At 69.2% G+C, this 57,671-nt stretch carries 46 protein-coding genes and 2 pseudogenes (2 of these 48 only partly in view); 28 read left to right on the top strand and 20 right to left on the bottom strand.

Annotated elements, in window-relative coordinates; all coding sequences use genetic code 11:
- Positions 1 to 1,523, top strand: partial view of a bifunctional sugar phosphate isomerase/epimerase/4-hydroxyphenylpyruvate dioxygenase family protein gene (locus ACFYP5_RS11440; protein WP_389033664.1) — the 3' portion only. The gene continues 253 nt to the left of window position 1, outside the view; the window shows 1,523 of its 1,776 coding nt (coding positions 254–1,776); its start codon lies off the left edge, out of view; its stop codon occupies positions 1,521 to 1,523.
- A 581-nt stretch (positions 1,524 to 2,104) separates the two neighbouring features.
- Positions 2,105 to 2,278, top strand: coding sequence for a hypothetical protein (locus ACFYP5_RS11435; protein WP_158716083.1), 174 nt, complete (start codon positions 2,105 to 2,107; stop codon positions 2,276 to 2,278).
- Between the two features lie 238 nt (positions 2,279 to 2,516).
- Here ACFYP5_RS11435 and ACFYP5_RS11430 read toward each other — a convergent pair whose 3' ends face one another.
- From ACFYP5_RS11430 to ACFYP5_RS11420, 3 genes are all read right to left on the bottom strand, one after another.
- Entirely contained in the window at positions 2,517 to 3,029 is a 513-nt protein-coding gene (locus ACFYP5_RS11430) for a lamin tail domain-containing protein (RefSeq protein WP_389033661.1), read from the bottom strand.
- 527 nt (positions 3,030 to 3,556) lie between these two features.
- Complete coding sequence (gene lysA / locus ACFYP5_RS11425) at positions 3,557 to 4,957, bottom strand: diaminopimelate decarboxylase (RefSeq protein ID WP_389033658.1); 1,401 nt, start codon at positions 4,955 to 4,957, stop codon at positions 3,557 to 3,559.
- A 9-nt stretch (positions 4,958 to 4,966) separates the two neighbouring features.
- Complete coding sequence (locus ACFYP5_RS11420; RefSeq protein WP_389033656.1) at positions 4,967 to 5,383, bottom strand: SAV_915 family protein; 417 nt, start codon at positions 5,381 to 5,383, stop codon at positions 4,967 to 4,969.
- 342 nt (positions 5,384 to 5,725) lie between these two features.
- Between ACFYP5_RS11420 and ACFYP5_RS11415 the strand changes: the two genes are divergently transcribed.
- A complete protein-coding gene (locus ACFYP5_RS11415) occupies positions 5,726 to 6,820 on the top strand; it encodes a magnesium and cobalt transport protein CorA (protein WP_389033654.1) in 1,095 nt (364 codons plus the stop codon).
- 98 nt (positions 6,821 to 6,918) lie between these two features.
- Here ACFYP5_RS11415 and ACFYP5_RS11410 read toward each other — a convergent pair whose 3' ends face one another.
- Complete coding sequence (locus ACFYP5_RS11410) at positions 6,919 to 7,881, bottom strand: helix-turn-helix transcriptional regulator (RefSeq protein WP_389033652.1); 963 nt, start codon at positions 7,879 to 7,881, stop codon at positions 6,919 to 6,921.
- 70 nt (positions 7,882 to 7,951) lie between these two features.
- Here ACFYP5_RS11410 and ACFYP5_RS11405 point away from each other — a divergent pair, with 70 nt between their 5' ends.
- Together ACFYP5_RS11405 and ACFYP5_RS11400 are read left to right on the top strand one after the other, a co-directional pair.
- Entirely contained in the window at positions 7,952 to 8,152 is a 201-nt protein-coding gene (locus ACFYP5_RS11405; RefSeq protein ID WP_389033649.1) for a pentapeptide repeat-containing protein, read from the top strand.
- Positions 8,153 to 8,154: 2 nt separating this feature from the next.
- The gene (locus ACFYP5_RS11400; protein WP_389033646.1) at positions 8,155 to 8,826 is read left to right on the top strand and encodes an alpha/beta fold hydrolase; all 672 of its coding nucleotides are present in this window, start codon (positions 8,155 to 8,157) and stop codon (positions 8,824 to 8,826) included.
- Between the two features lie 165 nt (positions 8,827 to 8,991).
- Here ACFYP5_RS11400 and ACFYP5_RS11395 read toward each other — a convergent pair whose 3' ends face one another.
- Together ACFYP5_RS11395 and ACFYP5_RS11390 are read right to left on the bottom strand one after the other, a co-directional pair.
- Positions 8,992 to 9,327 (bottom strand): antibiotic biosynthesis monooxygenase family protein, encoded by a 336-nt coding sequence (locus tag ACFYP5_RS11395; RefSeq protein ID WP_389033643.1) that lies wholly within the window; start codon positions 9,325 to 9,327, stop codon positions 8,992 to 8,994.
- Positions 9,328 to 9,531: 204 nt separating this feature from the next.
- Positions 9,532 to 10,626 carry a hypothetical protein gene (locus ACFYP5_RS11390; RefSeq protein WP_389033641.1) on the bottom strand — a complete coding sequence of 365 codons (1,095 nt, stop codon included), beginning with the start codon at positions 10,624 to 10,626 and terminating at the stop codon, positions 9,532 to 9,534.
- Between the two features lie 345 nt (positions 10,627 to 10,971).
- Here ACFYP5_RS11390 and ACFYP5_RS11385 point away from each other — a divergent pair, with 345 nt between their 5' ends.
- A complete protein-coding gene (locus ACFYP5_RS11385) occupies positions 10,972 to 11,613 on the top strand; it encodes a DUF6461 domain-containing protein (RefSeq protein WP_389033638.1) in 642 nt (213 codons plus the stop codon).
- 56 nt (positions 11,614 to 11,669) lie between these two features.
- Entirely contained in the window at positions 11,670 to 12,029 is a 360-nt protein-coding gene (locus ACFYP5_RS11380) for a barstar family protein (RefSeq protein WP_389033635.1), read from the top strand.
- A gap of 136 nt (positions 12,030 to 12,165) precedes the next feature.
- Here the strand turns inward: ACFYP5_RS11380 and ACFYP5_RS11375 are convergent, their stop codons facing one another.
- Positions 12,166 to 13,074, bottom strand: a complete 909-nt coding sequence (locus tag ACFYP5_RS11375) for an SMP-30/gluconolactonase/LRE family protein (RefSeq protein ID WP_389033633.1) — start codon at positions 13,072 to 13,074, stop codon at positions 12,166 to 12,168.
- A gap of 85 nt (positions 13,075 to 13,159) precedes the next feature.
- Between ACFYP5_RS11375 and ACFYP5_RS11370 the strand changes: the two genes are divergently transcribed.
- The gene (locus ACFYP5_RS11370; RefSeq protein WP_389034450.1) at positions 13,160 to 13,597 is read left to right on the top strand and encodes an Lrp/AsnC family transcriptional regulator; all 438 of its coding nucleotides are present in this window, start codon (positions 13,160 to 13,162) and stop codon (positions 13,595 to 13,597) included.
- Positions 13,598 to 13,656: 59 nt separating this feature from the next.
- Here ACFYP5_RS11370 and ACFYP5_RS11365 read toward each other — a convergent pair whose 3' ends face one another.
- Both ACFYP5_RS11365 and ACFYP5_RS11360 read right to left on the bottom strand, forming a co-directional pair.
- A complete protein-coding gene (locus ACFYP5_RS11365; RefSeq protein ID WP_389033630.1) occupies positions 13,657 to 13,977 on the bottom strand; it encodes a DUF6191 domain-containing protein in 321 nt (106 codons plus the stop codon).
- A 245-nt stretch (positions 13,978 to 14,222) separates the two neighbouring features.
- Positions 14,223 to 15,209: a class I SAM-dependent methyltransferase gene (locus tag ACFYP5_RS11360; RefSeq protein WP_389033627.1), complete on the bottom strand. Its 987-nt coding sequence runs from the start codon at positions 15,207 to 15,209 to the stop codon at positions 14,223 to 14,225.
- Between the two features lie 545 nt (positions 15,210 to 15,754).
- Between ACFYP5_RS11360 and ACFYP5_RS11355 the strand changes: the two genes are divergently transcribed.
- The 4 genes from ACFYP5_RS11355 (at position 15,755) to ACFYP5_RS11340 (ending at position 19,619) form a co-directional block, all read left to right on the top strand.
- Positions 15,755 to 16,534 carry an SDR family NAD(P)-dependent oxidoreductase gene (locus tag ACFYP5_RS11355; RefSeq protein ID WP_389033624.1) on the top strand — a complete coding sequence of 260 codons (780 nt, stop codon included), beginning with the start codon at positions 15,755 to 15,757 and terminating at the stop codon, positions 16,532 to 16,534.
- Positions 16,535 to 16,753: 219 nt separating this feature from the next.
- Complete coding sequence (nadE, locus tag ACFYP5_RS11350; RefSeq protein ID WP_389033620.1) at positions 16,754 to 17,584, top strand: ammonia-dependent NAD(+) synthetase; 831 nt, start codon at positions 16,754 to 16,756, stop codon at positions 17,582 to 17,584.
- A 668-nt stretch (positions 17,585 to 18,252) separates the two neighbouring features.
- On the top strand, positions 18,253 to 18,774 hold the full coding sequence (locus ACFYP5_RS11345; RefSeq protein WP_389033617.1) for a hypothetical protein: 522 nt from the start codon (positions 18,253 to 18,255) through the stop codon (positions 18,772 to 18,774).
- A 209-nt stretch (positions 18,775 to 18,983) separates the two neighbouring features.
- Entirely contained in the window at positions 18,984 to 19,619 is a 636-nt protein-coding gene (locus ACFYP5_RS11340; protein ID WP_389033614.1) for a DUF4328 domain-containing protein, read from the top strand.
- A gap of 249 nt (positions 19,620 to 19,868) precedes the next feature.
- On the opposite strand, the gene ACFYP5_RS11335 is transcribed toward ACFYP5_RS11340, so the two are convergent.
- Positions 19,869 to 21,371, bottom strand: coding sequence for an FG-GAP repeat protein (locus ACFYP5_RS11335; RefSeq protein ID WP_389033611.1), 1,503 nt, complete (start codon positions 21,369 to 21,371; stop codon positions 19,869 to 19,871).
- Positions 21,372 to 21,795: 424 nt separating this feature from the next.
- On the opposite strand from ACFYP5_RS11335, the gene ACFYP5_RS11330 reads away from it, so the two are divergent.
- Positions 21,796 to 23,262 carry an FG-GAP-like repeat-containing protein gene (locus tag ACFYP5_RS11330; protein ID WP_389033608.1) on the top strand — a complete coding sequence of 489 codons (1,467 nt, stop codon included), beginning with the start codon at positions 21,796 to 21,798 and terminating at the stop codon, positions 23,260 to 23,262.
- Between the two features lie 102 nt (positions 23,263 to 23,364).
- Here the strand turns inward: ACFYP5_RS11330 and ACFYP5_RS11325 are convergent, their stop codons facing one another.
- On the bottom strand, positions 23,365 to 24,048 hold the full coding sequence (locus ACFYP5_RS11325) for a class I SAM-dependent DNA methyltransferase (protein WP_389033605.1): 684 nt from the start codon (positions 24,046 to 24,048) through the stop codon (positions 23,365 to 23,367).
- Between the two features lie 328 nt (positions 24,049 to 24,376).
- Between ACFYP5_RS11325 and ACFYP5_RS11320 the strand changes: the two genes are divergently transcribed.
- From ACFYP5_RS11320 to ACFYP5_RS11310, 3 genes are all read left to right on the top strand, one after another.
- Positions 24,377 to 25,381, top strand: coding sequence for a S41 family peptidase (locus tag ACFYP5_RS11320; RefSeq protein WP_389033602.1), 1,005 nt, complete (start codon positions 24,377 to 24,379; stop codon positions 25,379 to 25,381).
- 948 nt (positions 25,382 to 26,329) lie between these two features.
- Positions 26,330 to 27,916, top strand: coding sequence for an ABC transporter substrate-binding protein (locus tag ACFYP5_RS11315; RefSeq protein WP_389033599.1), 1,587 nt, complete (start codon positions 26,330 to 26,332; stop codon positions 27,914 to 27,916).
- A 47-nt stretch (positions 27,917 to 27,963) separates the two neighbouring features.
- Entirely contained in the window at positions 27,964 to 28,335 is a 372-nt protein-coding gene (locus ACFYP5_RS11310) for a VOC family protein (protein WP_389033596.1), read from the top strand.
- A 373-nt stretch (positions 28,336 to 28,708) separates the two neighbouring features.
- Here the strand turns inward: ACFYP5_RS11310 and ACFYP5_RS11305 are convergent, their stop codons facing one another.
- Positions 28,709 to 29,449 (bottom strand): DUF4230 domain-containing protein, encoded by a 741-nt coding sequence (locus ACFYP5_RS11305; RefSeq protein WP_389033593.1) that lies wholly within the window; start codon positions 29,447 to 29,449, stop codon positions 28,709 to 28,711.
- 358 nt (positions 29,450 to 29,807) lie between these two features.
- On the opposite strand from ACFYP5_RS11305, the gene ACFYP5_RS11300 reads away from it, so the two are divergent.
- Complete coding sequence (locus tag ACFYP5_RS11300) at positions 29,808 to 30,365, top strand: DinB family protein (protein ID WP_389033590.1); 558 nt, start codon at positions 29,808 to 29,810, stop codon at positions 30,363 to 30,365.
- 383 nt (positions 30,366 to 30,748) lie between these two features.
- Here ACFYP5_RS11300 and ACFYP5_RS11295 read toward each other — a convergent pair whose 3' ends face one another.
- Positions 30,749 to 30,913 carry a hypothetical protein gene (locus tag ACFYP5_RS11295; RefSeq protein WP_356672985.1) on the bottom strand — a complete coding sequence of 55 codons (165 nt, stop codon included), beginning with the start codon at positions 30,911 to 30,913 and terminating at the stop codon, positions 30,749 to 30,751.
- 1,180 nt (positions 30,914 to 32,093) lie between these two features.
- Here ACFYP5_RS11295 and ACFYP5_RS11290 point away from each other — a divergent pair.
- On the top strand, positions 32,094 to 32,759 hold the full coding sequence (locus tag ACFYP5_RS11290; protein ID WP_389033588.1) for a hypothetical protein: 666 nt from the start codon (positions 32,094 to 32,096) through the stop codon (positions 32,757 to 32,759).
- A 268-nt stretch (positions 32,760 to 33,027) separates the two neighbouring features.
- Here the strand turns inward: ACFYP5_RS11290 and ACFYP5_RS11285 are convergent, their stop codons facing one another.
- On the bottom strand, positions 33,028 to 33,534 hold the full coding sequence (locus ACFYP5_RS11285; protein ID WP_356709276.1) for a DNA starvation/stationary phase protection protein: 507 nt from the start codon (positions 33,532 to 33,534) through the stop codon (positions 33,028 to 33,030).
- Positions 33,535 to 34,010: 476 nt separating this feature from the next.
- Between ACFYP5_RS11285 and ACFYP5_RS11280 the strand changes: the two are divergent.
- Positions 34,011 to 34,352: pseudogene (locus ACFYP5_RS11280) on the top strand (LuxR C-terminal-related transcriptional regulator); the annotation flags it as partial.
- 84 nt (positions 34,353 to 34,436) lie between these two features.
- On the opposite strand, the pseudogene ACFYP5_RS11275 reads toward ACFYP5_RS11280, so the two are convergent.
- From ACFYP5_RS11275 to katG, 3 genes and pseudogenes are all read right to left on the bottom strand, one after another.
- A pseudogene (locus ACFYP5_RS11275) lies at positions 34,437 to 34,538 on the bottom strand (hypothetical protein); the annotation flags it as partial.
- A 698-nt stretch (positions 34,539 to 35,236) separates the two neighbouring features.
- A complete protein-coding gene (locus tag ACFYP5_RS11270; RefSeq protein ID WP_389033585.1) occupies positions 35,237 to 36,649 on the bottom strand; it encodes an MFS transporter in 1,413 nt (470 codons plus the stop codon).
- A gap of 272 nt (positions 36,650 to 36,921) precedes the next feature.
- Complete coding sequence (gene katG / locus ACFYP5_RS11265) at positions 36,922 to 39,144, bottom strand: catalase/peroxidase HPI (protein ID WP_389033583.1); 2,223 nt, start codon at positions 39,142 to 39,144, stop codon at positions 36,922 to 36,924.
- Between the two features lie 587 nt (positions 39,145 to 39,731).
- Here katG and ACFYP5_RS11260 point away from each other — a divergent pair.
- The 4 genes from ACFYP5_RS11260 to ACFYP5_RS11245 all read left to right on the top strand — a co-directional run bounded on the left by ACFYP5_RS11260 (position 39,732) and on the right by ACFYP5_RS11245 (position 43,807).
- Positions 39,732 to 40,166 carry a Fur family transcriptional regulator gene (locus ACFYP5_RS11260; protein ID WP_389033581.1) on the top strand — a complete coding sequence of 145 codons (435 nt, stop codon included), beginning with the start codon at positions 39,732 to 39,734 and terminating at the stop codon, positions 40,164 to 40,166.
- Between the two features lie 200 nt (positions 40,167 to 40,366).
- Positions 40,367 to 41,008, top strand: coding sequence for an HAD family hydrolase (locus tag ACFYP5_RS11255; protein WP_389034448.1), 642 nt, complete (start codon positions 40,367 to 40,369; stop codon positions 41,006 to 41,008).
- A gap of 313 nt (positions 41,009 to 41,321) precedes the next feature.
- Positions 41,322 to 42,680, top strand: a complete 1,359-nt coding sequence (gene mptB, locus ACFYP5_RS11250; protein ID WP_389033578.1) for a polyprenol phosphomannose-dependent alpha 1,6 mannosyltransferase MptB — start codon at positions 41,322 to 41,324, stop codon at positions 42,678 to 42,680.
- Positions 42,677 to 43,807: a glycosyltransferase 87 family protein gene (locus ACFYP5_RS11245; RefSeq protein ID WP_389033576.1), complete on the top strand. Its 1,131-nt coding sequence runs from the start codon at positions 42,677 to 42,679 to the stop codon at positions 43,805 to 43,807. The genes mptB and ACFYP5_RS11245 overlap by 4 nt, the downstream gene beginning before the upstream one ends.
- 123 nt (positions 43,808 to 43,930) lie before the next feature.
- Here ACFYP5_RS11245 and ACFYP5_RS11240 read toward each other — a convergent pair whose 3' ends face one another.
- Entirely contained in the window at positions 43,931 to 44,872 is a 942-nt protein-coding gene (locus tag ACFYP5_RS11240; protein ID WP_389033575.1) for a YbhN family protein, read from the bottom strand.
- Positions 44,873 to 45,241: 369 nt separating this feature from the next.
- Complete coding sequence (locus ACFYP5_RS11235; protein ID WP_389033572.1) at positions 45,242 to 47,131, bottom strand: LamG-like jellyroll fold domain-containing protein; 1,890 nt, start codon at positions 47,129 to 47,131, stop codon at positions 45,242 to 45,244.
- Positions 47,132 to 47,442: 311 nt separating this feature from the next.
- On the opposite strand from ACFYP5_RS11235, the gene ACFYP5_RS11230 reads away from it, so the two are divergent.
- Together ACFYP5_RS11230 and ACFYP5_RS11225 are read left to right on the top strand one after the other, a co-directional pair.
- Complete coding sequence (locus tag ACFYP5_RS11230) at positions 47,443 to 47,871, top strand: PPOX class F420-dependent oxidoreductase (protein WP_389033569.1); 429 nt, start codon at positions 47,443 to 47,445, stop codon at positions 47,869 to 47,871.
- A 404-nt stretch (positions 47,872 to 48,275) separates the two neighbouring features.
- Positions 48,276 to 49,043, top strand: coding sequence for an NPP1 family protein (locus ACFYP5_RS11225; protein ID WP_389033567.1), 768 nt, complete (start codon positions 48,276 to 48,278; stop codon positions 49,041 to 49,043).
- A gap of 115 nt (positions 49,044 to 49,158) precedes the next feature.
- Here ACFYP5_RS11225 and ACFYP5_RS11220 read toward each other — a convergent pair whose 3' ends face one another.
- Positions 49,159 to 53,238 carry a discoidin domain-containing protein gene (locus ACFYP5_RS11220; RefSeq protein WP_389033564.1) on the bottom strand — a complete coding sequence of 1,360 codons (4,080 nt, stop codon included), beginning with the start codon at positions 53,236 to 53,238 and terminating at the stop codon, positions 49,159 to 49,161.
- A 470-nt stretch (positions 53,239 to 53,708) separates the two neighbouring features.
- Between ACFYP5_RS11220 and ACFYP5_RS11215 the strand changes: the two genes are divergently transcribed.
- The 3 genes from ACFYP5_RS11215 to ACFYP5_RS11205 form a co-directional block, all read left to right on the top strand.
- Entirely contained in the window at positions 53,709 to 55,820 is a 2,112-nt protein-coding gene (locus tag ACFYP5_RS11215; RefSeq protein WP_389033562.1) for a glycoside hydrolase family 27 protein, read from the top strand.
- A gap of 220 nt (positions 55,821 to 56,040) precedes the next feature.
- On the top strand, positions 56,041 to 57,333 hold the full coding sequence (locus ACFYP5_RS11210; protein WP_389033560.1) for an ABC transporter substrate-binding protein: 1,293 nt from the start codon (positions 56,041 to 56,043) through the stop codon (positions 57,331 to 57,333).
- 2 nt (positions 57,334 to 57,335) lie between these two features.
- On the top strand, positions 57,336 to 57,671 hold the beginning of the coding sequence (locus tag ACFYP5_RS11205) for a carbohydrate ABC transporter permease (protein ID WP_030924270.1). The gene runs 561 nt beyond the window's last position; only the first 336 of its 897 coding nucleotides appear in the window; it begins with the start codon at positions 57,336 to 57,338; its stop codon lies beyond the right edge, outside the window.

The following is a 57,671-nucleotide window of genomic DNA, read 5'->3' as shown; positions in this document are numbered from 1 at the left end:
TCCGCGTCATGCGCCGTCTCGGCGCCGACACCGTGCTGGTGTGCTCCAGCGTCTCGCCCCAGGCGGTGGACGACGACGCGCTCGCCGCCGGACAGCTGCACCAACTCGCGGAACTGGCCGCGGAGTACGGGATCCGGGTGGCCTACGAAGCGCTGGCCTGGGGGCGCCATGTCAACACGTATGACCACGCGTGGCGCATCGTGGAGTCCGCGGACCATCCGTCGCTCGGCGTCTGTCTGGACAGCTTTCACATTCTCGCCCGCGGATCGGACCCCAACGGCATCGAGTCCATTCCCGGAGAGAAGATCTTCTTCCTGCAACTCGCCGACGCACCGCTGATGACCATGGACGTCCTGCAATGGAGCCGGCACTATCGCTGCTTCCCGGGACAGGGCGAGTTCGATCTCGCCGCCTTCGTGCAGTCCACCGTGCGCGCCGGCTACCAGGGGCCGCTCTCCCTGGAAGTCTTCAACGACGTCTTCCGGCAGGCCGATTCGGGGCGTACCGCGGCTGACGCCATGCGTTCCCTCGTCGCGCTGCAGGAAGCTGCCGGGATCACCGATCCGCCCGCACCGGTCGCGCCCGCCGCCGTCGCCTTCGCCGAACTCGTCACTCCGGACACCGAACAGGTGTCGACGATGCTGAGCGCGCTCGGTTTCACCCGCGCCGGAAGGCACACGTCGAAGCCGGTGGACCTCTGGGAGCAGGGCGGCGCCCGCATCCTCGTCAATACGGCACCTGCCACCGGGCGCGGCAGCCTCTCGCTGGCTGCGGTCGGCCTGGAATCGCCGGACCCGGCGGCCGCGTCCAAGCGCGCGGAGTCCATGGGCGCTCCGGTACTCCCGCGCCGTAGTTCCGGCGGGGACGTACCCATTGACGCGGTTGCCGCCCCCGACGGCACCGAACTCTTCTTCTGCGCCACCGGCCGGCCGAATCTGCCCGACTGGCTCGACGACTTCCAGCAGGTGTCCCACCGGGCGGGCGGTGACTGCGTCGTGGGCTTCGACCACGTGGCACTCACCCAGCCCTGGCACCAGTACGACGAGGCGATCCTCTTCTACCGCAGCGTGATCGGGCTGCGGCCCCACGACAGCGTCGATGTCCCCGACCCGTACGGACTCCGGCGGAGCCGTGCCGTCAGCACCCTGGACGGCGAGGTACGTATCGCCCTGAGCATCGCGCCTGCGCCCAGCGACAGCGGTGCCGCATCCCAGCACATCGCGCTCGCCACGGACGACATCATCTCCGCATCCCGGCGGCTGCGCGAGACCGGCCATCTGTTGCCGGTGCCCGACAACTATTACGACGACCTGGCCGCCCGGTTCGAATTCGGCCCCGGGGAACTGGAGACGTATCGGGAACTGGGCATCCTCTACGACCGTGACGAGAACGGCCGGTTCAGGCACTGCTACACCAGCACCATCGGAAACGTCTTCTTCGAACTCGTCCAGCGGGACGAGGGCTACCGGGGGTTCGGGGAGCAGAGCGCCCATATCCGGCTGACCGCGCAGCTTGCGCGGTAGCCCCGCGAGTCACGGAGGTGACCCGCGGCCGGGCGGCACCACGTAGCGGTGAGCGGGCCGCATCCGTGGACCTGGCCGGCTTCGGCACCGCCGACCCGACCGCTCTCCATCCCCACTGCGCCCCGGCTTTCGCGCTCGCGGCCCTTGGAATCACCTGCGTCGCGCCCGCGCCCACACATGCCCGGCCGCTGCATGGCCATGTGCCGCCACCGGACCGGGCAGGTGGCGGCCGTTGGAGTGATACAGCCCGTCCACACCGCTTTCGGCCCTCACACCCCCGGCCGGCCGGGGGGACGTCCGACGAGGCGATGGGGGCCGTCAGCGCCGACATCAGGTTCCTGGAGCCTTCTGTGACAGCGTGCCTTGACCCTTGTCATCGACGGGTTGATCACCATGAGCGCGGTGTGGGTCGGGAGGGCGGGGGGTCCTCCATTCGGCCCGTTGTGGTTGCTGGAGGGCGGAGTTGGGGGTGGGCTGTCAGTGCGCCCAGTGATAGTCGCGGGTGCCAGGAGGGGCGTTCCCCGCTGAACGAGCGGGGGCCGATCCCCCTCGCCGACCTACACGAGACTTGGAGATTTTCCATGCCCTACCGCAAGGGACAGCACGTGGAGTACCGGGACCACCAGGACGAGATCCAGCGGGGTGAGATCCGGCAGGCCGAGGGCAGCGGGCCGCAGACCCGCTACGCGGTCCAGAACGAGATGACCATGCGCGAAGAGAAGATCAGCGAGAACCAGATCGAGCGGGAGCTGTAGTACCGGCCCTGCCCACACAGCCGCCGTCGCACCGGACCAAGGTGCGACGGCGGCTGCTCGTCAGGTTCTGCTGTCCTGGCTCTCGGAGTGGCCCGTCGACCGACGACAGGCCCGCGCCCATCCCGCCCGAGGGGTGGCCGGTGGGTGTGTGGGCTGCGTGCCGCCACTCCGGGGGCGGGGGGTGGCGGCACGCAGCGGTTCCGAGAGGGGGTCCGCTGTCCGTGGCGGGTGGGTCAGGTCAGCGGCGGTGTCCGCGGTCGTTGTGGTGGTGGTCGCGGTCGCGGCCCCACGACTTGGTGTCGACGGTGCGGCCGTGGTTGTCGCGCAGGGTGGCCGTGTCGGAGTAGTTGCTCCAGATGTAGTCGGTGCGGCGGTCCTGGTAGACGTTGGCGCGGGTGTCGTAGCCGCGTCCGGTGTGGACGCGGACGGTGGCCCGGGCGCCCAGCCGGAGGTCGTCGAAGCGGTAGCGGTTGCCGTTGCGGTTCGTGAGTGTCCACCCGTCCAGGTTCACCGGCCGGTAACCGGCGTTGGTGACCTCGACCCATTCCCCGTTCAGCGAGCGGTTGGAGTGGTCGTCGCGGCCCGGGCTGTTGTACTGGATGCCGCCGAGCACCACACGGGAGTAAGTCTGGTGGTGACGGCCGTGGTTGTGGCCGTCGTCGGCGGATGCCGGCATCGCCACGACGGCGACGAGGGAGCCGGCCGCCAGAGCGGTAGCGACGAGACGACGGACAGTACGAGAAGCAGACACGTGATGTCCCCTCAAGTAGAGGCGCCCAGGCCCAGGTCGGAGCCATGTTGCGCGGTGCGGGTCCCGGCTCAACAAGCCGAGGACCCACACTCTGGACCACCCGCCCGTCCGTCCGCGCAGACTTCGGCCTGCGTTACAAAATACGGATATTTCCGTAACCGATGGCTGCAACGGTCACAGACCCCGCAGGGGCGTGGCCCTGACATTCGTTGGCTACGGCAACCATCCCGGCCACCCGCGGCAACAAGCCCTTTCCGGCGCCTTCGTGCACCGCGGCGCACCACCCCGCGCTCCGCCACGGGGGTCACGTAAATCGGGTAACAGTCACAATGCTCCACACTTCGGACAGTGGCGCGGTGATCACACACCTGCGCGAACGCGAGAGGGGCACCTCGCGCTCGACGGGCTGCTCGGGCACATCTGGTCGGGCCATCAGCGGGTCGCGTCGAGCGGCGTCCGCCGAGAGGGGGACTCGGCGGACGCCGGGAATGGGGGCCGGTGTTACGCCGGCAATGAGGCGGCCGGTGTTACAGGCCGATGTCTCTGCGGCTCATGTCGTCCAGTGATTCGCGGCGTACGAGTACGCGTGCGGTGCCGTCGGACACTGCGACGACGGGGGGTCGGCCGACCAGGTTGTAACCGGAGGCCATGGAGAGGTGGTAGGCCCCGGCCGCGGGAACGGCGAGGAGGTCACCGGGGCGTATGTCGCCGGGGAGCGCTACGCCCTCGGCGAGGACGTCGCCGGCTTCGCAGTGCCGGCCCACCACGGTGACGAGGCGGGGCGGCGCCGACGAGGGGCGGCCGATGAGACGGGGCGCGTACCGCACGCCGTAGAGCGCGGGCCGGGGGTTGTCGCTCATACCGCCGTCGACGGCGACGAACGTGTGCTCGCCGGTTCGCTTGACGGCGAGCACGTGGTAGACGGCGACGCCGGCCGGTCCGACGACCGCGCGGCCGGGCTCCAGGGTGAGCCGGGGCACCGGGAGCCCGGCGCGCGCACAACCGTCCTCCAGCTCGGCGCGGACCCGCCCGGCCAGCACGGACACGTTCATGCTCTCCTCGCCGGGCCGGTAGGCGATGGCGTGGCCGCCGCCGATGTTCAGCTGGGGGAGGGCGATGCCGTGCTGGTCCCTGATCCGGGCCATCAGGCCGACCACGCGCCGTACGGCGACGACGTACGGCTTGACCGTGGCGATCTGCGAGCCGATGTGGCAGTGCAGGCCGACGAGTTCCAGGTGCCGCTGGTCGAGTATCCGGGTGACCGCGTGCTGCGCGGATCCGTCCGTGATCGACAGGCCGAACTTCTGGTCGTCGGTGCCGGTGCGGATCTTGGCGTGACCGCCGGCGGCGATCCCGGGGACCACCCGCACCATGACTTTCTGGCGGGTGTCGGCGGGGGTGATCGCGGCGAGGCGTGCGATCTCGGACGCGCTGTCCACGACGATGCGTCCGACACCGAGCCGAATGGCGGTGCGCAGGTCCTCGGGGCTCTTGGCGTTGCCGTGCATCACGATGTTCTCGGGCGGGAAGCCGGTGGTGACGGCGAGCGCGAGCTCCCCCGCGGAGCAGACGTCCAGGCCCAGGCCCTCCTCTTGCACCCAGTGCGCGAGCGCACGGCACAGGAACGCCTTGGCGGCGTAGACGATGTCGGCTTCGGGGAACGCCGTGCGGTACGCACGGCAGCGCTCGCGGACCTCCTGTTCGTCCAGTACGTAGACGGGGGTGCCGAAGCGGTCGGCCGCCTCGGCGAGGGAGACCCCGCCCACGGAGACGTCCCCGTCGGCCTCGGGGCGTGTGGAGCGGGGCCAGACGGACAGGCCGTCGGCGTTGCCGAAGAGTCGGGACAAGGCCTCGGGGTCCGAGGGCGGGGAGGCCGGGGGCGACGTCGGAAGCGTGGACGCAAGGGACGACGGGACGGAAACTGACATGGCGCCTCCTCAGCCGATCAGCAGGTTCAGACAGGCGACGACAGCAGCTGCGCCAGTCACTCGCAGGGCACCGACGTGCTGGGGATGCCATGCACGCGAGGAGCTCGCGCGTTCGACGTCCCTGGAGACCGAAGGGGTTGTCGCGGGGGCGGAGAACTGCGGGTCGACGGTGAGGGCGGTCACACCCAGGGGGGCCGAGAGAGCGCGCAGTGCGGGTTCGGAGAGCCTGATGCAGGCGTGGTCCTTGCCCAGGGTGGCGGTGAGCTTCGCCGCCGAGGTGAAACCGACGGCCGTGCGGCCGCCCAGGGGGGTGCGGAAGAACCGGGTGGTGCATCCAGAGGGCCCCGACCGGACAGGGACGTAGAGAAGTCCGGCCGGGAACCGTTCAGAAGGTTCGGGGTCCTCGGGAAACTCGACTGGAGACATGGTGCTGCTCCTCGCAGAAGGCGACTGGCGCCGCCCGGTCGGACCGGCCGGGCGCTCCACCGAAGCTAAGCCCGCCTGCCGGGGACGAGCCCCCGCACTGACGGATGCTTGACGCCGAGCCCCCGCCCCGTAACGCGACGCTGACGGACCACGGCGTTCCTGGTCAGCGTGACGCCAGGATCTCGGGGCTGAACCCGAAGGGGGTCTTGGAACGGAACCCCGGGCCCGGCGACGCCGGGCGGCTTCGTTCGGATAGGTGTGTACGAGCAGGCCGCCGCAGGCTCTGACGTCCCCTTTACCTTCTCCTGGCACACTGGCCCGCACCTGGCGAAGGAGTACTTCATGTCGATGGTCGGCAGCCTGCGCAAAGTCGCTCGTCTGGCGCGGCGGGGGCGTCCTGTGGACCTCAGCCACCCGGCCCGTTCGCCGCTGGGCTCCACCGTGGTCAACTGCGTCACCTACCGCGACGGCGTTCGCCAGCAGGCCACCCCCAGCGTCGAGGAATCCGTCGCCCGCGTGCGCAAACACGGCGACGGCTTCGTGTGGCTCGGCCTGCACGAGCCCAGCGAGGCGGAGTTCGTGCGGGTTGCCGAGCTCTTCGGTCTCCACCCGCTCGCCGTCGAGGACGCCGTCCACGCCCACCAGCGGCCCAAGGTGCAGCAGTACGGTGACGTCCTGTTCGCCATCTTCAAGTCCGTCGCCTATGTCGAGCACGAGGAACTGACCTCCACCAGCGAGGTGGTGGACACCGGAGAGATCATGGTCTTCGCCGGACCCGACTTCGTGGTGACCGTACGGCACGGACGCCACGGCTCCCTGGGCTCCCTGCGTGAAGGCCTCGAAGCGGACCCCCAGCAACTGGCCAAGGGACCGGCCGTTGTTCTCCACGCCATCGCCGACCACGTCGTCGACGACTACCTGACCGTCACCGATGCCGTCCAGGACGACATCGACCAGGTCGAGACGGACGTCTTCTCACCGCACGGCTCCCAGAGCGCCGACGTCGGGCGCATCTACCAGCTCAAGCGCGAGCTTCTGGAGCTCAAGCGTGCTGTGGTCCCCCTCGGCCGCCCCCTCCAGGTGCTGACCACTGAGTCGATGCGCTCCGTCGACCGCGAGATACAGGCGTACTTCCGTGACGTCGCCGACCACTTGGCCCGCGTCATCGAGCAGATCACCGACTTCGACGCGCTGCTCGACTCCATCCTGCAGGCCCACCTCGCCCAGGTCACAGTCGGGCAGAACGAGGACATGCGGAAGATCACAGCCTGGGCCGCGATCGTCGCCGTGCCGACGATGGTGTGTGGCGTCTACGGCATGAACTTCGATCACATGCCCGGACTGCACTGGCGCTTCGGGTACCCGTTCGCGCTCGCCGTCATCGCGGCCGCCTGCCTCGTCATCCACCGGGGTTTCAAGCGCAACGGATGGCTGTGACCGCCGCTTCCGCGCTCGCGCCGTGATGTGCCCTTCCGCCCATGGTCGTTGCGCACCGACTTGACGCAATGCGCCGGCCAAGTCCTTCGATGTCCCAATCAGGGTTGGTCCGCCAGGGCGGCAGCGAAACGTGCCGCGAGCGTCGCGACCGCGGAACGGAGTTCCTGCCCGCCGTCGACGCGGAAGGGGAACGGCACGCTCGCCAGCCACTCCTGCGCGTACATCGCCGGATTGCTCGTGCTGCCGACGAGCACGCACCCGTCTCCCGATGGTTCAAGTCGCCCCATGGGAGGTCGGATCCACGGCGCCACCTCAGCCGGTGGAGCGTCGAACACGACGTGGGTGGGGAACTCCCACCCGGTGCCCAGGTTCTCTTCCACTGCTGCCACCGGGTCGAGGCCGTCGGGCGGATCGAACCCGTGGGCGGTCTGCTGGACCTCGCGGACCCGGTCGACACGGTAGGTGCGGATCGCGTCGGCGCGATGGGAGCGACACAGGAGGTACCAGCGCCCGTAGCGGACGACGACCGCCCAGGGATCCACCTCGGCCTCCCACTCGTTGCCGGACTCGCTCCGATACATGATCAGAACGCGACGTCGGGCCGCGATGGCAGCGACGAGTGCGCTGGTGAGGGAGGGATCCGGACGGGCCGAGTACCTGTCGGGCGCAGCTGACGCGTGCTCCCGCAGCGCCGCTGCCTGTCGGCCGACGCTCTCGGGCAGTGCCCGGACGACCTTGCCCAGGGCGGAACCGACGAGGTCGTCGACATCGGCGGCGGCCGGCTGGCCGTCGAGCACCGCCATGACCAGGCCGAGTGCCTCGTGCTCCGTGAAGACGACCGGAGGCAGCCTCGTCCCGCGCCCGAGCCGGTACCCGCCATGACGGCCCCGGGTCGACTCCACGGGGATGTCCGCCTCCCGGAGGATCTCGACGTACCGACGCGCGGCCCGCTCCGTGACTCCCAGAGCCGCGGCGAGTTCGTCGGCCGTCACGCCGGGGCGGGTCCGGAGGATCTCGATGGCACGCAGAGCTCGTGCGGTGGGGCTGGAGTCGGTCGGCACACGAGCAGATTAGACGCGCACGGGATAAGCAGGAAGTGGATCGTCCGGTATTGGTCCTAGGGTGACGCCCATGACCGAGTTCCGCGAACAGGACCTCACCGGAGCGGGCTTCGACCGCGTGAGTCTCCGGGGCGCCACCTTCACCCGGGTGTCCCTCGATGACGCCCGCATGCGCGAGGTCGACTTCACCAGGGTGCGGGTCCGCGGCGCCCTGTTCCATGAGAGCCGCATGCGCGGCGTCCAGATGACGTCACTGGAGAGAGAGAACTGATCATGGACATCCTGCTCATCGCCGGACTGTGGCTCGACGGATCCGCATGGGACGATGTCGTGCCCACGCTCGAGGCACTCGGCCACCGCCCCGTGCCGCTCACCCTCCCCGGTCAGGGTGACGGATCTGCGTCCGCCACGCTCGACGACCAGGTGGCGGCAGTGCTCGCGGCCATTGACGCAACGTCCGAAAAGCCCATGGTGGTGGGGCATTCCGCCGCCTGCACCCTGGCTTGGCTGGCCGCCGACGCGCGACCGGAGAAGGTGGCCGAAGTCGTCCTCATCGGCGGCTTCCCGGCCGCCGACGGGGAGCCCTACGCCGACTTCTTCGAGGCGAAGGACGGTGTCATGCCCTTCCCCGGGTGGGACCCGTTCGAGGGGCCGGACTCCGCCGACCTCGATGAGGAGGTCAGGCGCAGCATCGCGGCTGCTGCGATTCCCGTCCCCACCGGAGTGACCAAGGGTCTGGTGCGTCTGGCGGACGAGCGACGGTTCGACGTACCGGTCGTACTCGTGTGCCCCGAATTCACCCCCGCCCAGGCCCAGGAGTGGATCGGCGCCGGTGACGTACCCGAGCTCGCCAAGGCCAAGCACCTTGAATTCGTCGACATCGACTCAGGTCACTGGCCGATGGTCACCAAGCCGACCGAACTCGCCCGGCTCCTGGTGTCCTGAGTCGGGTGCTCCGTTCAGGAGCGGCAAGTGATGGACACGCTCAGCCGGCGATGAAGGCCGCAGGGGCTCCCGAACGTACAGACACGCCGAAACGCCGTCCGATCGGCGCAGGCGGGGCGCACGGCGTCACCGCCGGCCCCGGATGATCAGGGCAGCCACCCAGGCCTACGACCCCGCTTGCAGCCGGCCTCCTTGTGGCGCGGCCTGCTGCACGACCTCGAAGGACCACAGCGTCGACCCACTCGCGGCAGGCTTCGGTCGTTCGCCACCCGCCTGATGCGCCTCTTTCATCGGGCCCTCCATCCACGCCTTGAAGGACTCCTCGTCGCGCCACCGCGTGTACACCAGGTAGTTGTCAGTGCCTTCGACAGGACGGAGGAGTTCGAACCATTCGAAGCCGTCCGAGTTCTCGACCGCGTGGGCGCGCGAGGCAAAGCGCTTCTCCAGCGTCTCGCGCTGTTCGGCGGGGACAGTGAGTACGTTGATCTTGACGACGCTCATGGCTCCATCCTGCCCCACGCCCGGCCCGCGCCGAAGAACGTCGGTCGCAATGGTCAGGTGTCGACCTCGTGCCGGCCTGACGTGGGCAGGACGAGCCGCCGGTTCTGCGGCACGCGTTGCCGGCGGCGGCCACGCGTCGGTTCCCGGAGGGATTCATCCGAAAGCCGTACCGAGATCCTCCCGGACGCATGAGCCCGCTGCCGCTCACAACCGTGTGGCGGTCCTGCACTTCGTTTCGCCATCCTCCTGTATGAGCGCGTCCACCGACGTGCTCCGGTCGTACGGGTCGAACTCGGGTCCGTCTCCCCTGTCCTCGGCCGCGCGCTCGGCGCTGAACTCGGGGGTGAGGTAGCCGGTGGAGGTGCCGCAACCGCCGTTGGTGGTGTTCACCTTGTAGGAGACCAGGGAAAACGTCCCCGGATCGACGATCACCTTCGCCGGGTTGTCCCAACTCATCACGACCTCGCGGCGCACGATGGTGCGCGCGACTTCGTCGCTTCCCGCTGCAGCGCGTACGACCGGGTAGACGTACGTGACGTCGGTGGCCACCTCGAGCGCACCACGCTTACCTTCCCGGTAGGTGATCCGTCCTCGTGTCTTGACCACATCGCCGACCAGCCGCACCTTCTTCGTCGCAAGACGGCTGAACAGCAGCAGAGGATCGTTCTCCCGACTGGGCGCGCTGAACGCGGTCGCCAAGTAGTCCTGGACATCCCGCTGATGCGGGTTGATCAACGCGATCGCCTTCTTCGGCCGCTCGCCGCGCAGCACACCACGATCCAGACTGGACGCGGCAAGGAAGTCACGGGTCCGATCGAGTGCCTGCGCGACCTGCTCCTTGCTCATCCAACCGGTCGCCCGTGCCGCAGGCAGGCTGATTCCTGACGCCCCGTTGCCCCACCGCGCCGCGGGCGATCCCCTGAACGGCTGTTTCAGTGTGGGCAGTTGGAGCGCCTCCTGGGTCGCCGGCGGCTGATCCGGACGTTCGGACTCCGCGGCGAGCGGCGCACTCGTGCCGCCTCCTCCGAACCATCCAGCCACCCGTCCGGGGGCCAGTGCCACGATCAGCAAGCCGACCGTCACCAGCAGACCGACCGCGTACCAGCCCTTGCCCCGGCGCCGCGGGGCCAGTTGGTGAGTCCGCCATCCCTCCGGCCGGCCGGTCTCCTCCTGCAGCCGTTGCGTCACCATCCGAGCCCGCGCCGACGGCTCCTTGGGCGCGCCCTGGGTCCCGGCCTCCGCCTCGCGAAGGAAGCGCTCCCACTCCTCGTCCGGTATGGACGCCCCGCCCTTGCTCACGATGTGTCCCCGTCCCTTCCCGCGCGTCCGGTCCCTCCCCAGGGCCGGTCGTCATCGGTGCATCATCACACAGCTCAGCCGCGCCATGACGACCTCCAGGCCCCGCGTGACCAGCCCCGGAACCCCGCTGGCTCAGCCGGAACCGTTCATCGTTCCTTGAATGCGGCGGGCTTGGGGAGCGGTCCAACAGGGCGGGAATGCAGCCGGGTTCGACCGCGAGCCCAGCCTGATCCGAGCGAAGGACCCTAAGGCTGTCTCCTTATCGAGCTGGGCAGGCGGCCGGGTCGGAGCAGTCCGGCAGCCCGGGGCGGGGTTGTGTCGGTGTGGTGCGGCAGGATCACCTGTATGACGGACGGAATCGCCTGGCTCGCGGAGCCACAGAGCATCGCCTTCGGCGGCTACAGCGTGACGTTGGCCCGAGGGCTCGGGGTCGAGGAGCTGGCGGCGCGGATCGCAGCCTCGGCCCAGTGGTCGGAGCGGACGGTGGAGCCGGTCGGGGAGCTCACCGGAGACGGGCTGGTCGAGGCCTTGGACTCGGAGTACGGGGACGTCTGGGACGGGATCGGGTTGCGGCTGGGGGTGAGCGGAGAGTGGACCTTCGCGGTGGCGTACGGGGGCTGGTTCGGGGAATTCCGGGACGATCCGGCGATCTCCGAGGGCGAGGCCGAGGTCTTTTTGGTGGAGTACGAGGAGGAGAACGGCAAGCCGGTGCCGCCGACCTTCCACTACCACCGGGACGGCCGGACCGTGTGCTCGTTCAATCTGCACCTGGACGACTCCTGGGGTAACGGCCAGGTCGTCGGAGACGCCGAAGTCGCGGCGAGCGTGAAGGAGTTGCTGAGCGCAGAGGGCCTGCCGGACGAGGAGCGTGCGGACCGCGAGGTGCACCGGACCATCCTGGGGGTGCTGGAGCGGCACTTCGGTCTGACACTTCCCCGGGGCCTGGTGCTGGAGGCCCCGCTGCCGGCCGTCCTGCTCGCCGAATAGAGCCCGCCTCTTTGACCGGTGAGTGACTCGTGGTGGGGGCTGGTTAGGCTGCTGCGATGACGGATTGCGAGCTGATCGTCGACCTGCGCGCTCGTCGGATCGAGACACTCAACGACTTCTGGGACGCGGTGAGCGAGCCGTGCGGGCTGCCGGAGTGGTTCGGCCGGAACCTGGACGCATGGTCGGACACGATCGAGACCCGGGGCATCTCTGAGGTGATCGACAGCCACGACACTCTGACCGTGCACGTCTACCAGCGGGGTCTCTTCGGCGGGCACCGGCAGGAGGCCCACGTCTTGGCTGGCAGGACGACCTCAGGTCGGGTTCTTGGCCTGCCTGAGGGCTGTCCCGTAATCCCTGGTGGACCGGCGCGCGGCGTCGGATGCGGTGCATCGCAAGGCGGAGGGACGTCCTGATACTGGGCGTATTCGGGCGTTCCGACAACGCAGTGAGGTGCCGTAGCTGTCGTCGATCCGGCCCCACATCGCATCAGTGATCACTAACCGGACAGGTATATCCAATCAACAGATCCACCCATCGAAGAGACACGCTCTAGAGGCGCGGCGCCCCGGTGACCGACATCACCAGCGAGTACAGCGAGGTGGTGGCCGTGATGAACAGGCGGTTGTTCTTCGGGCCGCCGAAGGCGATGTTGGAGACGGGCTCGGGCACGCGCAGCCGGCCGATGAGGGTGCCGTCGGGGTGGTAGCAGTGGACGCTGTCGTCCAGGGCGGCGGCCCACAGGCGGCCCTCGTCGTCGAAGCGGATGTTGTCGAAGTGGACGTTGCCCTGGCCCTCGGCGAAGACCTTCTCGTCGGAGAGCGTGCCGTCCTCGCGGATGTCGAACATGTGGATCCGGGCGGTCCGCGAGTCGGAGACGTACAGTCGCTGCTCGTCGGGGGAGAGGATGACGCCGTTGGGACCCTCGAACCCGTCGGCAGCGAGGTGTACGTCCCCCGTCGCGGGGTCGATGCGGTACACGTTGCACCCGCCGATCTCGGACTCGGCGCGATGGCCCTCGTAGTCGCTGGTGATGCCGAAGTCCGGGTCCGAGAACCAGATCGTGCCGTCGGAGCGTACGACGGAGTCGTTCGGGCTGTTGAGCCGCTTGCCGGCGTACCGGTCGGCGAGGACGGTCACGGTCCCGTCGGGCTCGGTGCGGGTGACGCGGCGGTTGCCCTGCTCGCAGGTGACCAGGCGGCCCTGCCGGTCGAGCGTGTTGCCGTTGCTGTGGCCGGCCGGGGTGCGGAAGACGCCGACCGTTCCGGTGGCCTCGTCCCAGCGCAGGATGCGGTCGTTCGGGATGTCGCTCCAGATCAGCTGGCGCCATGCGGGTAGGTACAGCGGGCCTTCGGCCCAGCGGCAGCCGTCGTGCAGGACCTCCAGCCTGCTGTCGCCGTTCGCACAGCGTTCGGTACGGAAGCGATCGTCCAGGATCTCGTACGGGCCGTCGGCGGGCATGGCATCCCCTCAGAAGGATCGACCAGAATATGATTCAACGTAACATGCCTGTAACCGAACCAGGTATGGTTTTTGCATGAAACCAGTGGATGAAATCGACCGTCAGCTGATTGTGCTGCTCCAGCGGGACGCCACCCAGTCGTATGCAGCACTGGGCAGGGCGGTCGGCCTGTCGGCGGGTGCCGCGCACGAGCGCGTGCGCAAGCTGCGGGAACAGGGGGTCGTCCGGGCCACGACGGTCGACGTCGACCCCGCGGCGCTCGACCGCGCAGTCCTGGCCTTCGTGCTGGTCGACTCGACGGCATGGATGGGTGACCGTGCCGAGGACTTCGCCGCCATACCGGAGATTCAGGAGGCGCACGTCATCGCAGGCAGCGCGGCCGTCCTGGTGAAGGTGCGCACCGCGACCACCGAGCGGCTCCAGGACGTGTTGCGCCGCCTGTACGCGATCGACGGGGTCAGCGGGACGCAGGCAACGGTGGTTCTGGAGACCTTCTTCGAACGGCCGTTGGACGCCCGTTAGTACCCCACCAGTCTTCCTCCACCGTGCTGGTGGCAGGCCATCGAACGGTGGGCGGCACGCTAATTGTCGGCCCGAGGCATCCGCACGACTGCGGTCCCACTCGCCAGGTCCACCGTGGTCCGGTTCGGCGGTGCCCCGTCCTCCTCGTCATCCCGCATCAGCAGTGCCGACTGCCGCTCCTTGAGTTCGTTCTGCTTCCCCGGCGAAAGACTCGCGTGCAGTAGCTCGAACCCGGTTGCCGAAATCTGGCCCTGACGTGCCGCGTTCCGCCACGGCAGAACGCCGGCCCGCCCGGCGCGCAACAACAATTGATCGGCGAAGGCCAGCACGGTCAGCAGGATGACCAGTCCGGGCAGGGTCATGAGGACGACGAATTCCATGCCCCCAGTATCCGAGGCCGAGGGCGAATCGTGCGCTGCTGCCGACGTCGGGGAAATCGATGCAGCTTTCCGGCGCCCGACCCGACCGGGTCGCGCCGAACCGATGATCAAGCCGCGGCCGCGCTCGGCGGCGGAGCCGGGACCTGTCATCCGGCGAGCCCGCGGTGCGCGGTGGCTCCAGAGGGGCGCCGGACACCGGCGAACCACCCTGGGGGCGCTTCGGCGCCCCCGGCACCACCCGGCGGCTACGCCCTGCGCGCCACCTTCCTGATCAGCCTGGCAAGACGGGAGGATCCGCCGTTGGGCTTGGCCTCGTGCAGCGCCTTCTCCAGCTGGGCGAAGTGGTCCTTGCGGGTCCGGCTCAGGTATTCGTTCGAAGTCAGCGGCTTGGCTATCTGCCAGGCGCGGCGGTGGTCACCCTCGTAGTGGGCGACATAGGCCTTGGCGAGTTCGATCACGGCCTTGAACGGGATTCCGCCGGTGTAGTCACGGTCGACGACGTCCTGGACGGCCGACATCAGCTTCAGCTTCTCGTCGATGTCGAAGGCGTCCTCGGCTATGGCCCGCAGCACGTCCTGTGGGATCGGCTTGACCACCTCGAAGGCGAGTGTGGAGCGGATGGGCGGCCCGGCGATCTCGATGTACGGCAGCAGCAGACCGGTGCTGTAGTGCAGCCACGGCAGCCGGGGGCTGGCGAAGTCCTGGTGCAGCAGCACTGAGCCGGGCTCCAGGCGGGGCAGGAAGCGCTCGGCCACACAGCGGAAGACCCGCGCCGTCTTGGCGATGTCGACGTGCAGGAACTCGATGGGGCTGTGGTCCTCGGGGTCGGAGGTCTGCCAGATGTCGCCGGGGTGCAGCTCGATGAAGTCGATGAATGGCTTCAGCTTGTCCTTGAAGTCGTCGAGGAAGGAGTTCGAGTCCTCGGGCGCGACCCCGGCCGAGAAGAATTTCTCGGAGGCGAAGGTGCCCTTCCCGACCCGGAAGAAGTCGTACGCGTGAAGCTTGTTGGTCTTCTTGTCGAAGTCCGGGTTCTCCTGCAGACCGAGTGCGAACGCATACGTCGATCCGCCGCCGCCCGACCCGAGCTCGATCACCTTTCCCTCGCCCGTCAGCCGATGGCGCCCCAACAGGTAGAGAAAGCGCAATTCCCATGCGCTTACCTGCGAGTAAGGGATCGCGTCCGGAAGTACGACATCGTCGAGCTGAAGGTAGAGCTTGCTGAGCGGTGCCACGGGTGCCTCGCGGTTTCAGTCGGATGGACGGGTCGCGATATTAACTTCGGGCGCCGGAGATCCGTCCGCGAAAACCGGCGACGGATTGGAGGTTTTCCCCAGCCGCCATGCTCCGGATGAACAGTGTTGGGTCGATGTTCCCTTGCCGGATCCGAGCGCGGATGATCTCGATTTCGGGTGACCGCGTGGCGTAGGCCTTATTCGCGCCCCACAGCAGACCATGTAAAAGCAGCCCACCGCGCCTGACCAGGCATTATCCAGTCTTGTCCCAGTTGCCCGACCACGACCGGGGTCGGCCCCCGGCGGACCGGGAGTTGTATCTGCCCAGATCCTGGACGATCCCGGCCGCTGAAAGGCCGACCGGGTGCGTGAGGAAAGGGCCTTCGCGGCCAGGGCGAACTTGACCACCGCGACTACCACTGCGCCGCCGTCGAGCTGCCGGCCGACATCGACTTCGACCCGCATCCCCCGCCCATGATCGGTGGAGCCCGGCCTGCCGCAGCCCGGGCGGAGCTGCCGCCGTGGACAGCCCTTAGGGTGCGGACATGATCTCGCAGACCTATCTCTCCGAGCTGTTCTCGCTGGACGGCCGGGTCGCCGTGGTGACGGGTGGCAGTTCCGGCATCGGCCGGGCCATCGCCGGGGCTCTCGCGCGAGCGGGGGCGAGCGTGGTGATCGTGGCGCGAAAGGAATCGGAACTGGCCGCCACGGTCGACGAGCTGGCGGCGGGCGGCTGCCGGGCGGCCTGGGTGAGCGCCGACCTGAGCACCCGCGACGGGGTGCGCGCGGCGGCGGAGCAGGCAGCAGAGGCGTTCGGTGAACCCGACATTCTCGTCAACAGCGCCGGGATCAACCTGCGGCCGCCGATGGGCGAGCTGGACGAGGAGACATGGGACGCGACGATGACCGTGAACCTCGAGGCGCCCTACTTGTTGGGCCGGCGGTTCGGGCCCGGCATGGCGGAGCGGGGCTTCGGCCGGATCATCCACATCACCTCCCAGCAGGCGCACCGGGCGTTCGTCCAGAGCGGCGCCTACGGGGTTTCCAAGGGGGCACTGGAGTCGCTGGCCCGCTCTCAGGCCGAGGCGTGGTCGCCACACGGCGTCACCTGCAACACGTTGGTGCCGGGCTTCGTCATGACCCCGCTCAATGCGCGGTTGTCGTCCGACCCGGAGAAGGTGGCGGCGCTGGCCGCGCGCACGATGGTCGGGCGCAACGGCGTGGCCGAGGACTTCGCCGGAGCGGCGGTGTTCCTGGCCGGCCGCGCATCCGGCTATGTCACCGGGCAGGCGATCTTCGTCGACGGCGGCTTCTCCGTTCACTGAGTCCCGCACCGCATGAGAACCGAACCGACCATCGGCTCGGGTCGAGTCCCTAACGGCAGTCCGTCCCTTCACCTCGCGGATGTGCAGGATGACGGTGTCGGGTGGTGAACGTGGCGACACCTCCCTGGCGAGCTCCTCCGGCCGGCCCCGACACGTGACAAAGCGCCACTCGGTAAAGTGGGCGCGACAGCGCACCGTGAACCGGAACAAGGAGCAGACGTGAGCGAGCCGGCGTCCATCGCCCTGCAGCAGGGCATCGCCCGGGATCTCCAGGTCGCCGAGAGCTTCGACGCCGAGCGGGAGATCGAACGCCGGGTGGCCTTCCTCGCCGAGCGACTGACCTCCACCGGTCTGCGCTCCCTGGTCCTCGGCATCAGCGGCGGCGTCGACTCCACCACCGCCGGCCGGCTGTGCCAGCTCGCCGTCGAGCGAGCCCGGGCGGCTGGGCACGAGGCGCGGTTCTACGCGATGCGGCTGCCCTACGGGGTCCAGGCCGACGAGCACGACGCCCAGCTCGCGCTCTCCTTCATCCAGGCCGACCACGTGCTGACGGTGGACATCAAGCCTGCGAGTGACGCCGCGCTCGAGGCCTCGTTGGCCGCCGGTGTGAGCTACCGCGACGCCCACCACCGGGACTTCGTGCACGGCAACATCAAGGCCCGGCAGCGCATGATCGCCCAGTACACGGTGGCCGGAGCGCACGACGGCCTGGTCGTCGGCACCGACCACGCCGCCGAGGCGGTCTCCGGCTTCTTCACCAAGTTCGGCGACGGCGCCGCCGACCTGGTCCCGCTGACCGGCCTGACCAAGCGCCGGGTGCGCGCCGTCGCGGACGCGTTGGGCGCGCCCGCCGAGCTGGTGTGGAAGACCCCGACGGCCGACCTGGAAACCCTCGACCCGGGCAAGGCCGACGAGGACGCCCTCGGAGTCACCTATGACGACATCGACGACTTCCTGGAAGGTAAGCCGGTGGACGAGCGGGCCTTCGAAACAATCATCCGTCGCTACCGTCTCACCGACCACAAGCGCCAGCTGCCCATCGCCCCCTGAGGACCGTCCCGTCATCCCTGGCGGGCGCACGACGCCACGTGCGGCACTTCGTTCGTTGTCGGAACGCCCGCATTCGCCCGGTGCGATGGCGCCCCTCCGCCGTGTGATCCGCCGCGGCTGACGCCGTGCGCTGGTCCGCCAGGGATTACGGGACCGTCCTTGGAGCGTGCCCCTTCCATGAGTTGATCGACTGATCCGCGACTCCCTGAAGGCTTGCTCAAGGATCGCGAGACGATCGCCTCCTGCCTGTCGGTGACCCGTTCGAGCGTTGGGCCACACCGGCGGCTACTCCATGAGGAGGCGATCACCGCGCTCGACGAGCACGGCCTGCTGCCGGACGTGCTGCACTTCGACCCGTCCAAGCCTGCCGCGTACCCGAACGGCAGGACTATCAGGGAAGACGTCATCGACATCCGCGTCGCGTTCCTCACCAAGAACGAGGCGCCGCTCACCGGTCTGACGCCGCACACCGACACCCTGGACCGGTCAACGAGGAGGAGGCGGAAGCCGCGCTTCGGGGACTGCGGTTGTCCGCTCCGACACAACGCTTCGCACGTGTCCGCGGTACCGGCCCCGCCGGCCCGCACATCGCCTAAAAGGGCATGCTCATGTCGGGACGACAACGCATCGGCCCGGGTCATGAACAGCAATGTGTGCAGGGAAAAAGCATGCCCGGGCGATCGTTCGGCGTGTACGGCGGAGCGGGAGGACGCAGCCAGGCACAGTGGAGCAGGGCCGACCCGGCCTCGACCACCGAGGAACGGAGACGGCCGATGCTCATGGCGACCCGCGGCATCACGGGCAAGGAGCTCGCCGACGACCTGTTGCAGGGTGTGAGCAGCGAACAGATGAGGGCGGCGACACGCCTCCTCGGTGCCCACCACGACGGCTACTGGCTCCGGCGCTTCTTCGAGGACCAGGAACTCGCGGATGCGGCCGGTCGACCGCTTCTCGACACAGCCGGACCGCGCCCTTCCATCGACTGGAACGCGGTAGGACTGCTCCTGCTCGCCGACACACCCCCTGCGCGCAAGGCATCGAGCAGCGAAGTGGCCGTGCTGGAGTTCGCCGCGTCCCTCGTAGGGCACGCCCCCGTCCAACTGCAGCGCGTCATCCAGGCTGTCGACGACTCCGAGTTCCGGCTCCTCCTCCGAGCCCTGATGGCGGCCGCGTACGGGGAAACCCACTGATCGGCGGCAACCAACCGCGGCTCACCCGGTAGCGGCGCATCGTCCGAGCGTCCCCGACCTGGGCCGGCGAGCGGGTCCGACGCGGCAGCCGGTCGGTGCCGCGCGTCGGCCGGTCACCGGCACCGGTCCCGTAGGGCAGAGCCCAGCCTGTGACCAGGGGAGCATCCAAGCTGGACCGGATAGCGAGCGCGGCATTAGGTTGCGTCCCTGTGAATCACGACGACGCCATCGCCATATCCCCGCCCGCGCCGACGACCCGGCGCGAGCCGCTCTTCGTACCGAAGGCGATGACGACCGTGGTCACCGCCGCGCTCGGCATCTGCGTGCTGGTGAACGCCGCATTGTTCGTCGCTCAACTGCGACTTCATGGGGCGGCTGACGGCTCGTATGCCGCCTTGCAGAGGGAGATGTGGGTCGGCAACCTCACCGGGATGAGGCTGCTCGCCTTCCTCGTGACCGGATTCGTCTTCCTGCGCTGGCTGTGGCAGATGCGGGTCAACGCCGAGGCGCTCGCGCCGCACGGACACCGGATGAAGCGTGGCTGGACCACAGGCGCATGGCTGGTGCCGGTCGCCTGCTTCTTCCTGCCCAAGCGGATCATCAATGACATCTGGGCCGCCAGCTCTCCGCCCGACAGGCCGCGGCGTACCGACGCACTGCTGACGTCGTGGTGGCTGCTCTTCGTGGCGGCGCAGCTTCTCGCCTTTCCCTCCACCTCCCGGGGACCGCTCTCGACGGAGATGGCAGGGGCCGCGCTGTATGTCCTCGCTGGAGTGCTGGCCATCGGTGTGGTGCGGCGACTTGCCGGGATGCAGAGAGTGCGTCTCCACGGTCGAGCCCGGTAGGTCTCCGGGCCCGGCGGGACTTCCACGAGGCGTACTCCGCTGCGAGCGGCGCGGCGGTGGTGGTCAGGGCGACGCGGGAGCGACGGGCCGCATGAGTCTTGCGGAGATTGCTGCGTGGCGCCGTGCCCGATTCGCCACGGGCACAGCGCCACGTCCGGCGACCAGAAGTCTGGTCCGAACCCAGGGACATGGGGGACTGGTGAGCTCTGTTGATTCCCGGTGAATCCCCAGCCCTCCTTGAGGCTTCCGCTACTCGTCGATCGCCGCCCCGAACCGCGCATCGGCCACCGGCGCCCCGAGGCGCGCCCCGTCGTAGGTCCACGTGCCCTTGGCGACCAGCCCCGACGACGACGCGGGGACGACCCATACGAAGCCGTCGTCGGTGTTCTCGCCCGGTGCCGCCGCCAGCAGACCGAAGAGGCCGTCGTCATTGGCGTCGACCAGCCGCACCTGGCCGCCCCAGGCGTCCGAGGCCTCGGCCACGCCGGGGATGTCCGGGTGGTTCTGGTCGAAGCTGCGCGCACCGGTCGCCGTCAGCCCGCCCGGTGCGCCGCGCAGAGTCCAGACCGCACCCGCGTTGGAGACGGAGCCGATGTCCTCCCCGGGCGCGCCGATGGCCAGGTCCGGCATGCCGTCGCCGTTGGTGTCGCCGGAGGACATCTCGGCGCCCCACCGGTCGCCGGCCTCGGCTGTGCCGGGAACGCCCGGGGAGTCCTGCGTCCACGTCTGCGCGGGGGTCGGGTCGAGGCCGGACAGGTCGCCCTGGCCCAGATAGACGGAGACGGCTCCGCCGACGGGCGAGCCGACGCCCGTGTCGCCGATGGCCAAGTCGTCCTGACCGTCGTGGTTGAAGTCGCTGGAGACCACCGCAGGACCGCCCTCGAACGCTCCGCCGTCCGCCAGCGCCTCGACGCTGGGTGCGCCGTGCAGCACCTGGGTGGCGCCGATGCCCGGCTGGTCTCCGGTGGTCACCCCGGAAATCGCCAGGTCCGCCCAGGAGTCCTCGTTGTAGTTGCCGTGGCTGAGACTCCGCAGGGCGAAGCCGGTCCCCGGCGGGGCCACGTCCAGAGCCCGGACACCCTTGTCCGCGAGCTTCAGCTGCTGGGTCGCCGCCCCTGGCGGGGAGGTGAAGAACAGGAGCGTGTCGTTCTCCAGGACGGCAACGCTGTCGCGCAGGTCGGCGTCGGGGTGTGCCGGGTCCGGGGCGAAGTACCGGGCCGCTTCGATCGCCCGCCCGAAGTTCGCGCCGGCCCGCAGCTGGTCGGGGTTCTCCAGCCAGGTGCTGTCGGCCCCATGCAGCCCGGTCGGCGAGCCCCAGAAGACGACGGCGCCGCCCGCGTCGGACAGCCCGGCCAGGTCCTCGCCGGGAATACCGACGATCGCGTCGTCGTAGCCGTCGTTGTCCAGGTCGCCGGAGGCCACGGCCTGCCCGAAGCCGTCGCCGGCCTCGGCGCCACCCGGGACGCCAGAGGTGTTCTGGTGGAGGATGCTCTTCTTGGTGGTGCTGAGACCGCTCGACGAGCTGTACTGCACGGTGACGTAGCCGGCGCCCGCGGCACCGCTCACCGTGGCGCCCGGGGCGCCGATCAGCACGTCGTCGAAACCGTTGCCGTCGTAGTCGCAATTGTGCTGCTGCCAGCCGATGGACGGAAAGGGCACTGTGGCCTCTGCGGCGGGGGCCGCGAACACGGCGCCGCCACCGAGGGTGAGGAGCGCCGCGGCTGTAAGGGCCGCGCTTCTGAGGTGACGCACAAGAACCTCCTTGGTCTCCTGGGTTGCCTACGGCATCCTGCTCAGCCGCGGTGGATTGCGCGGCGGCGTGGTCGTCGGAGATACATGGCCGGTTGCCCGGCGAGACGCCGAAGCGCAGACCGGTGCAGGTGCGCGGGAGTGGCAGGCAACGCCGCAGTGCCTGCCGCGGAACGGCGTGGGATCATGTGCGGCCTCCCCCGTGGGGTGGTGCGGTGAGGGCAATGCCCGTATGGCACTCACCTGGAAGACATCCGAAGTCCACCCACGGTTGTACGCCGCACCGGATGCATCGTCCGATGCGGGGCGGTCTCAGTTCGTCACTTCCTGTTCACCGGGCAACCATCCGCGCGCCACGCGTGTCTCACAGTCGAGCCCTCACGCCTCGCACACCCTCGGCTCTCCGTACGCGCTACATGGAGGAATTGTGGGTATTCGCACCTTGGTTGCGGCCGCCGCCTGCGCGGTCACGGCTCTTTCGGGTGGTGTGGCCGCCGCGGCGCCCGCGAGTACCACGGCGAGCCCGGCCGCCGCGACCGAACGCGAGGACTTCGACGGCGACGGCTACCAGGATCTGGCGGTCTCCGCTCCCGCCGCCACCGTCAACGGCCACTCCTGGGCGGGCTACATCTCCATCAGTTACGGCTCCGCGCAGGGACTCGGCACGGCGCACACCACGATCATCACCCAGGACACCCCGGGCGTGCCCGGCACTTCCGGTGACGACCACGGCTTCGGCTACCGGATGTTCGCCCGCGACCTCGACAGGGACGGCCTCACCGACCTCGCCCTGGTGACCAACGAGGCGCTCGCCACCACGAACAACTCCGGCTCCGTCATCGTCCTCTGGGGCCGCAGCGGCGGCGTCACGGGCCAGGGCTCGGTGCGACTCCCGGCGCCCGCCGACGCCACCGTCGGCGGGAACCTCACCGCAGGCGACTTCGACGGCGATGGCAGGACGGATCTGATGATGTCTCACAGCGACGACTACGACCTGCGCAGCGTGTTGTACGGGCCGTTCACCCGCGCCGGGGTGCCCGCACGCGAGCAGCAGGTGACCATGTTCAGCACGGACAACTCCATCATCGGCACCGCGGCGGGCGACTTCAACGGCGACGGAATCGACGACCTGTGCACCTTCTACGCCTACGAGGAGCACGCTGAGGGCGGCAAGCTGTGGCTGGGCACCGCGCACGGCCTGTCGGCGAACTCCACCCCCCTGCCCTCCGCCGCAGCCACCGCGGTCGGCGATTTCGACAAGGACGGCAAGGACGACCTCGCCACCAGGGTGATCCCGAACGGCATCACGGAGGATCTCCCCTACGACGCCGGCAGCGTCAAGATCTACTACGGCTCGGCGTCCGGCCCGAGCACCACCCGGACGAAGACCATCACGCAGAACACCACGGGCGTGCCCGGAGTCAGCGAGAAGGGCGACCAGTTCGGCGCCCGACTCAACGCGGGCGACGTCAACGGGGACGGTTACGCCGACCTCGCCGTGGGCGTTCCCTTCGAAGCCATCGGCACGACCAGGGCCGCAGGCTCGGTGGTGCTGCTGAAGGGCGGCTCCGGCGGCCTGGGCGGCACCGGCGCGCAGGCGTTCCATCAGGACACGTCGGGCGTCCCCGGCGTCGCAGAGGCCGACGACCACTTCGGCGGCGCCGTCCGGCTGCTCGACATCAACGGCAACGGCAAGGCGGACCTCGCGGCCGGCGCGCCAGGCGAGGACCTCGGCACGGTCGCGGACGGCGGCGCGGTGTGGTCCCTGCGCGGCGGCTCCTCGGGTCTGACCGCCACGGGAGCGTTCGCCTTCAACCCGGTCGACCTGGGCGCCCCGGTGCCCGGCGCCCGCTTCGGTACGGACCTCTCGAACGACAACGGGCCGAACCTCTGACGATCACCTGAACGGAAGGTCCCCCAGGCCCAACGGTCCGATGTGCGACCGTCTCCGGCCCATGTCGGGAGTGTCCGCGGAGACACCGGTCGTTCGTCCGTCTCACTCGCCTGAGTCATCGGTCGCGAGTCTCTTGGGCTTGTGGGCGAGGAAGAAGGCCTGCTGACCCTGTCGGGGCTTCTCGCTCTCGTCAGGTTCGCGAATCATCTGGGCGTCCACGACCAGGCCGGCCTCGCTCATCAGGTCGGCGACGTGGTCAGGCGACATCCAGTAGATGTCGAGCGCCACGGCGTGGCCGTATGCCTGGTCCCTGTGCCGGCACTGGTCCCCGACCTTGAACGCCAGGAGCATGTGTCCACCTGGGGCGAGTACCCGGTGACACTCCGCGAACACGGTCGGCAGGAGCTCCGGTGGAGTGTGGACGGTCGAGTACCAGGCGACGAGGCCGCCGAGGATGTCGTCCTTCAGTTCGAGTGCGGTCATCGAGCCCTCTTCGAACCGCAGTTCCGGGTGGGTCCGACGGGCAACCGCGATCATCTGGGGCGACAGGTCGATGCCGAACACCTCCACTCCGAGAGAGTGGAGGTGGGCCGTGACGCGGCCGGGCCCGCAGCCGAGATCGGCGACAGGCCCGGTGCCCGGTGCCTGCACGAGTTCGGAGAACGCGGCGAGCATGGCGCGGTCCAGCGGTTTCGCGTTCAGTTCGTCACGGAGGAGTCTCTCGTAGTCGACGGCGACGGTGTCGTAGGCCGTCCGGGTGGCGTGCAGGTAGGTCGCTTCGGTCATGGTCGACGACGGTAGCTCGTTCGCATGGACCCTCTTCCAACCCGCTGGTGAGGACCGAACCAGCAGCGCCGGCCGTGGCTGGAGACGTGATGAGGCACTCGGTATGACTGCCCGTCGATGACAGCTGCGTCCCCGCTCGGGCAAGCCGCCCGCCGGATGTCAGGCTCTCCTGGCGCCGGCCCGGTTGCGGTGTGGTCACATGTACCCCAGCTCACAGCCCGCTTCCGTAACCCAGTGATACGGAACTGCGCATGAGTGTCACCGCGCGAACGCCGCACAGCAACAGATGGGGAGAGCATCGCCGATGAGGGCCACGAGGAAGCGGACGATGGTGTGGTCTCGTCGCATGGCGGTGACGGCCGCGCTGGTGGTGACCGCCGGATGCACCGCCGAAGCGCCGTCCCCGGGGGAGGCCATGTCATCCAAGGCCCGGAACTATCTCACCAAGGCGCTGGACATCATGGAGCGGAACTCTCTGCTGTCAGCGGAGGTGGACTGGGCCGCAGTGCGGCGAGGGGCGTTCGACCGGGCCGGGTCGGCACAGACGCCGGCGGAAACGTACGGGGCGGTCAGGCAGGCGTTGCGCGACCTGGAGGATCAGCACAGCCAGTTCATGGACCCCGACCAAACCAGAAGGACGTTGAGCGCGTCTGCGGATGAGGACGTCGTGCCTCCCGAAGGGAGGATGCTGGCCGATGACGTCGGCTACCTCGCACTTCCGCCCGTCCCGTCCGACGAGGCCGCCGATGACTATGTTCGCCGGGCGCGTGCTGCTGTCAGCAAGAACGACGGACAGGGCGCCTGCGGCTGGGTCATCGACCTGCGCAGCAACTGGGGCGGAACCATGTGGGGTCCGCTCGCCGCGGTGGGGCCCATCCTCGGAGACGGCAACAGCGGCGCGTTCGTCGAAGCGGACGGAAAGAAGACCGTCTGGACGGTCAAGAACGGAACTCCACGCCAGTACCTGGACGACTGGGGCCCCGCGCACCCCCTGTCCCGCCCGATGCCGCCCGTCGCTGTCCTGACCAGCCGCACAACCCGAAGCGCCGCCGAGGCCGTGACGATCGCATTCCGGGGGCGCCCCGACACACGCAGCTTCGGAGAACCCACCTCAGGCGCTCCCACAGCCAACGTGTATCACCGCCTGTCCGACGGCGCGGCGATCTTCCTGACCCAGGCGAGGGAAGCCGACCGCACCGGACGTGTCTACAACGGCCCCATAACCCCCGACCGAGAGATCCACGACGACGCGCGAGACCTCTCCTCCCACGGCGACCAGGTCCTGATGGCTGCCACTCGATGGCTCAGCAGCCGTCCGGACTGCCGTCAGTGAGTCCCCACGTCGTGTCGTCCAGCCCGCTCTTCCCCTGATCCCGATCCGCTTCTGTGCTCCCCTGTCGACACCTCTGCCGGCGCTGTGAGGCGACTCGGACACGGCCCCAGGTCCGCAGTCCGGGTCGACATGGCCGATCAGCGGGTTCTCCAGACGGTCCGCGTCGCCGTCCACAGCACAAGCCGCCGTCGACCGGTCAGTTTCTACGGCGCGACGGCAGCAGCTGCCCCGCTCCCATGAGGATCAGTCCGCAGAGCGTCAGTGCGTTCGTGCTGACGAAGCGGACCTCCCAGGGCGGGCTCGGTGCTATGCGGAAGTAGAACAGGCCCTGCACCACGCAGTTCGTGCCCACCAACAGTGCCCCAAGTCCTCCCACCAGGGACCTCAACTGTCTTTGAAATGTGGCGATATCGGGGGCTTTGGAGCAAAGCGTGGTCGTCCCGCACCACGTCCTGCAACCTCCTGGACGCATCGCGTTCTCGGAGCGTTCCGTGATTGCTACCGGCGTTCACGACGGACTGACGGAGCACATGGACAAATGCCCCTACGTACACCACCAACTGCCGGGGGCGCAAAGAGAGGGCTGCCGGCCGCCACTATGATTCCGAGTGAAAGCGCTCGCTTCCCCGGTCCGGATGCGCGGAGCCTCCCCGCATCTGGAGGGGAACCGCGGACGGAGGCCAGGAACAGCAACGACTGCCCCGGTGCACCGCTGTGATGGAGGAGATTCGGATGCCCCGGACCGGCCCGGACGGCCACGGGTCCGGCCTGACCGTGTCTTGGGCGGCAAAGGCCACAGCTCCCGGTCCATCCGGACCTGGCTCAGGTGGTGGGGCAGCGGCTGCGCCATCCCCGAACGGACCCACCAGGTCCGCAACCGATGGTTCCTGATCAATCCCGGCCGTGGGGGACACCCCGCACGGCCGACAGAAAACACGAGGCAGTTCTGTGAACATACGCAAGCGGTGGACAAGCGCTCCCGTCGGGGCCGGTCTCGCGGCGGCCCTGCTGAGCAGCTGCAGCCTTCAGACCGAAGGAGGCGCAGCCGAGCCCGGCAAATCGATCGTGGTGGGCATGTCGGACGACGTCCTGGCCGCGGATCCGGCTTCGGGCTACGACCCGGGGTCCTGGCTGCTGTTCAACAACGTCTTCCAGTCCCTGCTCAGCTTTCCCCGGGGCGGCTCGACTCCCCAGCCGGAAGCGGCGAAGTCCTGCTCGTTCGAGGACGGCAACAGGACCTATCGGTGCAAGCTCCGTGACGGTCTGACCTTCAGCAACGGCCACAGCCTCACCTCCGAGGACGTCAAGTACTCCTTCGAGCGGGCGATCAGGATCGACGACCCCGCCGGACCCGCGCCGCTGCTCTCCACGATTGGGAAGATCACCACTCCGGACGCGCGAACGGTCGTCTTCCAGCTCAAGGTCCCCGACGCCACCTTCCCCAGCAAGATCGCCTCGGGCGCCGGTTCCATAGTGGACCACAGCGAGTACCCGGCGAACAGCCTGCGCAAGGACGGCAAGGCCGTCGGGTCGGGGCCCTACAAGCTGAAGTCCCTCGACAAGTCGAAGGCCGTCTTCACGGTCAACTCCGGCTACCAGGGCACAGCTCGGGTGAAGAACTCGGGCATCACCCTCGACTTCTTCCGGGGCGACCAGAAGAAGCTGGCCTCCGCTCTGCAGAAGGGGGACATCGATGTCGCCTACCGTGGTCTGACCGCCCGGGACATCTCCAAACTGGAGGATTCCGCCTCCGCGGCCGACAAGGGCATCGACGTCGTCGAAGGCACCAGCGCCGAGGTGCAGCACCTGGTCTTCAACATGAAGGACCCGGTGGTCGGGCAGCTCCCCGTACGCAAGGCCATCGCGTACCTGGTGAATCGTGACGCCCTCGTCAGCGAGGTCTACCACTCCACGGCCACCCCGCTGTACTCCATCGTTCCCGCCGGCATCACGGCCCACAACACCGCGTACTTCGACATGTACGGCGGCAGCCCGCAGCCGGCCAAGGCGGAAGAGGCACTGCGTACCGCAAACATCACCGACAAGGTGAAGCTCACGCTGTGGTCCACGCCGAGCCGTTACGGCCCCGCCACCGACGAGGCGTTCCGGACGATCGCCAAGCAGCTCAACGCGAGCGGACTGTTCGACGCGGAGGTCAAGTCCCTGCCCTTCGACCAGTACGAGAAGCGGATCGCGGCCGGCGAGCTCGGCGTCTACGTGAAGGGCTGGGTCCCGGACTACCCCGACCCGGACAACTTCACCCAGCCGTTCTTCGGCAAGGACAACGTCCTGCAGAACCGCTACGTGAACAACGACATCACCAGCCGGATCATCCCCGATACCGCGGCTAAGGCCGAACGGGGTTCCACCGAGCAGGACTTCAGCGAGCTCCAGGACGACGTGGCCCAGGACCTGCCGATCCTGCCGCTGTGGCAGGGCAAGCAGTACGCGGTGGCGCACGACAACATCGCCGGCCTGGAATGGACCCTGGACGCCTCGACCGTGTTCCGTTTCTGGGAGATCAGCAAGTACTAGTTCCGTACCCGGTTCTGTCGGGGCGATCGCCGGGCACACTGGCCGGCATGCCTGTCTCGCTGCATCACATCGTCATCGACGCGCACGACCTTCCCGCCCTGGCCCGGTTCTGGGCCGAGGCGCTGGGTTGGCGGATCCTGTCCCAGCGGGAGCGGGAGGTCGTGATCGGGCCTGACGAGACCGCGCCGGTGGGCATCTGCTTCATGCCCGTGACGGACCGTAAGGTCGTCAAGAACCGGCTGCACCTCGACCTGACATCCGCGGCGGAGGACCGGGAGGCCGAGATCGAGCGCCTCCTCGCACTTGGCGCACGCAGGGCCGACGTCGGGCAGAGCGGCAGCGAATCGTGGACCGTGCTGGCCGATCCGGAGGGGAACGAGTTCTGCGTCGTTTGCCCTAAGGAGACCCTCATCGGCTGAGGGCCGGCCCGTAATGCCTGGTGGGTCGGCGTGTGGCGTCGGATGCGGTGCATCGCGAGGCGGAGGGGCATCCTCGTACCGAGTGCATTCGGGCGTTCCGACAACAGTGAGGTGCCGTAGCTGTCGTCACGCGCCCGCCCGGGGTTACGGGATAGCCCTTGGGACGTGACGATCGTCGTCGAAGCCGGGTGGCCGTCCGCCGCATGAGCCATGGTGCGGGCGGGCGGCCTGGCTGTCGGTCTTACCGGGATCGTGCGCCGGATGCTCGGTGCCGCAGGTACCGGCGGCACCGGTCGGTGACGGCTCGCAGTTCGTCGCGATCTCGACGTGCGCCCGACCGTACCGGGCGCACGTCGGGTGGGATGCCGCTGGACTACTTGGGGGCCGGTCCGTAGTGCACGGTGACCCGGTCGAACCCCAGGGAACCGAGCAGGCCCTTGAGCATGTTCGTGGTGTTCTTCTCGGCGCGGCCGGTCAGGCCGCTGTCCTTGGCAGCCTCGCCGATGTGCTGGGCGGCGAGCTTGTTGACCGCCTGCTCACTGCTGGGGTTGTCCGAGAAGAAGTCGCCGATTCGGTCGAGGAACCCGCGTTGCTTGGACACGGCGTAGGAGCGGTCCGGGTCCAGTGCCGGCTTGCCCAGTACGGCATGCGGCAGTCGGATGTCCGCCGTGGTGCGCTCCTTGTTGATCACCACACCGTCACTCGCCACCTTACCGAGGTCGACGGACGCACCGACGGTACCTGCACCGACATACAGGGTGCGGGTGCCGCGGATGGCATCCGGCAGGAACTTCGCGTCCTTCTCCAGATCCACGACGACCTGGAAGTTGCCGGACGCCGCCTCGTACGAGCTCATGTCCTGAATCGACTTCAGCACCGCTGGTCCCGAGCGGTCCTTCGTCGTGTCACCGAAGAAGTCACCGATGCCGGGAAGCACGCTGAGGCGGGTGCCCACGAGCAGCAGAGCGAGTGCGGCCGCGCCGAGCGCGACGGCTTTCACCCACCACCGGGGGCGGTCGGGGCGAGGTGCACGATCTCCCGACTTCCCCGACGATCCGAGGTGCTCGGAACTCCCGCGTTGCTTGCCGGCTCTCCTTGCGTCAGTGGACGTCATTGCATCCGTGTGACCCGATCGTCACCTTCCAATCAGCCTGACCGGTCACAATCGGACAGATCCTGTATCCCGAAGCAGACGCCGGTCCGACGGCTCAAGTGTCCCGGTTCGGGCCGCTGATCACTCGGGCCGTGAACCCCGACGGGTCTGCCGGCCGCGACGCTACTGCCGCCCCCGTCGACGAACTCTCCGGCCGATGCCCTCCTCAGCAGTTCGGTGACGAGTGTCGTGCGCGTCCGCTGCGGGTTGTTCTGCTGCTGCCCGCCGCTCCCGCCGTCACCGCCTGTACCTTCCGAAGCGCCCGTGCCCGCGCCATCCGCACATCGCCGTCACCGGCACGCCCTGAAGGAGAGACAACATGAGTACGACCAGCCCACAGAGAAGAGCCGCCATGTTCGTCGGACCCGACGACGACCCCCGGCTCGGTGCTCCCTCGACCGGCGAAGAACGCGGCATGCTTGCCGGGTTCCTCAGGGCTCAGCGCTCGACGCTGGAACTGAAGTGCGCGGGTCTGGACGCCGAGCTGTCCCGGCGCTCCGTCGGGCCCTCCACCCTCTCGCTGCTCGGCCTCGTCCGCCATCTTGCCGACGTCGAACGCCGATGGTTCCGCCAGGTCCTTGCCGGTCAGGACGCACCATCGCGCTTCTCCTCGTCGGCCGAGCCCGACGGCGACTTCGACGGCGCGGTGTCCGATCCTGCCGTTGTGGTCAAGGCATGGGAGGCATGGCACGCCGAGGTGGCGTTCGCCGACGCCTTCGTCGCCGAAGCGCCCCACCTGGACCTTGTGGGCGAGGACGCATGGCGCGGGACGGTGTCGCTGCGCTGGGTGCTCATCCACATGGTCGAGGAGTACGCCCGGCACAACGGACACGCTGATCTGCTCCGTGAGCGCATCGATGGCGCGGTCGGCGTGTGACGAGACCGCTGAGGCCGGCCGTGGCGCACCGGGCAGGATCCGGCGCAGCACGGATGTGTGATCGCTCCGGTCGCCGACCTGCCATGTGTGCTCCAGGAGGTCAGGGGCCAACTCCGTGACCTTGAGCTGGGCGAGATCTTCAGCACTGTCCCAGTGGCACTCACAGTTGTGCTCCTCGGGGCAGGCGATCATTTCCCGTGGGAGGTGGAGGCCGGGCCGTCAAGCGCGAAGTCGTGCGCGTGCCGGTCGAGGTCCATCACGGCGTCCACGTTCGAGGGCTTCCGGAGATTGCCCTGCCCGAAGATCCCGGATCTAGCGGCGCGGCCCTCGGAACCGCACCCCCGACAACGGCCGGGCAGGGGCGGTCTGTCGTGCCCTTGCGGTCAGCCTGCCTGGTACACGTGAGCGTCGGCGCCCTGCCACTGGATCACGCTGGGATCGTCGAGAACCCGCTCCGGGGCAGCGAGACCGGCGGCGGACAAAAGCACGACAAGGTCGTGGTCGCTGTACGCGGTCCCCAACGTCCGCTCGCAACTGTTGGCGTGCATCGTCACAAGTCTGCCTCCGGAAGGCGTGGGGGCCTGAACGGTCCAGTGGGGTGTCACCATGGCTTCAGGGTGTCTCCAAATACCCGTCGGTGTACCGCACTTACGGGCCGTACACCCGTCTGGCCGATCGGCGTTTTGTTCGGAACCGGGCGATCTGGTTAGCTGCTTCTGCCGTCCGGTCTGAGCAACCGTCAGTGACTGACCGCGACCGGACGCAATTCCGCCCCCCTTCCGGGGAAGGGGGGCGGAATTGAGCGTCCAGGCTCAGAACCTCGTCTCCCCAAGGGTGTTACGCAGAAGAGCTGCGCCACAGGCGGCCTTCCCGTACCGAAGAGCCGGCTGAACCTGGGGCCGTGATCTTCGAGGCCCGGACGGCCTGCTGCTCCGGCGTCGGAGGGGCAGGGTCGGTCACCATCCGCAGCGGTGCCTGGAGCGACCTCCGGCCCGAGCCGTTGCGTACGCCGCGGCGGCCGATCCGCGCCTGCGGCATGACCGGACCGTCCGCTACCGACAGATGCCGCTCGTCCGGACGGTCGCGATGAGCCGGGTGCCGCCGGGTCCGGTCCGCGGACGGTCCCGGCGGTGAGTGCGCCCGTAGTTGTTGCGGTCGGTCGCCTTGCGCCCGTCGATCGCGGTGTTTCGGCGGAGCCTGGCCCTGGGCGGTTCGTCGGCGTTTCTGTGCTGGTGGTACGGGAGTCGGCGGGGCGTGGGTGTCGGGTTTCCGCGCGGTCCAGGCCGGCGTCTTGCCATAGGGATCGACCACGACCACGTCCGGAGTCGCCGTTGAGCCCTGGTGGTCCGGACGCGCGTTCAGTAACTCGAAGGACCGAAAATTCAACACGTGGAGTAATGGATGTCCAGGTCGCCCAATGCGTTAAGCGTAGGCATGGAGGTATATGTGCAGCATGTCGCGACTGCTGCAACTACTGAGAGTCATGTACGTTGACGTGCGTCGCGCCGGTCGGGTACCGGCGCATGTCTGGTCGTTCGGCAAGCACATAGCCAGCCACATGTCTGGTCCATCTACCATCCGAAAGGAGTGAGCGTGAACGCTCGCTTTGGCGTGAGTCGGGGAAAGCTGCTTGCGGTCTCAGCACTGGCCGCGTTCGTCACCTCGACCCTCTCAGGATCCGTGTCTGCTCTCGCAGACACGGACCAAGCGCGTTCAGAACACTGGGGCGTGATCACCCGCAACACGATCGGCTCTCCCGTCGCCGATCTGAGGGACGGCCCGTACGGCTCGTACGACAAGACGGGATCCGCCGCCAGGCCGCCGTACGGGACGGGCAGCCTTGGAATCGAGGTGGCAGACGGGTCCCAGGCGGGCTCTGATCCCCGAGAGAAGGTCGACTTCGGCAACGAGGTCGACTTCTACGGCGATTCGGTGCTGAGCCTGCAGAATGTCGGGTTCCGCGTCTTCCAGACCCACGAGAACGTCCTCGCCGGCGGCCCGGACAACCTGCCGAACATCAGATTCGAGATCGATCCGAACCTGACGTCAAACCCCACCAACTACTCCACGTTGGTGTGGGTGCCGGCTGCAGTCCCGTTGACGAGCGAGAACCAATGGAGCGGGTACATCGATGCCACCCAGAATGGTTACTGGTACCTCACGGGTGCCGCGGGTGGAGCGACCAACTGTAGTTCGTCACTCCCCCACTGCAACTGGGCGCAGATCAAGTCCGCGCTCGACGACCCCGGCAGCAGCGGTAGGCCGACCATCCTCTCCGCTGCGGTAGGCAAGGGCCGCGACAGCGCGTGGGTTGGCGCTGTCGACGGTCTCCGGATCAACCGGACCATCTACGACTTCGAGGCGGACGGCGTCAACGCTCGTCGAGTCAACTGACGTGTAGGTCCAGGCGGTGGACCGGCCAACAGCCGGTCCACCGCTTGGACATGAAGTCCGGATGCGCGGCCGTTCCGCCCCTCGCACCACGCACGATGACGCTGCTGTTCGTCCGGTTCCGCTGTTGGTCCGTGACCGGGTCGTCGCACGCATGTACAACCTCGCCCTGCGCCTCATCAGGGCACTCGAAACCGACCCTCGATCTGCGACATCGCAGTCTTCTGCAACACGCACCGGGCCTTCTCCGAGCCGCTCCAGAGGGTAGGTCTCAGACAGATCGGTTTTCCGCGCTGACCATCCAGGCGTGCTTCTCCAGCGAGTCGATGACGGCGTGCAGCAGGTCGGCCGTGGAGGGATCTTCGCTGTCGACCTGGTCATGGAGGGTGCGCAGCGTATCGACGGTGGCACGCAGGCGCGCAGTGACGAGGTCGACAACCGCGCTCACATTCTGCTCGCCCTCCGGGAACGCGGGGAGAGTGGTGGTCGCTGCCACGGTTTCGGTACGGCCGTCCGGGCAGGCCGCGAGAGCCCGCATACGTTCGGCGATGGTGTCGGCGGACTCCCGCGCCTCGTCGACGATCTCATCCAGTTGCAGGTGGAGGTCCCGGAAGTTGTGACCGACCACGTTCCAGTGGGCCTGCTTCCCCTGGAGGTGCAGTTCCACGAGGTCCACCACGATCTGCTGCAAGGCCTGGGCAAGCTGCGGCGACGCCGTGAAGCCGGCGGAATCGGTCTCTGAACGCCGGGAGCCCCCAGGGGCAGAGGATGCGGTCATGGCGTCGCTCCTTCGAGAGCACAAGGGACCGGGCCCCCGAGCGGGAGGCCCGTCGACTGACACCGACAAGCCTACGAAGGTCACTCTGAGCCGCCACCGGGGTTCGGCCGCCCGGCCGTTCAGCCGCGTCGGTGTCACCCCGCCGGGAGCCCCGCACATATGGCGTGCTTTCGCTTTCGAACCCGAGATGCCGCACCATCCGGCACCACACGCGCGCCGACGCCCCTGAGCGGTCGGTGCGCACCGGCCCGAGCTCTCTGGACCGCGGCGAGGTCGCCCGATCGGACGCACCCTTCCGGATCGTGGCCCGTTGCTGCCCCAGATCATGGCTCGCGGCGGTGTCCCGGCTGACGTTCTCCGACGGGGCAGCTGACGGACTCGGCGATTGCGGCCAAGAGGGTCAGCACGCCGACGGACCGGCCACGGGTCTCGCCGACATCGTGCCCGGTCCGAGTGAGAACCGCGGACCACCGAGAGTTCGCGCGGTGGCCGACGGCGCCGCCTACCTGTCACCGAAGGTCGCGACCCGAGTGGTCGCGCACCTCGCGTCGAGCGGCGCCGGTGCCCTGGCCGGTCGACGTGGCGCCGCCCGTGAGCGGGTCGATGGGCTCACCGCCCGGGAACGCGAAGTGCTGTCCTTCCTCGGTAGCGGGCTGTCCAACGGCCAGATCGCGCGCCGAGTGCATGTGGTGGAAGGAACGATCAAGGCGCACGTCAGCTCCGTCCTGGCCCGCCTGGGTGTCGACAACCGGGCCGCTGCCGCCGTCCTGGCGCACGAGGCCGGCATCGTTCTCCCACCAGCGTCTGACCAGCAGTGATGTTGCCCGTCGCCCGAGCGGCAACACGGCGAGCAACACAGCAGCCACGACGGTACCGCCGAGGATCGCACCGGCGAGCACGTCGTGCGGGTAGTGGACTCCCACCAGGACGCGCAGCAGCGCCGCTGCCCCGGCCAACGGCAGTGTGAGGGTGGCCAGGCGAGGCGACAGCATGGCCAGCCCCACTGCGAGAGCGGCGGCCAGGGTGGCGTGGTTGCTCGGGAAAGACCAGTCCCCCGTCGGTGGGCACTCCGTGATCGCCTCGCCCCCCCCGCAACGCCCGGCAGGGCCGCTCCTCGTCCACGACCAGTTTCAGCGCCTCGCTGATGGCACAGGCGGCAACGGCGCCGACACCGATCACGACGGCTCCTGCCGTGCCGGCCGCGTCCTGGCGGCGGACCGCGGTCCAGTACAACCGGACCAGCAACAACCCGAGAATCGCCACGGTGCCCTCGGAGGCCGCCTCAAGAAGCGAGCCCATCCATGCCGGTGCGTCCGCAACCGCTTCGGCCACCGACCGGTACGCCGATACCGAAGCACCTTTCGTGACCTCGGTTGCGCCGGCCTTGCCCAGCCCGCCCGGGGACAGCCACACGTTCGCTCCGGCACCCGCGCTCAGTAATGCCACGGAGCCCGGTATCCGGGCGACCCGGAAGTTCTTTTCACAGTGCGTTTCCATGCCCACGAACGTAGGAGCGGCAGCAGCGGGAAGACCGAGCCGAATGGCAAGGCCGGACTTGGACGATGGTCAGGGTTGACGCCCGCGCATCACTGGACGTTCCCGGTCCACTGAGAAGCGCTCCGTTCGCCCCACGACTGGTTCTGCCCTCTCGGAGTCTTCGCCGCGGACGTGGACATCGTGTCGGCGACGGGTTGGCAGACCTTCAGTCGGCGACGTGGCGGTGTGCCTTCTGCGGGATGCAGAAGAGCGCGAGGGCGGCGGCCGTCAGGTATGCGGCCGCGCCGATGGCCATGCTGGTCCGCAGTCCGGTGGTGAAGTCGGCTGCGGAGGCCAGTAGCGAGCCTCCCAGCGCGACGCCTGCGGCGCTGCCCACCTGGCGGGCGGTGTTGAACAAGGCGGAGGCGGTACCGGAGTACTTGTCGGGGGCGGCTGACATCGCGGTGGCAGTTGATCCGGTGAGGGCGAAGGACGTGCCGAAGCCCGCCGCCATCATCGGCGCCACGAGCAGGAGGTAGTCCGGGTCCGGTCCGGCGGCGGCCCAGCCTGCCAGGCCCGCCGACCCCAGGAGCATGCCCGTGACCACGAGCGGGCGGTGTCCGGTGGTGCCTGCCAGTCGGCCCGACAGGACGGAGGCGAACATCGTCATGGCCACCGCCGGGAAGAGCGCGATCCCGGTGCGCAGTGCGGACAGACCGCGCTGGTGCTGGAAGTACAGACTGGCGGTGAAAATCATGCCGTAGAAGGCGAAGTTGAACAGCAGACCGATGGCCGCGCCCCCGCTCATCGCGCGGGAGCGCAGCAGCCACAGGGGCACCACGGGTGTGCGGGCCAGACGCTCGCGGAGGATGAACGCGGCGGCTGCCAGCAGGCACAGGCCTGCCCCGATGAGGATCAGTGGGTCCGCCCAGCCACGGCGTCCGGCCTCGTTCAGGACGGCGGTGAGCAGGGCCACCATCGCGATGAGCGCGCACTGGGCGGGCCAGTCCACGGGGCGGTCCGGACGTCTGGCCGAAGCGGGCACACGGCGGAGCGTCAGCAACAGACAGGCGCATCCGACGGGCAGGTTGATGAAGAACACCCATCGCCAGCCCAACGTGGTGACCAGAAGGCCGCCCAGGAGGGGGCCTGCGCAGGCGGCGACACCCGCCATGGAGCCCCAGATGCCGAAGGCCCGGGAGCGCTCGGCGGGTGAGGGATACGCTTGTTGGAGGAGAGCGAGGGAGCCGGGCACGATCAGTGCCGCGCCGAGTCCCTCCAGGAGTCGGGCGGCGACCAGGGCCCCGGCGCTCCGGGCCAGTCCGCAGCCGGCCGAGGCGGCGGTGAACACCACCACTCCGGTACAGAAGATCCGGCGGTTTCCCAGCCGGTCGCCCAGCGCGCCGCCGGTGAGCAACAGGCCGGCGAAGACCAGGGTGTAGCCGTCGGTGATCCACTGGATCCCGGTGAGCGAGGCCGACAGTTCCCGTCCCACCACCGGGACGGCGACGTTGATGACCGTCACATCCAGGATGACCATGAAGTAGCCCGCGCACACCGCGAGAAGCGGGGCCAGGGACCGGCCGGAAGCCGCAGGCTCCTCCGGTCGATCGGCTCGGGGGATACCGGCGCGTACCATGGCGACAGGGTATTACCGCGACAAATGCCTCCCGCGGCTTGAGCGGCCCAGCGGCGCGCCGGGCTCGCGGGCCGCACTGGGCCTCAACGGCGCGCTTCAGGAACCCGATTGCTCAGCGCCGTACGTGGCCGGTCCCACGCCGGTGAAGCCTCGGTTCCACGCAAGTCCCTTGCGCAGAACCTCGCCGGAGGCCGATCCGGGGTCCACGGTCGCCATGGCACCCGGGGGAGCGCGTCCAGGTCGGCCGATGGGGGCCGACCTGGACGTAATGATCAGACGAGGTCGAACCGGTCGAGGTTCATCACCTTGTCCCACGCCGCGACGAAGTCCTTCACGAACTTCTCCTTCGCGTCATCGCTCGCGTAGACCTCCGCGACCGCGCGCAGCTCGGAGTTCGACCCGAAGACGAGGTCGGCTCGGCTGCCGGTCCACCTGACCTCGCCCGTGGAGGCGTCGCGGCCCTCGAACGTGTTCGCGTCCTCGGACGTCGCCTTCCATGTGGTGCCCAGGTCGAGCAGGTTGACAAAGAAGTCGTTGGTCAAGGACCCGGGCGTCGTGGTGAAGGCGCCGAGCGGCGACTGCTGGTGGTTCGCGCCCAGGACGCGGAGGCCACCGACCAGGACCGTCAACTCGGGGGCGCTCAGCGTCAGCAGGTTCGCCTTGTCGAGCAGCAGGTACTCGGCCGGCAGCCGGTTGCCCTTCCCGAGGTAGTTGCGGAAGCCGTCCGCGTTCGGCTCCAGTGCGGCGAAGGACTCCGCGTCGGTGTGCTCGTCCGTCGCATCGACGCGGCCCGGGGTGAAGGGCACCTGGACGTCGTGACCGGCGTCCTTGGCGCCCTTCTCGACGGCGGCGACGCCGCCGAGCACGATCAGGTCGGCCAGGGAGACGTGCTTGTCACCGGAGTTGAAGGCACGCTGGATGCCCTCCAGCGTGCGCAGTACCTCGGCCAGCTGGTCGGGTTCGTTGGCCTCCCAGCCGCGCTGCGGCTCCAGTCGGATGCGCGCGCCGTTGGCGCCGCCGCGCTTGTCGCTGCCGCGGAACGTCGAGGCCGACGCCCATGCGGTGGAGACCAGCTGCGAGACGGTCAGGTCCGAGCCGAGGATCTTCGCCTTGAGGGCGGTGATGTCCTCGGCGTCGATGACCTCGCCCTCCGCCTCCGGCAGCGGGTCCTGCCACAGGAGGGTCTCTTCCGGGACCTCCGGGCCGAGGTAGAGCGACTTCGGGCCCATGTCGCGGTGGGTCAGTTTGTACCAGGCCCGCGCGAAGGCGTCCGCGAACTCCGCGGGGTTCTCGTGGAAGCGGCGGGAGATCGGCTCGTAGATCGGGTCGAGGCGCAGCGACAGGTCCGTCGTGAGCATCGAGGGAGCGATCTTCTTCGAGGGGTCGTGGGCGGCGGGGACCGTGCCCTCGCCCGCGCCGTCTTTCGGCTTCCACTGGTTGGCGCCCGCGGGGCTCTGGGTCAGCTCCCACTCGTAACCGAAGAGGTTGTCGAAGAAGCCGTTGCTCCACCGGGTGGGCGTGGTGGTCCAGGTGACCTCCAGGCCGGAGGTGATGGCGTCCGCGCCCTTGCCCGTGCCGTACGTGCTCTTCCAGCCCAGGCCCTGCGCCTCGATCGGGGCGGCCTCGGGGTCGGCGCCGACGCTCTCCGCCGGGCCCGCGCCGTGGGTCTTGCCGAAGGTGTGACCGCCCGCGATCAGGGCGACCGTCTCCTCGTCGTTCATCGCCATCCGGCGGAAGGTCTCACGGATGTCGCGGGCCGCGGCGATCGGGTCCGGGTTGCCGTTCGGGCCCTCCGGGTTGACGTAGATGAGGCCCATCTGCACGGCGCCGAGCGGGTTCTCCAGCTCACGGTCGCCGGTGTAGCGCTCGGCGTCGAGCCAGGTGGTCTCGGGCCCCCAGTACACGTCCTCCTCGGACTCCCAGACGTCCTCGCGGCCACCGGCGAAGCCGAATGTGTCGAAGCCCATCTGCTCCAGGGCGACATTGCCGGTGAGGATCATGAGGTCGGCCCAGGAGAGGCTCTGGCCGTACTTCTTCTTCACGGGCCACAGCAGGCGCCGGGCCTTGTCGAGGTTCCCGTTGTCCGGCCAGCTGTTGAGAGGGGCGAAGCGCTGCTGGCCGGCCCCGGCACCGCCACGGCCGTCGCTGATCCGGTAGGTGCCCGCGCTGTGCCACGCCATCCGGATCATGAACGGCCCGTAGTGGCCGAAGTCGGCGGGCCACCAGTCCTGCGAGGTCGTCAGTACCTCCGCGATGTCCCGCTTCACGGCCGGGAGGTCGAGGGGCTTGAACGCCTCGGCGTAGTCGAACTCCTCGCCGAGCGGGTTGGCCACACCGGGGTTCTTGGCAAGGATCTTCAGGTTGAGCCGCTCCGGCCACCACTGGCGGTTTCCGCCGCCTTGAGTCGGGTGCGCGGCGCGCCCGTGCGCGACCGGGCAGCCACCTCCGCCCTCCGCCTTCGCGTCTACGACGATTGCATCATGGTTCTCAGACATGGGAATCCTTCCGGACCAGGCGGATCACGGTGCTCAGGAACTGTGGATGGTGGAACAGTCGGGCATGGGCCCCGGCAGTCGACGTCGGCTTCGTCGACCGAGAAGGCTTGGCCATCGGACGCGACAGGAGCAGGGGGTATCGCCGACCGCGCAGCCGGCGTCGACGACGACACGGTGCGCCCCTCGAACCGTGCCGGGTCCCCGGCCGGTTCGATGCGGCGTACGAGTCGCGCCGAAGCGAGCGCGTGGAGGGTCTCAGGGACGTGAAGGGAGATACGCCCCACGCGATCTCACGCCCCGTCGGTGGTCGTCCCGATGCCGAGGTGGCCACCGTCCTGGACGGCCTCAAGCAGCGCGAGGCGGGCGGCTGCGACCCACAGGCTGGCACTGCGCGGCTCCTCGGGGATGATCCGTCACGGCTCTTTCTCCTGCGGTACTGGAGTGTTCCTGTCCCTTGGCCATCAACGAAACCGATCCTACAATGGACAGAATCCAAGTCAAGAAGCGCGCCAAACCCATATCCAGCAGGAACCCGGACGTGCGTCGGCACCTTCGGGTATCCACCGAACCTGAATAGGTGAACCGATATGAGTGACCTGCTGGAGCGACTGCGACTGCGAGGGCGTGACTGGCGGATGACCTCCCAGCGGCGTGTCGTTGCGGAGGTTCTCGATGGTGAACATGTGCATCTCACGGCCGAAGAGGTGCACGCCCGTGCGGTACAGCGGCTGCCCGAGATCTCCCGGGCGACCGTCTACAACGCCCTGGGCGAGCTGGTCGCACTCGGCGAGGTCCTGGAGTTCTCCACTGACGGCCGCGCAAAGCGTTACGACCCCAATGCACAACACCCGCACCAGCACCTGGTGTGCTCCAGCTGCGGAACCATCCGCGATGTCCACCCGACCGGCGATCCGCTGACCGACCTCCCGGCGGAGGAGCGGTTCGGCTTCACGGTGTCCAAGGTCGAGGTCACCTACCGCGGGTTGTGTCCGTCGTGCGCCCGGACCACGCCTGACCACTGAGATCTTGTGGTGGGGCGCGGTGAGCCGACGGATGTGGCATGGAGCCGGACTACGCCGTTGCCGCCGGTTGCTGCTGGCCGGCGGGACGGCTGTGGCTGCGGGTGACGGACGGCTGTGGCTGCAGGCGACCGGTGGTCCGGCCAGAGGGCGAGCAGGACAGGAGCGAGGGCCGGCCATGCGGTACGCGTAAGGTCGGCATGGTGATTGCGACCATCGTCTTCGACGTCGGCGAAACCCTCATCAGGGACGACCGGTACTGGCAGACCTGGGCGGAGTGGCTCGGCGTCCCACGGCACACCGTCAGCGCTCTCGTCGGGGCCGTCGTCACCCAAGGCCGCGACAACACGGACGCGTTGAGGATCCTCCGCCCCGACATCGACGTCGGCGCGGAGTACCGCGCGCGCGAAGCGGCCGGCCAGGGCGAGCACCTCGACGAGACGGACCTCTACCCGGATGTTCGGCCGGCCCTCGCGGGGCTTCGCAAGCTCGGTGTCCGCGTCCTCGTCGCCGGGAACCAGAGCGCGAAGGCCGGGATCCTGCTGCGTGCCCTGGACCTGCCCGCAGACCTCGTCGTCACCTCGGGGGAGTGGGGGGTCGCGAAGCCTGATCCGGCGTTCTTCCAGCGAGTTCTGCAGGAGTCCGGTGCTGCTGCCCACGAGACGGTGTACGTCGGTGACCACCCGGTGAACGACGTGTTCCCCGCCAAGGCGGCCGGGCTGCGGGTCGCCCACATTCGCCGCGGACCGTGGGGGAACTGGTGGGCCGGCGACCCGGACGTCATCGCGGCCGCGGACTGGTCCATCAACTCACTCACGGAGCTGACCGCCGTCGTCGGCGACTGACGCAACCGGGCGGCCCCACCTGAGACCTTGCTTTCAGGTGGGGCCGTCTGCGTATCCGAGGCGGAGCCGCACAGCAGGTTCGGCAGGTAGGCGCATCGCCCGCCACCGCAGCGTCGCCGGCCCCCGGCTCAGCGGCGGCCGGTAGGTGCGAGCCGCCTCGCCCGGCGACGGCTGAACCTCCCGGCGCGGTGGCGGTGCTCGGTGGTGCCGTTGCAGGTCGAGGGCTTTGAACACCGGGGTTTTCACCGGCCATCCGGATTCCGTCTCCCTGGCGGTCGGCTGCCGGTGGCCCGGGCAGGGCTACCGTGCGCGCATGCTGGTACCGGACGTGATCGTCGACCCGCGCCGCTGCCGGTGGCTCGGGTTCGCAGGCTCGGTCGCGGTCGCGATGGGCGGGCTCACTGCGGGGGCGTTGCCGGTGCGGGACGCGGTAGGGCCCTACGGCGGCCGGCTGGGGCTGGCCGGTGCGTACTTCGGGCTGGTGCTCCTGGTCGCCGCGTGGTGGTGGCTGGGGCGAGCGGTGCGCGGGCCCGAACCGCCGGGGGAGCGGTTCCTGTTGGTGACGCTGGGGATCTGGGCGGTGCCGCTGGTGCTGGGGCCGCCGCTGTTCAGCCGGGACGTGTACAGCTATCTGGTGCAGGGCACGATGGCCGCTGCGCACATGGACGTGTACGCACACGGCGCCGACCGGCTCGGCGGGCCGCTGGCCGCGGAGGTGCCGCCGATCTGGCAGCACACGCCGACGCCGTACGGCCCCGTCTTCCTGGTCGTGGCCAGGGCGGCGGTACCGCTGGGGATCGTCGGCATGCGGCTGGTGGCGCTGTTCGGCGTCGCCCTGATGATCGCCTTCCTGCTCGTACTCGCCGAGCGCTGTGGCACCGACCGGTCGGCCGCGCTCTGGTTGGGCGCGCTCAACCCACTGCTCCTGCTGCACCTGGTCGCAGGCGCGCACAACGACGCGATGATGCTGGGGCTGCTCGGCGCGGGCCTGGTGGCGGCGTCCGGACGGTGGCCGTTGTCGGCCGCGGTACTGGTCACGCTGGCCGCCCTGGTGAAGGTGCCTGCCGCTCTGGGGCTGTTCGCGGTCGCGTCGATCTGGTCGACCAGGCTGCACGGGCGTGCCCGGCTGGTCAGGACCGGACTTGCCACCCTTGCCGTCGCGGTGACGACCACGATGGTCGCCACCGCCGCCACCGGCACCGGCTACGGCTGGATCAGCGCCCTCGGTACCCCCGTCTCCGCCCACAACTGGTCTCTAACCGGCACCCTCGGCCGCCTCACCGGCGCCGTGCCCGCCTGGCACTTCCTGGGTGTCGCCGCGATCGCCGTTGTGCTGCTCCTGGTCTGGCGCCACCGCCACGGTCTCGGCCCGGTGTACGCCCTCGGGCTCGGCCTGGCCGCCGTCGCCCTGCTCGGCCCCGCGATCCGCCCCTGGTACGTGCTCTGGGCGCTGTTTCCCATCGCGGCCGCCGCACCGCGGGGCCGGGTGCGCCGCTGGGCAGCCGCCGGCAGTTGTGTGCTCGCCCTCGCCGTACTTCCGGACGGTTTCGCCCCGGACGTAAGGCAGTTGGTGCTCGCGGTGAGCGGCGGCGGACTGGCGGCGCTGGTCCTGCTGACCTGGCGGGCAGCGGCCCGGACGACGGCCCTCGACGCGCCGGGAACGCTGCCGTGAGGCCGCAGCAGCTACTCCGGACGGTGCTCCCGGTCGCCGGCGCCGTGCTCTTCGTAGCGACGGTGCCGTACCACCGGGACTGGTTCGACCTCTACATCTACTACGGGACCGTCGACGACTGGATCCGGCACGGCGGCCGGATCTACGACTACCTGCGGCCCGGGACCGTATACGGCTTCACCTACCCGCCCTTCGCCGCCGTCTGCATGCTGCCCATGCTCCTGGTCGGACGCACCGGCGCGGTGGTGGGCTGCCTGCTGCTCAGTGCGGCCGCGTCGGTGCTGCTGTTGCGCGGTCCGCTGCGGGAACTGCCCGTGGGCCGAGGTGGCTTGGTGGTGACCGGATGCCTCTTCGTGATGCTGGAGCCGGTGCGGGACACCTTCAGTCTGGGCCAGGTGAATCTGCTGCTGATGGCGCTGGTGTACGCGGACAGCGGGCGGGGCCGTTTCGGGGGCGTCGGCATCGGCCTCGCGGCGGCGTTCAAGCTCACGCCGGGCATCTTCATCGGATACCTGCTGCTCACCGGGCGCCGCCGGGCTGCTGCCGTCGCCACGGGTACGGCGCTCGCAGCGACCGCGATCGGTGTGCTGGCGGCGCCGCGCGCGTCATGGGTGTTCTGGACCAGGGCGCTGTGGGACACGCACCGGGTAGGCGCCTTGGACTACGTGTCCAACCAGTCGCTCCAGGGCGCGCTGGCCCGGCTGGGCGCGGCCCGCCCGGTGTGGGTGCTGGCCGTGCTCGTGGTGCTCGGTCTCTGGGCCTACCGTGTGCGCCGGGCGGCCGCGGTCGGTGACGACGAGGCCGGGATGGCCCTCACCGGCCTTGCGGCGTGCCTGATCAGCCCGGTGACCTGGGTGCACCACCTGGTGTGGGCGGTGCCCGCCGTCGCGTTGCTCGCCAGAACCGGCCATCGCGCCGTTGCCGCGGTCCTGTACGTGGTGCTGTGCAGCAGTGTCGTATGGCTGTGGCGTGATGACTCGTCCGGCGTGGACGGTTTCCTCGGCGGGAGCATGTACGTGTGGATCTGCCTGGGGTTGCTGGCGCTGTGGCCGCAGGAGCCCTCCCGGCTTCGGTCTCGCAGCTGTGCTCGGCGCGCGGAGGAGCCGGGCCTGGAGGCAGCGCCCTGAGCCGGCCAGGGGCCGGCTCGACCGGGGTGGCGCTTACTGCTCGGTGTCGCTGTCGATCCGGCTGACGGACCGCGTGGCCGTTCCGCCTGCCGGGGCCGTGACCGTCGCACGACCGGCCGGCTTTCAGACCACCTTCGAGCGCACCAGGGCGCCCAGTACCAGCGCCCCGGGGATCAGCGGCAGCCATACCGTGATTATGCGGTAGCCCAGCACCACGGAGCCGGCGGCTGTGACCGATGCTCCGGCGGCGACGAGGGCGACGACCAGCGCCGCATCGACGGAGCCGATGCCGCCGGGCGTCGGGACGGCGGCGGCCGCGATGCTGGCGGCGAGATACGCGATCGCCACATGGATCACGGGTACCGGTACGTCGACGGCCAGCGCGACCGCGGCCAGTCCGGCGGCCTGCAGGACGGGGAAGGCCAATGAGCCGCCCCACAGGGCGAGCGCCCGGGCGGGCCTGGCATGCAGCGCACGCGCGTCGGTCAGAGCGGTGCCCAGAAAGGTACCGATGACCCTGCGGAGCGGGCGTATGGCGACCATTGCGAGCACTGCCGCGCAGACCAGGCCGCCCGCCGCCCACACGAGTGGGAGGGCGACCGTCTTCGGGACGAGGCCGTCCAGCCGGAGCGCGCCGGGGCTGGCGACCAGGAGCGTGAGCAGGAGCACGACCCGGGCCGCTGCTTCCGCCAGGAGGTACAACGCGAGTGCGGCGGAGGACTGGGTCAGCGGGATTCCGCAGCCCCTGAGGAAGCGCAGATTGACCGCGCCCGCGCCCAGTCCGGCCGGCAGCAGGTGGTTGGCGGCGCCCGAGGCGAACTGGGTGGCGAACAGCCGTCCGGCGGGGAGCGGTTCGAGCACCGCGCCCTGGCGTGCGAAGGACACCGCGACCCAGCCCAGCCCGGTGACCGCCAGCGCGGCCAGCAGCCAGTAGCGGTCGGCGGTGAGGAGCCCGCGGCCGCCGGAGGCGATGACCGGCCAGTTCAGGGCCACCCAGACACCGATGACGGTGATCGGGGCCAGGCAGGCGATCCGGCGCAGGAATGGCATGCGGGGTAGGGCCATCGGTCTCGGTCGTCCCTGCTCGTCGTGCGCCCGTCTGGAGCGGGCTCGCCGACAGCGTCCCCGGCGCGCACGACGTCCCGGCGTCGTGCGACCGACGTCCGGTGGGCGGGGTGGTGGCCGGAAGGGGAGCCGGTACCGCGTCGGTGGCACCGGCTCCGGTCGTCCCGGGCCCGCCCCGGCGCCCGCCGGACTGCGGGCGGGGTGACGGACCATGCTGCTGTGCCCTGTACGCCACCGGATGCCCCGGCCGAAGTAATCTCCCCTCGGCCCGCCGTCCGGAGCACGCAACACGGCCCGGGAGCGACAACCGCGTGGCTCCCGGGCCGGGTACCGGACTCAGGCCGCCGTCCGGCCGCCTGCCGAGGCCGGTTACACGAACGGGGCCATGAAGTCCTTCGGCGTCAGTGCCCGGTCCACGATGCGGGTGTCGCCGATCCAGCCGTAGAAGCTCTGGCCGAACTGCTCGGCGAACTGGGTGCCGCCGATCACGAACGGCTTTCCGAGCGTCGCGATGCCGGTGGCCGGCTGGGACGGGTTCCGGGCGATCTTCGACCCGTCGACGTACATCACCGTGTGGTGACCGTCGTTGACGACCGCGATGTGGGTCCAGCGGCCCACGGGCAGCGCATGGCTCCATGAAGTCGGGTCGGCGTCCTGGACGTGCGGGTAGAGCACGAACTGCAGGAAGCGCTCAGGCGTGACATTGAGGCTGCAGGTGGGCTCCTCCGTCGACCAGCCGGTGGTTTTCCCGGCGTCGCCGTTGCGACCCTCCCAGCTGAGGATGCCCATCCAGGCGTGGTCGCCCTCGAACGGCTCCGGCAGCTTGATGAAGGTCTCGATGGTGAAACCCGAGGTGAACGTCAAGCTGTTCAGCGGTGCCCGGGCGGCCGTGGTGAGGATCGCGCCCCGGTCCGGCGACTTGCCGCCGTCGAAGCGGAGACTGGCGTGGGCAGGCTGCCCGGTATGGTGGTCGGCCGACCAGGTCAGGGCCTTCGAGGCGCTGTCGTGGAGCAGCTGGACCCGCAGGTCGTTGCCGTGCCCCGACAGGTCGTGGGCCACGGTGCCCGCGGTCACCGCGGAACCGGCGGTGCCGGCACCCGCGAGACCGGAGGAGTCGAACCGCCAGTAGGCGACGGTGCCCCGCGGCATCACCCGGGAGGCCGGACGCGGCGCCGGAGGAACCACGGGTGCGAATCCCTGGAACCGCTCCGCGAAGTCGATGTCCAGCGAGAACCGGTCCACCGGACCGGTCAGTTCGATGGTCTCGGCCTCCAGCGGCGTGCGCTTCTCCGGGTCGCGGGCGAGGAACCACGGGGAGAACGTCTCGACGTCGACGGCCTGTCGGACCAGGTCGAAGGAGTAGAGCCGGACCATGCCCGCACCGCCGTAGTAGCGGTCCTGGTAGTTGGTGATGTGCACATGCACGTCATGGCCGGCGTCGTTGGTGAGCACGGTGCGACCCGGAGGCCAGTAGTGGCCGCCGAGTGCCATGAAGATCTGGTCGTTGCCGCGGATGATGCGGTCCCAGAGCCGCTGTCCGTTGTCGGACAGATGGGCCTGGCCGTCGTCCTCCGCCCAGGCGATGTCATGCGTGGTGAGGACGGCCGGCAGGGTCGGGTGGGCGTCGAGGACGCCCTGTGCCCAGGCCAGCCCCTTCTCGGAGGCGCGCCAGTCGAGGGCGAGCACCAGCCACTCGCGCCCGGCCGCCTGCAGCACGTGGTAGCTGTTGTAGCCGTCGGGTGATGCGCCGCCGAAGGTCGGCATGGAGGTGAAGCGCTGTGGCCCGAACGCCCGGAGATAGGCGGTGTCACCGCGCTGGTCGTCAGTGCCCGAGTTGATGTCGTGGTTGCCGGCGAGGACGCTGTAGGGCACCTTGCCGTGGATGGTCCGGAAGGTGTCCGCCGCCAGACCGATCTCCTCCTCGCTACCGTGCTCGGTGACGTCACCCAAGTGCGTCATGAAGACGATGTTCGCCTCCTGGCGCTGGGCCACCAGGTAGTGGAACGTCTCCTTCAGTGGCTCCGGGTCCGCGCTGTCCGCGTCGAAGAGATACTGGGTGTCCGGCAGGACCGCCAGTGCGAAGCGCGGGCTCTCCGCGTCGAAACGGTGGCCGCCGGAGCCGGCTGCTGATGGCTGCGCGGTGGCGGCCTGCGCGGACTGCGTGCCCAGCACCGTGCCGGCCGCTCCGACCGCCGATACGGCCAGCGTCGCCTGCAGCAGACTGCGGCGGCCCGGTCCGGGATGACTGGTTCTGCTCATGTGATCTCCCTGAACTACCCCCGTATGACAGCAGGGATGATGCTGATCGCCGATAGCCGGACGGTGAAGGTGGTCTAAACCACAAGGGCCGGATGGCGGACGCCTTCGGGCGGTGGATGTCGGGGGGGAAGCCGCCGCGGGTGGGCGAACGGCGCGTACCGGGCATCCGGTGACCTCGCGCGTCGTCGCGGTGTTCGGTGATCTCCGGAGTGTGTGTCGATGGTGGATCAGTGGCCGGGACGCATGGAGGGAAAGGTCCGGTCCGCGCGTCAGTTCCGGCCGGCCGGCCTCCCATCGGGCAGCATGCGGCCATGGCACAGAAGATGAGCGACGCCGAGTGGCGCGCATTCGTCATGTCCGGCACCCGAACCGGCAAGCTTTCCACTGTCCGCGCGGACGGCAGCCCGCACATCGCCCCGATCTGGTTCCTGCTCGACAGCGACGACCTGGTGTTCAACACCGGTCAGGACACGGTCAAGGGTCGCAACCTCGCCCGGGACGGCCGGGTCGCGCTGTGCGTGGACGATGAGCGGCCGCCGTTCGGGTACGCGGTGCTGCAAGGTCATGCGGAGCTCAGTGACGCCCTCCCACAGGTCCGGGAGTGGGCCACCCGGATCGCGGCCCGTTATGTGGGCGCCGACCGCGCCGAGGAGTACGGCGCCCGCAACGGCGTCCCCGGCCAGCTGCTCGTCCGGGTACGGATCGACAAGGTGCTCGCCATGTCGGGCATCATCGACTGACGGACCGCGCTCGGGGTGGGCATCGCATCGGCGTGCCGTGGTCGGTGGTCGCCGTCGCCGGTGGGATGCCCTCGTCCGGGACCGCGTCGCATTCCACGACGTCGTCCGGCCGGCTTTCTTGCCGACGGTCACCCCCTTCAGGCCCTCGAAGGTGGTCGTCCTGCTCGCCCGCGTACCGCGCTTCGATTCCGGTTCTTGGTGGTCGATGAGGCCGCCCCCGTCTGCCCGGGTGGTGTGCCCGCCGGGCGCCTCTTGGCCGGCTCTCTCCCTGTGTATTGGCCGGTCCCTCATCGCTTCGTCATCCGACGGTATTCGGTCCGGTCGCCACGTGATTCAACCTGGTTGTGATGGGCATGCCAATCACAGTCGCGTGCCCCCCGCCACGCGTCGACCAGGAGGACGCAGTGAAAAACAGAGCACGGACCCGCAAGGTCTCGCTCGTCGTCGGCAGCGCCGTCGCGCTGGTCATAGCTGTTCCCGGCAGCGCTCTCGCTGCCCCGCCCACCGCCCTGCCCGCGAACGCGGACGGACTGGAGCAGACGTTCCAACCCGCGTACGACTACGACACGGACGGCTGCTACCCCACTCCGGCCATCGGCCCCGACGGGGCCATAGCCCCCGGCCTCAACACCAGCGGGGCCGTCAACGGTCAGTGTCGTGACTCCTGGGACCTCGACAACACCAACGGATACGCCCGCTACAAGTGCAACAACGGCTGGTGCGCCATCATGTACGGACTCTATTTCGAGAAGGACCAGGCCGTGGCCGGCAGCGGGCTCGGCGGGCACAGGCACGACTGGGAGCACGTCGTGGTGTGGGTGCAGAACAACGAGGTCCGCTACGTATCCACCTCCGCCCACGGCAACTTCAACGTCTACGGCCGTGACCAGATCCAGTGGGACGGAACGCATCCCAAGATCGTCTACCACAAGGACGGCGTGGGCACGCACTGCTTCCGGCCCGCCAATTCAGGTGACGAGCCGCCGGAGAACCACTACCACGCGTGGCAGTTCCCCCGCCTGGTCGGCTGGAACGGCTTTCCCGACGGCCTACGGGACAAGCTCAGCCAGGCCGACTTCGGTAGCGCCGTCTTCGGTCTCAAGGACGGCAATTTCAACTACCACCTCGAAAAGGCCAAGCCGGCGAACATCTCGTTCGACCCCAACGCCTGACGGGCGGAAGGGGCGAAGATCCGACCGACGCGCGCATGAACCTCCACGGTGGGTCAAGGGCGCGCGTCGGCGGCGGTGGGGCCGGCCGCGGATGTGGCCGGCCCCGAAGCGGACGCTACGCGTGGGTCACCGTTCGCCCGCTGTTGTATCCCTCGGTCAGCAGCGCGGGCCGTCCCGACCGAAGCGCCTCCGCGGGCCAGGAGAGCGTCACCGTGCGCGACTCCCCGGGCAGCAGCCACACGTAGTTGTCGCTGTAGAGCGTCGGCAGCACACGCCCGCCGCCGTCGGCGTCCAGCAACGACAGCCGTACCATCGACGCGACCGCCGAGCCCCGGTTGCGTATGGTCGCGGTCATGGTGCGGCGCGTCCCCGACCGGGAGACGTGGCCGAGGTCGGCGGTGACCTTGACGGCCCTGGCCTTGTTCAGCGCCTTCATGTCGGCTGTCTCGCGGTAACGCCAGTACGTGTTCTCCGACAGGGTGCTGCCTCGGCTGTCCTCCAGGGTCAGCCGCAGCAGGTGCAAGCCGGGCAGATCCTTCCCGAAGGCGGCCGTGAACGCCGGTGCCGTGTCCGAGGAGGCGACATCCACCTTCGTGCGGTGACCGGACCCGAGCTGCCGCCCGTTCAGGTCGAAGAGCCGGGCCGTGACGGTCACAGCCTTCAGATCGCACGCGGTGTGGTTGACCGCGACGACCTCCCACTTCTGTGGGTCCGCCTGCACATGGACGGCCTCGCAGGCCTTGCGCGCCCCGTAGTAGGTGCCGTTGACATCGAAGTCGTAGTCGTAGGTCTGCCATACGGTGCTGTGCCAGGCCGGGTGGGACATCCAGAGCATCAGGCCGCTGGCGTCCTTCCACAGATTTGCGTTCCAGGCCTCGAACATGGCCCGGGTGTTCTCGTAGTTGACGAACTGTGCCTTCCGGGCGAAGTCGTCCAGGCCGTCGGCGGTGTCGAGCCGGGCCTCGATGGCGGCACGGTAGTTCTGCGGAGCCTGGTTCCCCCTGGTGCTCCAGTCGTGGTAGTACCACGCGTCACCGATCGGCCACTCGGGCTCGTCGCCGACGAGGTTGCGCATGCTCTCCGCGGTGGACACCACAGGCATGCCGATCTCGGTGTGGAAGCCGAAGTGGCCGCCTCCGTAGGTGGACCGGGAGAAGTAGCGTTCCGGCTCCACCCAGCCGTAGGGGCCGCCGCCGGAGATGATGCCGCCTGCCGAGTTGTTCTGGTAGAAGACGCCGGGCGCCTCCGACCGGACAGCCTCGCGCATGCCGGTGTCGATCGCCGCGGGCGGGTTGCCCTCGTTGGCACCGCACCAGACGACGACGCTGGGGTGGATGCGGTAGCGCCGCACGGTGTCCCGTGCCAGGCTGTTGAAGGCGTCGTGGTCCGGTGGGTCCATGGCCCACGCGTTCGGGAAGTCGTTCCACACGAGCATGCCGTACGTGTCACAACTGGCGAAGAACTCCTCCCTGTTGCTGCTGCCGAGCCAGTTACGGATCATGGTGAAGTTCATGTCCCGGTGCATCCGCACCGCCGTGTCCATCCGCTCGGCCGGCATCCGGCGCAGCAACTCGTCCCAGCCCCAGTTGCCGCCCCGGCAGAAGACCCGCACGCCGTTGACGCTGATCTTCAGCGGTTCCGGCGTGTTGTCGACGGACTTCACGTCCGTCCAGGTGTCCCCGTCGTCGGAGATCTGGACGACATACGTCTTGGGGTAGGCGGACTCCCACACGACGACGACGTGGTCGAAGGAGGCGGACTCGCCGAGGTCCACCTGGATCCACTGGTTGTCCTCGTACGCTGAGGACCACCGAGTGCCGGGCTTGCCGTCGGTGGCGTTCTGCGCCGTGTTCGAGCCGTCTTCCGTCGAGGCGGTGGCGGTCTTGTGCAGGGCCAGGTCGGTGCCGGGCGCCGCGCTGTCGATCACCGCAAGGCTCCACAGCGACGTCCCCCAACTCGTCGCCCGCTCACCGCCATTGAGCCGGACATACCGTGCAGTGCGGTGGCCGAGATCCACGCTCTGCAGGCTTGCGTTGGCATTCTGGAACGGCAGCGGCACCGCTGAGTTGTCGACCGACTCCGCATCTGTCCAGCTGTCGCCGTCGGCGGAGACCTGCACCACGTACGTCTTGGCGTACGCCTGCTCCCAGACGAGCTCCACCCGGTCGAAGGAGACCGAATCGCCGAGGGCCACCTGGATCCACTGGTCGTCCTCGAACGCCGACGACCACCGCGTCTTCGCATCCCCGTCCGTGACGTTGGCAGCCTCGTGACCCGGCTCGTCCACGGTCGAGGCGGTGGCGGTTCTGTGCAGGGCCAGGTCGGTGCCGGGCGCCGCGCTGTCGATCACCGAGAGGCCCCACAGTGACGAACCCCAGTCCGTGGTGCGTGTCAGGCACCTGATCCGCACGTACCGCGCCTTCCTGGGGCCCAGCTCCACCGACTGCGTGTACGCGTCGGTCCCGCCGTCGAAGGGCAGCGGCACCGCGTACTCGTATCCGAACTGGCGGATGCCGAACCGTGTGGTGCGCCGGTCACTCTCCTCGCCGTCGACCGATGCGACGAGCGTGAGGTCGTGCAGGGCCGGCTCGCCGTAGCCGTTCGGCCACCACAACTCTGGGTTTTGCAACCGCAGTTGCGTGTACTCGGTGGGTGCGAAGATCACATCGGCGCTCTCACCGCCCGGCACGGTGACGGTCCGCGAGACCCGCACGTCGTCGAACGACGCGGTGACCGTGACCCGCCGCCCGGCGGCATCGGCGTTGCGCACCGGCACCACGATCGTCACCTCGGCAGTCCCGGTGTCGGGCAGCCGGGGGAGTGTGGTGTCGACGCGCGGGTCGCCGATGACCGCGTGCCCCGTCGAGCGCAGCCGCACATGGTTCCAGATGCCGGAGACGCGGTCGCGCACGGCCGGCATCCAGTCCCAGCCGGAGGCGGCCAGGTACGTGGGCGAGTTGCGGTTCATCATGGTGGCGCCGGCGTCCACGAAGGCCAGGCCCGCCTCGCTCTTGTCGCCGGGGCTGCCGGGGACGGGCATCGGTGTGATCCGTACGGCCAGCGCCTGCTCGCCACCGGACGCCAGCAGACGCGTCACGTCGTGGGCGGAGCGGGCGAAGGGGTAGGTCAGCCCGCCCACCTGCTGCCCGTTGAGCCAGATGTCGGCCTTGTGGTTGACGCCGTCGAACTCCAGCCAGACATGGCGCCCCGAGCCGGCACGCAGGCCGCGCGGCAGACGGAAGCCGCGCCGGTACCACCAGGCATGCCGCGACAGGGCCTCCGGGATGTGGAGGTTGTTCATCCCCGAGACCGGGTCGGGCAGGTGGCCCTGGTCCACCAGGGAGCCGAGGACCGTACCCGGCACGGTCGCGGGCAGCCAGCGGCTGGTGTCCGCCGAGGGCAGGGAAAGTTCGGCGCCCTCGGCGCCGGCCCAGTCGTCCATCGTCAGGGTCCAGCCCGACTCGAGCGGGACCGTGCCGTCGTCGGCGACCTTCAGCGCGGGTGCCTCGTGGTTGTGCGTGCCCCAGTCTGTCCACCCGGTGGCGGCGGGCCTGTGGCCCTTGACCGTGCCGTACACCTCGAAGCCGTTGAGACCCAGCGGGTTGGAGTTCGACCGCTTCGTCACGGTCATCCGCACCCAGCGCGCGGTGGAGGGACTGTCCAGCTCGATCTCCACCACCCCGCCGACGCCGGAGGCGGTCCGGTACACCGTGGTCCACGCATGGCGGTCCCGCGAGGTCTCGATGGTGAACTCCACCGCGCAGCTGGACAGGATCTCCTGGCCGGTCGTGCTGTCACGCGGATTGCCACTCGTGGACGGCGTGAAGACGGGGTCGTCCTCGGTGGCTTCGAACGTCAGCCGCAGCGAGTCGACCTCGCACTCGGACTGGAGGTCGACGGAGATCCACTGCGGGTCCCCGGCGGCGGCGCGCCACCCGCTGCCCTTCACACCGGTGGAGTTGAGCCTGTCCACGACGAACTCGCCCGGTGTGGGCGCGTAGTCGACCGACGACACCTCGACCGGGCGGTACACGGCGAGTTCGCCGCGGGAACGGGTTGCGCCGCCTGCGGGGATCGCGGACCCGGCCGCGTGGCTCGTCCCCGGGAGCGCGACCCCGAGCCCGAGGCTTGCGAGCAGTGTGGAGCCGGTCGCGACAACTGCTCTGCGGGAAGGGTGAGATGACTGGTCAGGCATGAGTGACGTGATCCGTTTCAGGTGAATCCCTCAAGAGCAGGCGGCCTGTACGGCCCGCCTGACAACGTTGCCATAGGCTGTAATCCGGTGAGGATTCTGTCAAGAGTCAGCAGGATGTCCGGTTCGTGGAACCTGCGGCTCCGGCCCGGTCCGCCCCCGAGGCGCGGGCGATGTGAGGCACGGGATCCGTCAGGTTCGCGGGGGCCGCCGCGGCGTCGTCCCGGGCCGCCGACGAAGGGGCATGTCCGGTTTTCTTACGGGTCGTCAGGTCTGCCCATGGCGCGTGGCCGGTGGACAAAACGCTCTCCAGGAGTGCGTTTTTAAGTTAATTAGCAATTAATGTTGACAGGTTTCGGGGGTCCGACGACAGTTTCCGCCGTGGCACCGACGCCCTGCGCGATCGCCGGGCGCGCGGTTGCTTCATGGACCCCAACTCTCGGGAGATTTAAGTGACTTCGCATCGTGCAGGGATGGCGCGAGTGCGGCGTACCGTGGTCGTGCTCGGCGCCGTGGTGCTGGTCGGGACAGCAGTTCCCGCGGCTCAGGCCGCGGACGACCAGGGCGCGCCGCAGTACTACGACAGCGGCCTCGCCCCCACGCCGTACATGGGATGGAACACGTACTACGGGCTCGGCGCCCCCACGGAGGACCAGGTCAGAAAGGTCGCCGACCATCTGGTCAGCAGCGGGCTGCGCGACAGCGGCTACGACATCGTCTGGCTGGACGGCGGCTGGCAGGCTGACGCCCCGCGCGACGCGGCGACCGGCCGGCTCGTGGCCAACCCCACCCGTTTTCCTTCGGGGATTCCGGCGCTGGTGACCTATCTTCACCAGCGGGGCCTGAAGGCCGGGATCTACACCGACGCCGGCACCTACGACGGCGGCAAGAGCTGCGGGCTGGGCAGCCGCGGTCACTACGAGCAGGACGCCCGCCAGTTCGCCGGGTGGAAGGTCGACGCGATCAAGGTGGACTTCCTGTGCGGGATCGGCGAAAAGCTTGATCCCGGACCGGCGTTCAAGGAGTTCAGCGACGCCGTGGCCAAGTCCGGTCGGCGGATGCTGCTCAACCTGTGCAACCCGCTCACCGACGACTGGGGTCTGCCGCACACCCCCGAGCAGGACGCGCACAACGCCTTCGCGTACGGGCCGACGACCGCCGATTCCTGGCGCACCGGCACCGACATCGCCTGGGGCAACCCGACGGCGGGGGAGTGGCCCAACATCCTGCGCAACATGGACGCCAACGCCTGGCACCCCGAGGCCCAGGGGCCGGGCCACTACAACGACCCCGACTACCTCATCCCCATGCGCAAGCTCGCCGAGGGCGGCTACGAACTGTCGGAGGAGGAGTCCACCACGCAGTTCGTGATGTGGGCCGAGATGGCCTCGCCGCTGGTGCTGGGCAGCGACCCGCGCACCCTGCCGCAGTCCATGATCGACACCCTGCGCAACCCCGAGATCATCGCTGTGGACCAGGATCCGCTCGGCATCCAGGGCGTGCGTGTGGCGACCGACTCCGTCGGCGACGTGTACAGCAAGGTGCTGAAGGGCGCCGGCAAGCGCTCGGTCGTCCTGCTCAACCGCTCGGACCAGGCGCAGGAGCGTACCGTGCGGTTCTCCGACGCCGGCCTGAACGGCCCGGTCGCGGTGCGCGACCTGCGGGCCCGTTCGGCCCGGGGTACGCACACCGGCTCGTACACGGTGTCGGTGCCCGCGCACGGCACCGTGTTCCTCAAGCTGACGGGTACGGACGACGCCCCCGGCGCACAGCTCCCCGGTCGGTCGTCGGCGAGCCCGGCGCTGGTGCGCGACGGCGACCGGCTGACGGTGTTCACCCGCGGCACCGACGGTGCCCTGCGCGCGCAGACCGCGCGCGGCGGCGACTGGTCGAGGGCCGCGACCACCGATCTGGGCGGTCCGACGCACGGCCGCATCCTCGGCCAGCCTGCCGCCTACGCCTCGTCCGGCGGCCGGATCGACGTCTTCGTCCGCGGCACGGACGACATCGCCTACCGGCGGGTGTACGCCGACGGGCACTGGGGGCGCTGGCAGAGCCTGGGCGGGGCACTGACGGACGCGCCGACCGCTGCCTTCGCCGCCCCGGACGACTGGACGCTGTTCGCGCGCGGCGCGGACGGCAGCATGTGGTCGCGGGGTCCCGCTTCCGGCTGGACTTCACTGGGGACGCCGCAGGACCGGCCGTTCTCAGGGCGGCCGTCGGCCGTCGTCGATGACGCCGGGCGGCTCCACGTGGCCGTACGTACGGCTGACGACGCGGTGTGGTGGCGGACCCGCGACACCTCGGGGACGTGGTCGTCGTGGACCGCGCTGGGCGGCACGACCAGTGGCAGTCCGACACTGGTCGCCTCCGGCGGTACGGTGCACCTGTATGCGCGGGCCGGTGACTACACGCTCTGGCAGCGCAGTTGGACCGCGGCGGACGGTTGGGCCGGCTGGGCTCCGCAGAAGGAGTTCGTGAGCGGTGCCTTCGACGGCGCGCTCGGTGCCGTCGCGGGGCCGGACGGCGGCGTACTGGCCGCCTTCCGCGGGGTGGACGGCCGCGTCCACCGGAGCGAGCTCTGAGCTCCGCCTCACCCGTCCCGTCCCGCTCCATCAGCTCCACCCTGCTCCACCTGGTGTGCCCCCGGGCCGTGCAAGGCCCAGGGGCACACCCTTCGAAGAATAAATTAGTAATTAATCTTGACGATGCTCCGACCTCTGCGACAGGCTGTGTCTGCCGCACCCAGAGCCGGGCCGTCAGGGGGCCTCAACTCCGTTCCGTGGGCACATAGGGAGTGCACAGATGACCGCCTTCAACGCCACCCGCCGCAGATTCCTCGTAGGAGCAGGAGCCGTCGGCGCCGGCGCGCTGCTCAGCAGCTGCGTCACCCAGAGCCCGTCCGCCGCCGGAGGAACGTCCGGCGGCCCGGTGACTCTGCAGTCCAACCTCTCCTCCCCGCAGGCCAAAACGGCCATGAAGGCGATCGTCGCCGCATTCGACAAGCGCGGGGACGCCAAGGCACAGCTCAACACCGTCGCCTCGGAGACCTTCCGCACCCAGCTGCCGACCTACCTCACCTCGGCCACCCCGCCGGACGTCTACACCTGGTACCCCGGGTCGGTCGCCGAGTCGTACGCGAAGAAGGACCTCCTTCTCGACATCAGCGACATCTGGGAGAAGCCTGAGCTCGCCGGATACTCCGATGCGCTGAAGAAGCTGTGCACCTCCGCCTCCAGCGGCAAGAAGGTCTTCGTACCCACCAGCTACTACTGGTGGGGCATGTTCTACCGGAAGTCCAACTTCGCCAAGTGGGGCGTGCAGGAGCCCAAGACCTGGGACGAGTTCCTCGACCTGTGCGACAAGCTGAAAAGCAAGGGCGTCGCCCCGATCGGCCTCGGCGCCGGCGGTGACACCCCGTGGGTGGCCTCCGCATGGTTCGACTACCTCAACATCCGCGTCAACGGCGCGACGTACCACCGCGAACTCCTCGCGGGCAAGCACCGCTTCGACGACCCCGAGGTCCGCAAGGTCTTCGACCGCTGGGACGAGGCCCGCCTCTTCTTCGACCCCAACGGCACGGCGATCCCCTTCCAGGACGCCACCACAGCGCTGCTCCAGGGCCGTACGGGCATGATGCTGATCGGCACCTTCTTCGCCGACGCCGCGCCCAAGGAAGCCCTCGGCGACCTGGACTTCTTCCAGTTCCCCGTCATCGACCCCAAGATCCCGGTGGCCGAGGAGGCCCCCACCGACGGCTACTTCGCCAGCGCCCGCACCAAGCGCACCGACGACGCCAAGGAACTGATGCGTTACCTGGCCACCGCCGAGGCACAGGAGATCTACCTCAAGAGCTCCTCGGGCACCACGCTGCCGACCCACCCCGACGCCAAGGACAGCGGCACACCGCTGGTCCTCAAGGGCCGCAAACTCATCGAGGGCGCCGCCGACCTCACCCAGTTCTTCAACCGCGACTCCAGCGACGCACTCCAGCCGACCGCCGACACGGCACTGGTCCACTACCTGGCCAAGCCCAAGCAGGTCGGCTCCATCCTCACCACCTGGCAGCGCAGCGCCCAGAAGATCTGGAGCCAGTGACCATGGCGCTGATCGGCTCCGCACGACGGTCCAGGGCCACGCGGGTGCCCCCGGTGGTCCTGGCCTTCGTCCTCCTGCCGCTGCTCGCCGAGGCCTTCTGGGTCTTCTGGCCCGCCATGCAGGGTTTCTACCTCTCGCTGACCTCGTGGGACGGCCTGTCGGCGCCGACCTTCGTCGGACTCGGCAACTTCAGCGAGATGGTGCACGATTCGGTCTTCCGCACGGCCGCCTGGAACACGGTGCTGTGGCTGGTGCTCTTCGGCGGGCTGTCCGCCGCCCTCGGACTCGGTGCCGCGCTGCTGCTCCAGCAGGAGCGGCGCGGCGTCGGGTTCTACCGG

It is taken from the genome of Streptomyces sp. NPDC005262 (assembly GCF_042872425.1).
In the GTDB taxonomy this organism is placed as follows: Bacteria; Actinomycetota; Actinomycetes; order Streptomycetales; family Streptomycetaceae; genus Streptomyces.
This window is presented reverse-complemented; position numbering and strand designations above follow the sequence as displayed.

Coding starts and splice junctions, on each gene's coding strand:
- ACFYP5_RS11405 (WP_389033649.1), top strand. CDS start 7,952: ATGACCGAGTTCCGCGAACAGGACCTCACCGGAGCGGGCTTCGACCGC.
- ACFYP5_RS11240 (WP_389033575.1), bottom strand. CDS start 44,872: ATGGCCCTACCCCGCATGCCATTCCTGCGCCGGATCGCCTGCCTGGCC.
- ACFYP5_RS11230 (WP_389033569.1), top strand. CDS start 47,443: ATGGCACAGAAGATGAGCGACGCCGAGTGGCGCGCATTCGTCATGTCC.
- ACFYP5_RS11215 (WP_389033562.1), top strand. CDS start 53,709: ATGGCGCGAGTGCGGCGTACCGTGGTCGTGCTCGGCGCCGTGGTGCTG.
- ACFYP5_RS11420 (WP_389033656.1), bottom strand. CDS start 5,383: ATGTCTCCAGTCGAGTTTCCCGAGGACCCCGAACCTTCTGAACGGTTC.
- ACFYP5_RS11300 (WP_389033590.1), top strand. CDS start 29,808: ATGAGTACGACCAGCCCACAGAGAAGAGCCGCCATGTTCGTCGGACCC.
- ACFYP5_RS11355 (WP_389033624.1), top strand. CDS start 15,755: ATGATCTCGCAGACCTATCTCTCCGAGCTGTTCTCGCTGGACGGCCGG.
- ACFYP5_RS11380 (WP_389033635.1), top strand. CDS start 11,670: ATGACGGATTGCGAGCTGATCGTCGACCTGCGCGCTCGTCGGATCGAG.
- ACFYP5_RS11345 (WP_389033617.1), top strand. CDS start 18,253: ATGCCCGGGCGATCGTTCGGCGTGTACGGCGGAGCGGGAGGACGCAGC.
- ACFYP5_RS11415 (WP_389033654.1), top strand. CDS start 5,726: ATGTCGATGGTCGGCAGCCTGCGCAAAGTCGCTCGTCTGGCGCGGCGG.
- ACFYP5_RS11210 (WP_389033560.1), top strand. CDS start 56,041: ATGACCGCCTTCAACGCCACCCGCCGCAGATTCCTCGTAGGAGCAGGA.
- ACFYP5_RS11325 (WP_389033605.1), bottom strand. CDS start 24,048: ATGACCGAAGCGACCTACCTGCACGCCACCCGGACGGCCTACGACACC.
- ACFYP5_RS11365 (WP_389033630.1), bottom strand. CDS start 13,977: ATGGAATTCGTCGTCCTCATGACCCTGCCCGGACTGGTCATCCTGCTG.
- ACFYP5_RS11310 (WP_389033596.1), top strand. CDS start 27,964: ATGCCTGTCTCGCTGCATCACATCGTCATCGACGCGCACGACCTTCCC.
- mptB (WP_389033578.1), top strand. CDS start 41,322: ATGCTGGTACCGGACGTGATCGTCGACCCGCGCCGCTGCCGGTGGCTC.
- ACFYP5_RS11375 (WP_389033633.1), bottom strand. CDS start 13,074: ATGCCCGCCGACGGCCCGTACGAGATCCTGGACGATCGCTTCCGTACC.
- ACFYP5_RS11320 (WP_389033602.1), top strand. CDS start 24,377: ATGGTGTGGTCTCGTCGCATGGCGGTGACGGCCGCGCTGGTGGTGACC.
- ACFYP5_RS11260 (WP_389033581.1), top strand. CDS start 39,732: ATGAGTGACCTGCTGGAGCGACTGCGACTGCGAGGGCGTGACTGGCGG.
- lysA (WP_389033658.1), bottom strand. CDS start 4,957: ATGTCAGTTTCCGTCCCGTCGTCCCTTGCGTCCACGCTTCCGACGTCG.
- katG (WP_389033583.1), bottom strand. CDS start 39,144: ATGTCTGAGAACCATGATGCAATCGTCGTAGACGCGAAGGCGGAGGGC.
- ACFYP5_RS11220 (WP_389033564.1), bottom strand. CDS start 53,238: ATGCCTGACCAGTCATCTCACCCTTCCCGCAGAGCAGTTGTCGCGACC.
- ACFYP5_RS11435 (WP_158716083.1), top strand. CDS start 2,105: ATGCCCTACCGCAAGGGACAGCACGTGGAGTACCGGGACCACCAGGAC.
- ACFYP5_RS11305 (WP_389033593.1), bottom strand. CDS start 29,449: ATGACGTCCACTGACGCAAGGAGAGCCGGCAAGCAACGCGGGAGTTCC.
- ACFYP5_RS11235 (WP_389033572.1), bottom strand. CDS start 47,131: ATGAGCAGAACCAGTCATCCCGGACCGGGCCGCCGCAGTCTGCTGCAG.
- ACFYP5_RS11385 (WP_389033638.1), top strand. CDS start 10,972: ATGACGGACGGAATCGCCTGGCTCGCGGAGCCACAGAGCATCGCCTTC.
- ACFYP5_RS11400 (WP_389033646.1), top strand. CDS start 8,155: ATGGACATCCTGCTCATCGCCGGACTGTGGCTCGACGGATCCGCATGG.
- ACFYP5_RS11295 (WP_356672985.1), bottom strand. CDS start 30,913: ATGCACGCCAACAGTTGCGAGCGGACGTTGGGGACCGCGTACAGCGAC.
- ACFYP5_RS11270 (WP_389033585.1), bottom strand. CDS start 36,649: ATGGTACGCGCCGGTATCCCCCGAGCCGATCGACCGGAGGAGCCTGCG.
- ACFYP5_RS11285 (WP_356709276.1), bottom strand. CDS start 33,534: ATGACCGCATCCTCTGCCCCTGGGGGCTCCCGGCGTTCAGAGACCGAT.
- ACFYP5_RS11395 (WP_389033643.1), bottom strand. CDS start 9,327: ATGAGCGTCGTCAAGATCAACGTACTCACTGTCCCCGCCGAACAGCGC.